Source organism: Rhodanobacter aciditrophus, from assembly GCF_050026795.1.
Classification (GTDB): domain Bacteria; phylum Pseudomonadota; class Gammaproteobacteria; order Xanthomonadales; family Rhodanobacteraceae; genus Rhodanobacter_A.
The window spans coordinates 1,011,351-1,066,599 of the sequence record NZ_JALBWP010000012.1; the positions used below are offsets into that span (position 1 = coordinate 1,011,351).

At 68.3% G+C, this 55,249-nt stretch carries 51 protein-coding genes and 3 tRNA genes (2 of these 54 only partly in view); 17 read left to right on the forward strand and 37 right to left on the reverse strand.

The features are described 5' to 3' along the window. Positions 1–751, reverse strand: partial view of a Fe-S cluster assembly protein SufB gene (gene sufB, locus ACQGNW_RS17745; protein ID WP_426664708.1) — the 5' portion only. The gene continues 722 nt to the left of window position 1, outside the view; 751 of the gene's 1,473 nt are visible here — the first part of the coding sequence; the start codon lies at positions 749–751; its stop codon lies off the left edge, out of view. Beyond that, the gene (locus tag ACQGNW_RS17750; protein WP_426664709.1) at positions 748–1,224 is read right to left on the reverse strand and encodes an SUF system Fe-S cluster assembly regulator; all 477 of its coding nucleotides are present in this window, start codon (positions 1,222–1,224) and stop codon (positions 748–750) included. Before ACQGNW_RS17750 ends, sufB begins: the two co-directional genes overlap by 4 nt. Before the next feature lie 232 nt (positions 1,225–1,456). On the opposite strand from ACQGNW_RS17750, the gene ACQGNW_RS17755 reads away from it, so the two are divergent. From ACQGNW_RS17755 to ACQGNW_RS17775, 5 genes are all read left to right on the forward strand, one after another. Continuing rightward, positions 1,457–1,795: a P-II family nitrogen regulator gene (locus ACQGNW_RS17755; RefSeq protein WP_426664710.1), complete on the forward strand. Its 339-nt coding sequence runs from the start codon at positions 1,457–1,459 to the stop codon at positions 1,793–1,795. Then, positions 1,785–3,134 (forward strand): ammonium transporter, encoded by a 1,350-nt coding sequence (locus tag ACQGNW_RS17760; protein ID WP_426664792.1) that lies wholly within the window; start codon positions 1,785–1,787, stop codon positions 3,132–3,134. The genes ACQGNW_RS17755 and ACQGNW_RS17760 overlap by 11 nt, the downstream gene beginning before the upstream one ends. A 78-nt stretch (positions 3,135–3,212) precedes the next feature. Beyond that, a complete protein-coding gene (locus ACQGNW_RS17765) occupies positions 3,213–4,019 on the forward strand; it encodes a TorF family putative porin (protein ID WP_426664711.1) in 807 nt (268 codons plus the stop codon). A gap of 136 nt (positions 4,020–4,155) precedes the next feature. Further along, positions 4,156–5,202: an aminoglycoside phosphotransferase family protein gene (locus ACQGNW_RS17770; protein WP_426664712.1), complete on the forward strand. Its 1,047-nt coding sequence runs from the start codon at positions 4,156–4,158 to the stop codon at positions 5,200–5,202. Next, positions 5,199–5,903 carry a nucleotidyltransferase family protein gene (locus ACQGNW_RS17775; RefSeq protein WP_426664713.1) on the forward strand — a complete coding sequence of 235 codons (705 nt, stop codon included), beginning with the start codon at positions 5,199–5,201 and terminating at the stop codon, positions 5,901–5,903. Before ACQGNW_RS17770 ends, ACQGNW_RS17775 begins: the two co-directional genes overlap by 4 nt. Before the next feature lie 71 nt (positions 5,904–5,974). Here ACQGNW_RS17775 and secF read toward each other — a convergent pair whose 3' ends face one another. The 5 genes from secF to queA form a co-directional block, all read right to left on the reverse strand. Beyond that, positions 5,975–6,931, reverse strand: coding sequence for a protein translocase subunit SecF (gene secF, locus ACQGNW_RS17780; RefSeq protein WP_426664714.1), 957 nt, complete (start codon positions 6,929–6,931; stop codon positions 5,975–5,977). A 77-nt stretch (positions 6,932–7,008) separates the two neighbouring features. Then, entirely contained in the window at positions 7,009–8,892 is a 1,884-nt protein-coding gene (gene secD / locus ACQGNW_RS17785; protein ID WP_426664715.1) for a protein translocase subunit SecD, read from the reverse strand. A gap of 157 nt (positions 8,893–9,049) precedes the next feature. Then, positions 9,050–9,376, reverse strand: coding sequence for a preprotein translocase subunit YajC (gene yajC, locus ACQGNW_RS17790; protein ID WP_426664716.1), 327 nt, complete (start codon positions 9,374–9,376; stop codon positions 9,050–9,052). 148 nt (positions 9,377–9,524) lie between these two features. Further along, on the reverse strand, positions 9,525–10,655 hold the full coding sequence (tgt, locus tag ACQGNW_RS17795) for a tRNA guanosine(34) transglycosylase Tgt (RefSeq protein WP_426664717.1): 1,131 nt from the start codon (positions 10,653–10,655) through the stop codon (positions 9,525–9,527). Positions 10,656–11,487: 832 nt separating this feature from the next. Then, positions 11,488–12,519 carry a tRNA preQ1(34) S-adenosylmethionine ribosyltransferase-isomerase QueA gene (gene queA, locus ACQGNW_RS17800; RefSeq protein ID WP_426664718.1) on the reverse strand — a complete coding sequence of 344 codons (1,032 nt, stop codon included), beginning with the start codon at positions 12,517–12,519 and terminating at the stop codon, positions 11,488–11,490. Between the two features lie 111 nt (positions 12,520–12,630). Here queA and ACQGNW_RS17805 point away from each other — a divergent pair, with 111 nt between their 5' ends. Further along, complete coding sequence (locus ACQGNW_RS17805; protein WP_426664719.1) at positions 12,631–13,179, forward strand: PH domain-containing protein; 549 nt, start codon at positions 12,631–12,633, stop codon at positions 13,177–13,179. A gap of 3 nt (positions 13,180–13,182) precedes the next feature. On the opposite strand, the gene ACQGNW_RS17810 is transcribed toward ACQGNW_RS17805, so the two are convergent. The 5 genes from ACQGNW_RS17810 to ACQGNW_RS17830 are packed head-to-tail and all read right to left on the reverse strand — an operon-like array spanning position 13,183 to position 17,930. Then, positions 13,183–13,785 (reverse strand): response regulator transcription factor, encoded by a 603-nt coding sequence (locus tag ACQGNW_RS17810; protein WP_426664720.1) that lies wholly within the window; start codon positions 13,783–13,785, stop codon positions 13,183–13,185. Further along, entirely contained in the window at positions 13,782–14,960 is a 1,179-nt protein-coding gene (locus tag ACQGNW_RS17815; RefSeq protein WP_426664721.1) for a sensor histidine kinase, read from the reverse strand. The genes ACQGNW_RS17810 and ACQGNW_RS17815 overlap by 4 nt, the downstream gene beginning before the upstream one ends. Next, entirely contained in the window at positions 14,957–16,189 is a 1,233-nt protein-coding gene (locus tag ACQGNW_RS17820; protein ID WP_426664722.1) for a sensor histidine kinase, read from the reverse strand. The genes ACQGNW_RS17815 and ACQGNW_RS17820 overlap by 4 nt, the downstream gene beginning before the upstream one ends. Before the next feature lie 44 nt (positions 16,190–16,233). Next, entirely contained in the window at positions 16,234–17,022 is a 789-nt protein-coding gene (locus tag ACQGNW_RS17825; RefSeq protein WP_426664723.1) for an ABC transporter permease, read from the reverse strand. Continuing rightward, positions 17,022–17,930 carry an ABC transporter ATP-binding protein gene (locus tag ACQGNW_RS17830; protein ID WP_426664724.1) on the reverse strand — a complete coding sequence of 303 codons (909 nt, stop codon included), beginning with the start codon at positions 17,928–17,930 and terminating at the stop codon, positions 17,022–17,024. The genes ACQGNW_RS17825 and ACQGNW_RS17830 overlap by 1 nt, the downstream gene beginning before the upstream one ends. 342 nt (positions 17,931–18,272) lie before the next feature. Here ACQGNW_RS17830 and ACQGNW_RS17835 point away from each other — a divergent pair, with 342 nt between their 5' ends. From ACQGNW_RS17835 to ACQGNW_RS17850, 4 genes are all read left to right on the forward strand, one after another. Further along, positions 18,273–19,769 (forward strand): aminotransferase class III-fold pyridoxal phosphate-dependent enzyme, encoded by a 1,497-nt coding sequence (locus tag ACQGNW_RS17835; RefSeq protein WP_426664725.1) that lies wholly within the window; start codon positions 18,273–18,275, stop codon positions 19,767–19,769. A 146-nt stretch (positions 19,770–19,915) separates the two neighbouring features. After that, positions 19,916–20,272 (forward strand): PsiF family protein, encoded by a 357-nt coding sequence (locus tag ACQGNW_RS17840; RefSeq protein WP_426664726.1) that lies wholly within the window; start codon positions 19,916–19,918, stop codon positions 20,270–20,272. A gap of 137 nt (positions 20,273–20,409) precedes the next feature. Beyond that, positions 20,410–21,036, forward strand: a complete 627-nt coding sequence (gene upp / locus ACQGNW_RS17845; protein ID WP_426664727.1) for a uracil phosphoribosyltransferase — start codon at positions 20,410–20,412, stop codon at positions 21,034–21,036. An 8-nt stretch (positions 21,037–21,044) separates the two neighbouring features. Continuing rightward, entirely contained in the window at positions 21,045–22,631 is a 1,587-nt protein-coding gene (locus ACQGNW_RS17850) for a GMC family oxidoreductase (protein ID WP_426664728.1), read from the forward strand. A 7-nt stretch (positions 22,632–22,638) separates the two neighbouring features. Here ACQGNW_RS17850 and pip read toward each other — a convergent pair whose 3' ends face one another. Next, positions 22,639–23,598, reverse strand: a complete 960-nt coding sequence (pip, locus tag ACQGNW_RS17855; protein ID WP_426664729.1) for a prolyl aminopeptidase — start codon at positions 23,596–23,598, stop codon at positions 22,639–22,641. A gap of 174 nt (positions 23,599–23,772) precedes the next feature. On the opposite strand from pip, the gene bla reads away from it, so the two are divergent. Next, positions 23,773–24,786: a class A beta-lactamase gene (gene bla / locus ACQGNW_RS17860; protein ID WP_426664730.1), complete on the forward strand. Its 1,014-nt coding sequence runs from the start codon at positions 23,773–23,775 to the stop codon at positions 24,784–24,786. Here the strand turns inward: bla and ACQGNW_RS17865 are convergent, their stop codons facing one another. After that, the gene (locus ACQGNW_RS17865; protein ID WP_426664731.1) at positions 24,787–26,175 is read right to left on the reverse strand and encodes an FAD-binding oxidoreductase; all 1,389 of its coding nucleotides are present in this window, start codon (positions 26,173–26,175) and stop codon (positions 24,787–24,789) included. 108 nt (positions 26,176–26,283) lie between these two features. Between ACQGNW_RS17865 and serA the strand changes: the two genes are divergently transcribed. Beyond that, entirely contained in the window at positions 26,284–27,516 is a 1,233-nt protein-coding gene (serA, locus tag ACQGNW_RS17870; protein WP_426664732.1) for a phosphoglycerate dehydrogenase, read from the forward strand. Between the two features lie 49 nt (positions 27,517–27,565). Here serA and ACQGNW_RS17875 read toward each other — a convergent pair whose 3' ends face one another. The 11 genes from ACQGNW_RS17875 to thrS form a co-directional block, all read right to left on the reverse strand. Continuing rightward, positions 27,566–28,264 carry a hypothetical protein gene (locus tag ACQGNW_RS17875; RefSeq protein ID WP_426664733.1) on the reverse strand — a complete coding sequence of 233 codons (699 nt, stop codon included), beginning with the start codon at positions 28,262–28,264 and terminating at the stop codon, positions 27,566–27,568. 117 nt (positions 28,265–28,381) lie between these two features. Then, positions 28,382–29,914, reverse strand: a complete 1,533-nt coding sequence (locus tag ACQGNW_RS17880; RefSeq protein ID WP_426664734.1) for a carbohydrate-binding protein — start codon at positions 29,912–29,914, stop codon at positions 28,382–28,384. A gap of 487 nt (positions 29,915–30,401) precedes the next feature. After that, positions 30,402–30,478: transfer RNA gene (locus ACQGNW_RS17885), tRNA-Pro, on the reverse strand. Between the two features lie 88 nt (positions 30,479–30,566). Then, the gene (locus ACQGNW_RS17890) at positions 30,567–30,923 is read right to left on the reverse strand and encodes a MerR family transcriptional regulator (RefSeq protein WP_181301494.1); all 357 of its coding nucleotides are present in this window, start codon (positions 30,921–30,923) and stop codon (positions 30,567–30,569) included. Next, entirely contained in the window at positions 30,904–31,203 is a 300-nt protein-coding gene (gene ihfA, locus ACQGNW_RS17895) for an integration host factor subunit alpha (protein WP_426664735.1), read from the reverse strand. Before ihfA ends, ACQGNW_RS17890 begins: the two co-directional genes overlap by 20 nt. 1 nt (position 31,204) lies before the next feature. After that, positions 31,205–33,583: a phenylalanine--tRNA ligase subunit beta gene (gene pheT / locus ACQGNW_RS17900; protein WP_426664736.1), complete on the reverse strand. Its 2,379-nt coding sequence runs from the start codon at positions 33,581–33,583 to the stop codon at positions 31,205–31,207. 19 nt (positions 33,584–33,602) lie between these two features. Beyond that, complete coding sequence (gene pheS, locus ACQGNW_RS17905; protein ID WP_426664737.1) at positions 33,603–34,598, reverse strand: phenylalanine--tRNA ligase subunit alpha; 996 nt, start codon at positions 34,596–34,598, stop codon at positions 33,603–33,605. A 145-nt stretch (positions 34,599–34,743) separates the two neighbouring features. Next, positions 34,744–35,103, reverse strand: coding sequence for a 50S ribosomal protein L20 (gene rplT, locus ACQGNW_RS17910; RefSeq protein WP_426664738.1), 360 nt, complete (start codon positions 35,101–35,103; stop codon positions 34,744–34,746). Positions 35,104–35,120: 17 nt separating this feature from the next. After that, a complete protein-coding gene (gene rpmI / locus ACQGNW_RS17915; RefSeq protein WP_019467379.1) occupies positions 35,121–35,318 on the reverse strand; it encodes a 50S ribosomal protein L35 in 198 nt (65 codons plus the stop codon). A gap of 208 nt (positions 35,319–35,526) precedes the next feature. Further along, complete coding sequence (gene infC / locus ACQGNW_RS17920) at positions 35,527–36,054, reverse strand: translation initiation factor IF-3 (protein ID WP_367855365.1); 528 nt, start codon at positions 36,052–36,054, stop codon at positions 35,527–35,529. A gap of 42 nt (positions 36,055–36,096) precedes the next feature. Then, positions 36,097–37,998: a threonine--tRNA ligase gene (thrS, locus tag ACQGNW_RS17925; RefSeq protein WP_426664739.1), complete on the reverse strand. Its 1,902-nt coding sequence runs from the start codon at positions 37,996–37,998 to the stop codon at positions 36,097–36,099. 318 nt (positions 37,999–38,316) lie between these two features. On the opposite strand from thrS, the gene ACQGNW_RS17930 reads away from it, so the two are divergent. After that, complete coding sequence (locus tag ACQGNW_RS17930; RefSeq protein ID WP_426664740.1) at positions 38,317–39,324, forward strand: NAD-dependent epimerase; 1,008 nt, start codon at positions 38,317–38,319, stop codon at positions 39,322–39,324. A 13-nt stretch (positions 39,325–39,337) separates the two neighbouring features. On the opposite strand, the gene ACQGNW_RS17935 is transcribed toward ACQGNW_RS17930, so the two are convergent. The 3 genes from ACQGNW_RS17935 to ACQGNW_RS17945 form a co-directional block, all read right to left on the reverse strand. Further along, complete coding sequence (locus tag ACQGNW_RS17935) at positions 39,338–39,787, reverse strand: CopD family protein (protein ID WP_426664741.1); 450 nt, start codon at positions 39,785–39,787, stop codon at positions 39,338–39,340. A gap of 149 nt (positions 39,788–39,936) precedes the next feature. After that, on the reverse strand, positions 39,937–40,245 hold the full coding sequence (locus tag ACQGNW_RS17940; RefSeq protein ID WP_426664742.1) for a carboxymuconolactone decarboxylase family protein: 309 nt from the start codon (positions 40,243–40,245) through the stop codon (positions 39,937–39,939). Between the two features lie 112 nt (positions 40,246–40,357). Further along, positions 40,358–41,359, reverse strand: coding sequence for a zinc-dependent alcohol dehydrogenase family protein (locus ACQGNW_RS17945; protein WP_426664743.1), 1,002 nt, complete (start codon positions 41,357–41,359; stop codon positions 40,358–40,360). Between the two features lie 144 nt (positions 41,360–41,503). On the opposite strand from ACQGNW_RS17945, the gene ACQGNW_RS17950 reads away from it, so the two are divergent. Further along, complete coding sequence (locus ACQGNW_RS17950; protein ID WP_426664744.1) at positions 41,504–42,355, forward strand: LysR family transcriptional regulator; 852 nt, start codon at positions 41,504–41,506, stop codon at positions 42,353–42,355. Between the two features lie 72 nt (positions 42,356–42,427). On the opposite strand, the gene ACQGNW_RS17955 is transcribed toward ACQGNW_RS17950, so the two are convergent. Continuing rightward, positions 42,428–42,502, reverse strand: a tRNA-Val gene (locus ACQGNW_RS17955). Between the two features lie 83 nt (positions 42,503–42,585). After that, complete coding sequence (uvrB, locus tag ACQGNW_RS17960) at positions 42,586–44,604, reverse strand: excinuclease ABC subunit UvrB (RefSeq protein WP_426664745.1); 2,019 nt, start codon at positions 44,602–44,604, stop codon at positions 42,586–42,588. Between the two features lie 151 nt (positions 44,605–44,755). On the opposite strand from uvrB, the gene ACQGNW_RS17965 reads away from it, so the two are divergent. Continuing rightward, positions 44,756–45,313: a GspH/FimT family pseudopilin gene (locus tag ACQGNW_RS17965; RefSeq protein ID WP_426664746.1), complete on the forward strand. Its 558-nt coding sequence runs from the start codon at positions 44,756–44,758 to the stop codon at positions 45,311–45,313. 61 nt (positions 45,314–45,374) lie between these two features. On the opposite strand, the gene ACQGNW_RS17970 is transcribed toward ACQGNW_RS17965, so the two are convergent. From ACQGNW_RS17970 to grxD, 7 genes are all read right to left on the reverse strand, one after another. Continuing rightward, positions 45,375–45,451, reverse strand: a tRNA-Asn gene (locus ACQGNW_RS17970). A 67-nt stretch (positions 45,452–45,518) separates the two neighbouring features. Further along, complete coding sequence (gene ppnN, locus ACQGNW_RS17975; protein WP_426664747.1) at positions 45,519–46,919, reverse strand: nucleotide 5'-monophosphate nucleosidase PpnN; 1,401 nt, start codon at positions 46,917–46,919, stop codon at positions 45,519–45,521. Between the two features lie 188 nt (positions 46,920–47,107). Then, positions 47,108–50,365 (reverse strand): TonB-dependent receptor, encoded by a 3,258-nt coding sequence (locus tag ACQGNW_RS17980; RefSeq protein ID WP_426664748.1) that lies wholly within the window; start codon positions 50,363–50,365, stop codon positions 47,108–47,110. Positions 50,366–50,561: 196 nt separating this feature from the next. Beyond that, entirely contained in the window at positions 50,562–52,280 is a 1,719-nt protein-coding gene (gene olsF, locus ACQGNW_RS17985) for a bifunctional ornithine lipid synthase OlsF (RefSeq protein WP_426664749.1), read from the reverse strand. 71 nt (positions 52,281–52,351) lie between these two features. After that, positions 52,352–52,951: a YhgN family NAAT transporter gene (locus ACQGNW_RS17990; protein WP_426664793.1), complete on the reverse strand. Its 600-nt coding sequence runs from the start codon at positions 52,949–52,951 to the stop codon at positions 52,352–52,354. Positions 52,952–52,994: 43 nt separating this feature from the next. Continuing rightward, on the reverse strand, positions 52,995–53,765 hold the full coding sequence (locus ACQGNW_RS17995; RefSeq protein ID WP_426664750.1) for an SDR family NAD(P)-dependent oxidoreductase: 771 nt from the start codon (positions 53,763–53,765) through the stop codon (positions 52,995–52,997). Then, a complete protein-coding gene (gene grxD, locus ACQGNW_RS18000) occupies positions 53,762–54,088 on the reverse strand; it encodes a Grx4 family monothiol glutaredoxin (RefSeq protein ID WP_426664794.1) in 327 nt (108 codons plus the stop codon). The genes ACQGNW_RS17995 and grxD overlap by 4 nt, the downstream gene beginning before the upstream one ends. Positions 54,089–54,198: 110 nt before the next feature. On the opposite strand from grxD, the gene sodB reads away from it, so the two are divergent. Next, positions 54,199–54,777 carry a superoxide dismutase [Fe] gene (sodB, locus tag ACQGNW_RS18005; RefSeq protein ID WP_426664751.1) on the forward strand — a complete coding sequence of 193 codons (579 nt, stop codon included), beginning with the start codon at positions 54,199–54,201 and terminating at the stop codon, positions 54,775–54,777. Positions 54,778–54,914: 137 nt separating this feature from the next. Next, positions 54,915–55,249 carry the beginning of a UMP kinase gene (gene pyrH, locus ACQGNW_RS18010; protein WP_426664752.1) on the forward strand. Its footprint extends 385 nt past the window's final position, so the window shows 335 of its 720 coding nt (coding positions 1–335); it begins with the start codon at positions 54,915–54,917; its stop codon lies off the right edge, out of view.

The window sequence follows — 55,249 nt, forward strand, 5'->3', positions numbered from 1 at the left end:
GGGCCGTGCAGCCTTCGAGGTAGGACACGTGGGCGCCTTCCTCGGCCACGATGAGCGTGCGCTCGAACTGGCCGGTGTTCTGCGCGTTGATGCGGAAGTAGGTGCTGAGCTCCATCGGGCAGCGCACGCCCCTGGGGATGAACACGAAGCTGCCGTCGGAGAACACCGCGGAGTTCAGCGCGGCGAAGAAGTTGTCGCCCGGCGGCACCACGCTGCCCAGGTATTCCTGCACCAGCTCGGGGTACTCGCGGATCGCCTCGCTCATCGAGCAGAACAGCACGCCCGCGTCGGCCAGCTGCTTGCGGAAGGTGGTGCCCACCGAGACCGAGTCGAACACCGCATCGACCGCCACGCCGGCCAGCGCGGCACGCTCGTGCAGCGGCACGCCGAGTTTCTCGTAGGTTTCCAGCAGCGCCGGATCGACTTCGTCCAGCGACTTCGGCTTGGCCTTGGGAGCGGCGTAATAGCTGATCGCCTGGTAGTCGATCGCGTCCATCTTCAGCTTGGCCCAGTCCGGCTGCGGCATGGTCAGCCAGTGGCGGAACGCCTTGAGCCGCCACTCGGTCATCCACTCCGGTTCGCGCTTGATCGCGGAGAGCTGGCGGATCGTTTCCTCGTCCAGGCCCGGCGGCAGGCCGGTCATCTCGATCTCGGTGACGAAGCCGGCGCTGTAGCGCCGGCCCAGCGCCTCGGCGACTTCGGCGTTGTCGCGCAGCGCGGTGGCGGTGGTCTCGATGGATTCGCTGCTCATGCCGTGGTTCTGCCTTTCAGGGTGCCGGCTTTCAGGGTGCTGATGTCGATCGCCACGTCGGTACGGCGCGGCGGTGGCCGCAGCATGTCGGCCAGGCTCACCGCGCGCAGCGCACGGTCGAGCACGCTGTTGATGCGCTGCCAGCTGCCGCGCACGCCGCATTGCGCCTCGCGCTCGCACTGGCCCTCGGAGACGCCGCATTCGGTCATGCCGATCGGCCCCTCCATCGCCTCGACGATCTCGGCCAGCGTGATCGCCTGCGCAGGACGCGCCAGCCGGTAGCCGCCGTTGACGCCGCGGAAGGATTCCACCAGCCCGGCATGGCCCAGCGACTTCAGCAGCTTGCTGACCGTGGGCAACTCCAGACGGGTCTCGTCGGCGATCTGCGCCGTGCTCAGCACGTCGTCCGGATGGGCAGCGATGCAGGTCATCACCACCGTGGCGTAATCCGTGAGTCGACTGACGCGGAGCATGAGGGAGGGCGCGAGGGAGAGCGGTCTTAATCCAGACCAAAATGGTACTGATTAGATGGAGCGCGGTCAAATCGCCGTCTTGCACCATTACCGGGCAAAGCTTGCACCATAACCGTTGCAGACGACATCGCCGGCGCGGCATTTGGCCATCCAAACGGCCACACGGCGCGCTTTCCCCGGCTGGCACGCATTCTGCTGTGCTGCAACACGGACCATCCGTGGGGGAAGACGAATGCAGTGGATCACCGCCATCATCAAGCCGTTCAAGCTGGACGAGGTGCGCGAGGCGCTGGCCGAGGCCGGCGTGCAGGGCATGACGGTCACCGAGGTCAAGGGCTTCGGCCGCCAGCACGGCCACACCGAGCTGTACCGGGGCGCCGAGTACGTGGTCGATTTCCTGCCCAAGCTCAAGATCGAGATCGCGGTGAGCGACGAGCAGCTGGAACGCGCGATCGAGGCGATCGCCGGCACCGCGCGCACCGGCAAGGTGGGTGACGGCAAGATCTTCGTCAGCCCGCTGGAACAGGTGATCCGCATCCGCACGCAGGAGGTCGATGCCGATGCGCTGTGAGAGCACGCGATCCGGAAAGAGGCTTCTTCGCCGGTGCGCGGCGCTGCTCGCCGCGGCCCTGTTCGCCGTGCCGGCGTTCGCGCAGGGCGCCACGCGCATCGACAGCGGCGACACCGCCTGGATGCTCACCGCCTCCATGCTGGTGCTGATGATGACGATACCCGGCGCCGCGCTGTTCTACGGCGGCATGGTGCGCGCGAAGAATCTGCTCTCGGTGATGATGCAGTGCTTCGCGATCGCCGCACTGGTGACGGTGCTGTGGATCGTCTACGGCTACTCGCTGGCTTTCAGCACCGAAGGCATGCACGCCGGCATCGCCAACTGGCACTCCTTCATCGGGGGGCTGGACCGCGCGATGCTGGCCGGGCTCACGCCCGATACGCGCTACCAGACCGTGCCGGAAAGCGTGTACGTGATGTTCCAGCTGACCTTCGCCATCATCACGCCGGTGCTGATCGTGGGCGCCTACGCCGAGCGCATGCGCTTCGCGGCCATGCTGTGGTTCAGCGCCCTGTGGTTCACGCTCGTCTACCTGCCGGTCGCGCACATGGTGTGGAGCGGTCCGGGCTCGTTGCTCGGCGACCTGGGCGTGCTCGACTTCGCCGGCGGCACGGTGGTGCACATCAACGCCGGCATCGCGGGCCTGGTCGCCTGCCTGGCGGTCGGCAAGCGCCGCGGCTGGCCGCACACCCACATGCCGCCGCACAACCTCGGCTACACGGTGATCGGCGCCAGCCTGTTGTGGCTGGGCTGGTTCGGCTTCAATGCCGGTTCGGCGGTGGCCGCCAACGGCAGCGCGGGCATGGCCATGCTGGTGACCCAGATCGCCGCCGCAGCCGCCGCGATCGGCTGGACCGCGGTGGAATGGGCGGTGCACAAGCGCGCCAGCGTGCTCGGCATCGCCTCCGGCGCGGTGGCCGGGCTGGTCGCGGTGACGCCGGCGGCAGGCACCTGCGGCCCCGGCGGCGCACTGCTGCTCGGCATCGTCACCGGCGTGGTGTGCTTCTTCACCGCCACCCGGCTCAAGTTCCGGCTGGGCTACGACGACACGCTGGATGTGTTCGGCGTGCACGCGGTCGCCGGCATCGTGGGAGCCCTGCTCACCGGCCCGCTGGCCGCCGCCGTCTTCGGCGGCTACGGCCATGTCGCCTCCGCGTGGGGCCAGCTGTGGATCCAGGCGAAAGGCGTGGCCTTCACCATCGTCTGGAGCGCGCTGCTGAGCGCGGCGATCCTGAAGCTGCTCGACCGCACGCTGGGACTGCGCGTGGACGCGGAGCAGGAGCAGATGGGCCTGGACCTCGCCGAACACGAGGAACGCGCCTACGACCTGCAACGGTGATTCCGATCACCCGCATGCGCACGACGAATCGCGGCGGGTTCGCCGCCACCGGCCAGACACGACTCGGGAAAACGCACGATGCCACGACTTGCCGTCCTCCCCATTGCCGTCGCCCTGTTCGCCGCGGCGACAGCCCATGCCGATGACGCGCCGGCCGTCACCGGCAACGCGGCCATCGCATCGGACTACGTGTTCCGCGGCCTGAGCCAGACCTGGGGCAAGCCGGCGATCCAGGGTGGCGGCGATTACGCCGCCGCCAACGGCTTCGCCGCCGGGTCCTGGGCGTCCCGCATCAGCCGGCGCAGCTTTCCCGGCGCCGCAATGGAACTGGATCTTTACGCGAGCTACGGCCGCTCTTTCGGCCGGGACTGGACGTGGCGCGCCGGCCTGTACGGCTACCTCTACCCCGGCGGCAACCTCGATCGCGCCAGCCCGCGGCTGCCGGCGCGGTCGTTCGACACGCTCGAAGCCAACTTCGCGCTGGGCTGGAAGTGGCTTACGCTCAAGTACAACGACGCGCTGACCGACTATTTCGGCGCGGACACCGAGGAAGGCTATCGCGGCAGCACGCGCGGCACCCGTTACCTGCAACTCGACGCCGTGCTGCCCCTGCCCGGTGCGTGGAGCCTCGCCCTGCACGCCGGCCGGACCCACTACGCCAGCGTCCTGCGCACGCCGCTGCCGGACGGTGCGCGCAACCCGGACTACAGCGACTTCGGCGTCACGCTGAAATACCAGCTCACGGCGCACTGGGCATTGAGCGGCAGCATGACCCGCGCCAGCAACGCCGCCTTCTACCGCCACGCCGTCAGCCTGCTGAACCCGGACGACACCGGCGACATCGGCGGCACGCGCGGTTTCGTGATGCTGCAAGGCACGTTCTGAGCGAGGCTGCCGGCGGTTCGCCCTGCGCGCTGTCTTGCCGGCTTCGATGAAGGGCCCGCCATCGGTCCGGGGCCGGGCCGGGCAATTCGGTCGCGGGCCATTTAAGCTGTCCGTGCCCCGCCTTGCCGATCGCCCCATGGACAACCGCAACGACCGCACCGCTGCCCGCCTCGCCTGGGCGCGCGCCGCCCTCGGCGACAGCCATCTGACCCTGGCTCCCGCCTCCGCCGATGCCAGCTTCCGCAGCTACTGGCGCACCACGCATGCGGGGCAAGGCTGGATCGTGATGGACTCGCCGCCGGAGCGCGAAGACCCGCGGCCCTGGCTGGCGATCGGCAAGCGGCTCGCCCAGGCCGGCCTGCACGTGCCGAAGGTGGCGGCGCAGGATCTGCAACAGGGTTTCCTGCTGATCGAGGACCTGGGTTCGCGGCTGTACCTGGCCGAATTGAACGACGCGAACGCCGATCGGCTATACGGCGACGCGATGGATGCGCTGCTGGCGATGCAGACGAAGGTGGCCGCCGACGACCTGCCGCCGTTCGACCACCAGGTGCTGGTGAACGGGTTGGAGGTGATGCCCAGGTGGTTCCTCGAACGCCATCTCGGCCACACGCCGGGCTGCGCGGAATGGGACGTGCTGGAGGCGGCGTTCGACGTCATCATCCGCAATGCGCTGGTACAGCCGCGCTGCTTCGTGCATCGCGACTACCACAGCCGCAACCTGCTGGTGGTCGATGAAAACAACCCCGGCATCGTTGATTTCCAGGGCGCGCTGCACGGCCCGCTCACCTACGACCTTGCCTCGCTGCTGCGCGACGCCTATGTCGCGTGGCCGCGCGAACGCGTGGAAGCGTGGGTGGAATCCTACCGGCGGCGCCTGCGCCAGGCCCGCGCGATCGGCAACGACGTCGACGCGGCGCGTTTCCTGCGCTGGTTCGACCTCACCGGCCTGCATCGCCATGTGCGCGTGCTGGGGCAGTTCTACCGGTTGTGGTACCGCGACGGCAAACCAGGCTATCTCGCCGATGTGCCGCAGGTGTACCGCTACGTGATCGAGGTGGCGCGCAGCTACCCCGAACTGGCCGGCTTCGCGGCGCTGCTGGAGCGCCATGCGCAAGGGCGCGACCTCACCCGGCCCAACCCCGATCCTCCCCTGCAGACCGCAGAGGGGACCAGGCCATGAGGCACGCGCTGATCTTCGCCGCGGGTCTGGGCGAGCGCATGCGCCCGTTGACCGAACGCACTCCGAAGCCGCTGCTCGAAGCGGGTGGCAAGCCGCTGATCGTGTGGCATCTGGAGAAGCTCGCCGCGATCGGCGTGAACTACGTGGCGATCAACACCTCGCACCTCGCCGGACAGTTTCCCGAAGCCCTCGGCGACGGCTCGCGCTGGGGGCTGCGCATCCGCTACCTGTACGAAGGCGCCGTTCCGCTGGAGACCGGCGGCGGCCTGCTCAACGCGCTGCCGCTGCTGGGGCCGGAACCGGTGCTGGCGATCAGCGGCGACGTGTGGTGCGACGCCGATTTCGCCGCCCTGCCCGCCGAGCCGCGGGGCCTCGGGCACCTGCTGATGGTGGCCAATCCAGCGCACCACCCCGGCGGCGATTTCCGGCTGGATGCGCAGGGCTGGCTGCACGCCGACGGCGCGCCGCGACTCACCTACAGCGGCATCGGCGTGTTCCGCCGCGAACTGCTGGATGGTTGGCGTGCCGCGGTAGGCGACGCGCCGGGCGCGGCGGAGCAGCCGCCACGCTTCAAGCTGCGGCCCCTGCTGGAAACCGCGATGGCACGCAACGCACTGACCGGCTCGCTGCATCGCGGCCGCTGGACCGACGTGGGCACGCCGGGGCGTCTGGCCGAACTGGACGCCACGCACGCGGACTGAAGCGTGGAAACGCAAACGGCCCGGAAAACCCGGGCCGTTTGCGTTGGCAGCGGAACACACCCTCGCCAGCCTCACGGCCGGCGGGCGAGCTCCGGGTTCTCGCGGGTCACCGGCATCAGGTCCTTCTTCGACACGCCCAGCCACAGCAGGATCGGGCTGGCCACGAAGATCGACGACAGCGTGCCCACCACGATGCCGATCAGCATGGTGATCGCGAAGTTGTGCACCGCCGGGCCGCCGTAGAAGAACAGCGCGGCCATGGTGATGCCGGTGAACAGCGAGGTGATGATGGTTCGCGACAGCGTGCTGTTGATCGAGCGGTTGAGGATCTCCTCGGGCTCCGCCTTGCGCGCGAGGCGGAACAGCTCGCGGATGCGGTCGAACACCACCACCTTGTCGTTGATCGAGTAGCCGATCACCGCCAGCACCGAGGCCAGCACGGTCATGTCGAACTCGCGCTGCACCAGCGCCAGCACGCCGAGCGTCACCAGGGTGTCGTGGATCTCGGTGAGTACCGCCGCGATCGCGAAGCGGCGCTCGAAGCGGATCCACAGGTAGGCCATGATGCCGAGGATCACGAACACCGCGGCCACCATGCCGTCGCTCTTCAGCTCGGCGCCCACCTCGGCGCTGACCGAGGAGCGGCTCTTCAGCGACGCATCGGAACGCGCGGCCTTCAGCGCCTGCATCACCGTGCCGGCCACCTTGTCCAGGTTCACCTGGCCCTTTGCGTCCAGCATGTCCTTGGTGGGCTGCAGGCGAATCGACACCTCGCGGGAGCCGCCCACGCTCTGCACCACGGTGTTCTCGAGGCCGCCCTTTTCCAGCGCGGCGCGCACGTCGCCGGTCTGCACCGGCTGGGTGTAATCCACCACCAGCGAGACGCCGCCGGTGAAATCCAGGCCGTAGTTCAGCCCCTTGGTGGCGAGCAGCGCCACCGAGGCGATCACCAGCATGATCGCCACCGCGATGCTGAAGACGCGGATGCGCAGGAAGTGGACGTTGCTGTTGTGGTTGAAGATTTCCATGTTTTGGCTTCTCTATGCGGAAGTCCGTTTCCGGGGTAGATGCAGCCATCCATGGCCGCGCTTCTCGATAAAGCCTCTTACACCGACAAGGTCTTGAGCTTGCGGCGGCCGTGGATCAGCGCGGTGAACGCGTGCGTCATCACCACCGAGGTGAACATCGAGGTCAGGATGCCGATGCCGAGCGTGACGCCGAAGCCGCGGATCGCGCCGGTGCCCATCGTCATCAGCGCCAGCGCCGCGATCAGGTGGGTGACGTTGGCGTCAAGGATCGTGGCCCAGGCCTTGTCGTAGCCGGCGTGGATCGCCGCATGCGGCGTCGAGCCGTTGCGCAGTTCCTCGCGCACGCGCTCGCAGATCAGCACGTTTGCGTCGATCGCCATGCCCAGCGTCAGCACGATGCCCGCGATGCCCGGCATGGTGAGCGTGACGTGGATCATCGACATCACCGCCACCAGGATCAGCAGGTTGAAGAACAGCGCGATGTCGGCCACCAGGCCGAACAGCTTGTAGTAGACCGCCGCGCATGCCAGCACCAGCAGCAGGCCGAGCATCACCGCGTCGAAGCCCTTCTTGATGTTCTCCTGGCCGAGGCTGGGGCCGATCACGTTTTCCTCGACGATGTCCATCGGCGCGGCCAGCGAGCCGCTCTTCAGCAGCAGCGCGAGGTCAGAGGCCTCCTTCGGGCTGCCGAGGCCGTTGGTGGAGAATTCCTTGCCGAACGGGCTCTGGATGGTGGCGTCGTTGATGACCGCATACGTGGTCTTGGGCGTGCGCACTTCCTTGCCGTTGACCGTCGAGGTCTCGTACACGGTGTTGATCAGCACCACTGCCATCGGCTTGCCGACGTTGGCGTTGGTGAACTCCTGCATCTTCTTCGCGCCGGAGGCGTTCAGCGTCACATTCACCGAAGGCGTGCCGTTGTTCGGGTCGATGCCCGAGCTGGCGTTGATCAGCTCGTCGCCGGTGACGATCGGGCGCTTGCCGACCAGCACGGGAACGTGGCCGTTGCTGGTGTAGTAGAGGTTGGCCTCCGGCGGAATGCTGCCGGTGCGCGCCGCTTCCTGGGCGCGCGGGTCGCCGGGGTAGCCGATGCCTGGGCGGTATTCCAGCGTGGCGGTGGCGCCGATCAGCTTCTTCGCCTCGGTGGGATCCTGCACGCCGGCCAGCTCGACCACGATGTGCTCCTCGCCCTGCTGCTGGATCAGCGGTTCGGACACGCCGAGGTTGTTGATGCGGTTGCGCAGCGTGCCGAGGTTCTGCCTGATCGTGCCCAGCGAGAGGTCACGCAGCTTGGCCGGCTTGATCGCCGCGTACAGCACGTAGCGGTCGCCGGTGCTGGGGCCGTCGGTCACCACCAGGTCGGGCGAGTTGCCGGCGATCAGGTCGGCAGCCTTGCTGCGGTCGTCCGCCGAACGCAGCACCACCACGATGCCCTGCCCGGCCACCGTGCTGCGCGTCACCGACTCGTAGCGGATGTCCTTCTGGCGCAGCTGGCCGCGGATGTCGTCGGCGTAGCTGTTCTCCAGCTTGTCGACCACGCCGCTCTGGTCCACCTGCATCAGGAAGTGCACGCCGCCCTGCAGGTCCAGGCCCAGCGGCATGGAGTTCGCGCCGATCATGGTGAGCCAGTGCGGCACGGTGGACTGCAGCTTGAAGGCCACGGTGTAGCCGTCGCCGAGCAGGCCCTTGATCGTGTCCGCCCCGTTCTTCTGCACGTCGGCGTTGGCGAACGTGGCGAGCAGGTGGTCGCCCTGCACTTCCACGTCCTTCGTCGCCACGTGGGCCTTGGACAGCGCATCGGCCACCTTCTGGCGCAGCGCGTCGTCGATCGGCGCGGAGCCCTTGTTCGCGGTGACCTGCACCGCGGGCAGCGGCACGAACGCGTTCGGCAGCGCGTAGAGGATGCCGAACAGCATCGCCAGCGCGACCAGCGCGTACTTCCAGCGTGGGAAATCGCTCATCTGTGATCCTTTGCGACCGTCCGTGATCGCCAACGTCGGCCAGCCGCCATCCGTGGCCGTAGTTTGTTTTTGCGATCATCCGTGATCGCGAACGTCAAGAGGCGGCCATCCGTGGCCGCACTTCCAAATTGGGAATGCCTCGTCGCGACCGTCGCGCTCAGGAGGATTTCAGCGAGCCCTTGGGCAGCACCTGCGACACCGCGCCCTTCTGCAGCTTCACCTTCACGTTCGGCGCGATCTCGATCGTGATGAAGGTCTCGCCCACCTCCTCCACGCGACCGGCAAGACCGCCGTTGCTCACCACCTCGTCGCCCTTGGCAAGGGCGGAGACCATCGCGCGATGTTCCTTCTGCCGCTTCATCTGCGGACGGATCATCATGAAGTACATCAGGCCGAACAGCACCACCATCATGATGATCAGGGAAAGGCCGCCACCCTGCGGCGCAGCGGCCTGGGCCAGCGTGATAGACATCGGAAGGCTCATCGGTTCGTCTCGCAAGTTGTGGCGCCGGCAGGGATTTCCGCCGAACGCCCGATAAAAGACCATGGATTATGCCATGCGTTCCCGGTCGCCGCACGGCGCCAGCCGGCCGCCGGACGCGGCCGCGACGGTCGTCACGCTCCGCGGGGCCTCAGGCCGCGGCGCCCGCGCCCTGCCGACGCGCGTGGAACTCCGCCGCGAAATCCTCAAGGCGGCCCGCGGCGATCGCCTCGCGCAGGCCCTCCATCAGGCGCTGGTAATGCCGCAGGTTGTGCATGGTGGCCAGCTGGCTGCCGAGGATCTCGTTGCAGCGGTCGAGGTGGCGCAGGTAGGCGCGGCTGAAGCCGTTGGCGCAGGCATGGCAGTCGCAGCCCTCCTCGATCACCCGGGTGTCGTCGGCGAACTTCGCGTTACGAATGCGCAGCGTACCTTCGGCGGTGAACAGGAAGCCGTTGCGCGCGTTGCGGGTGGGCATCACGCAGTCGAACATGTCGATGCCGCGGCACACCGCCGCCACGATGTCCTCGGGCCGGCCCACGCCCATCAGGTAGCGCGGCTTGTCCTGCGGCAGCAGCGACACGGTGAAATCCAGCGTGTGGTTGCGCGCCTCCTCCGGCTCGCCCACGGCCAGGCCGCCCACCGCGTAGCCGTCGAAGCCGATGTCCACCAGCCGTTCGGCCGAGCGCCGGCGCAGCGGCTCGTACACGCTGCCCTGCACGATGCCGAACAGGCTGTTGGGGTTCTTCAGGTCGTCGAATGCCTGGCGCGAACGCTCGGCCCAGCGCAGGCTGAGCTCCATCGAATCGGCGGCGACCTTCTCGGTGGCCGGGTACGGCGTGCACTCGTCGAAGATCATCGCGATGTCCGAATCCAGCGCACGCTGGATCTGCATCGACACCTCCGGCGACAGGAACACCCTGGAGCCGTCCACCGGCGAGGCGAAAGTCACGCCCTCCTCGGTGAGCTTGCGCCGGTGCGCCAGCGAGAACACCTGGAAGCCACCCGAGTCGGTGAGGATGGGCTTGTCCCAGCCGATGAAGCGGTGCAGGCCGCCGAACTTCTCCACGACCTCCAGGCCGGGCCGCAGGTAGAGATGGAAGGTGTTGCCCAGGATGATCTCGGCACCGGTCTCGCGCACGTCGCGCGGCGTCATCGCCTTCACCGAACCATAGGTGCCCACGGGCATGAAGGCCGGCGTTTCCACCGTGCCACGGGGAAAGGCGAGGCGGCCGCGGCGGGCGGCGCCGTCGGTGGCCGATACGTTGAATTGGAGGGAGGTCATCTTGGGATTATCGCAGACGGCCTGCGTTGTCTCGCTTTTCCGCTGGGGGCTTGTGCTGGCGCTACCGCGAGAGACGAGGCGGTTTCGGGCGCCTGGCGTTGGGGATGGGGCTGGCCCGGGCGCCCGGCGCGGGGGACAGGGCGGTTTCGGGCGCCTGACGCAAGCGACAAAGCGGTTTCGGACGCCTGCCGGCGCCCGAGTCCCTTCTCTTTGCTGGCCCACGCCGCTGCAGGAGCGGCGGTGAACGGCGAAGCCAGCCCAAAGGGCGGAGGGCAGGATGCCCGGAGTCAAGAGAAGGAACCAAGAGAAATGGCCTGGTTCAATCCGCCGGAACTACACGCCCGGCGTGTCGAGGGCTTTGGAGCCACTCCCGCCTATGCGATAGACGGAGCGGCCACACCGCGACGTATCTGGGAACTGAGGGGAGCAAAGCCTTGCTGTCGCTTCGCTCCGGCTGTTGCTGTTGCTGTTGCTTCTGCTTCTGCGCGCTGGGAGCGCGCTGCTTCTCCGGGGCACCTGGGCGGCGGTGAGGCGGGGACGAGCAGGCCGCGCAGCGGGCGAGCCCACGGATGGGCTCCCCTTTTCGCGCGGGCAGGAGCCCGCTCGAAAAGCCCGGCACCGCCTCACGCACTCGCAGGGCAGGAGGCCCGGAGAGCGCCAATCGGGGTGCCCTTTCTCTTTGGTTCCTTTCTCTTTGGGCAAGCAAAGAGAAAGGAACTCGACCACCGGCAGGTGGACGAAACCGCTCTGTCCCCTGCGGCAGCCGCACGAAACCGCCTTGTCGCTCGCGCGAGGGCAACAACCCGCTCCCACCAACAGGAGGAAGCAAAACTCAGACCCCGCCCGGCAGGATCAACATCGCATCCCCATACGAGAAGAAGCGGTAACGCTGCTCCACCGCATGCCGATAGGCATCCAGCATGAACTCGCGTCCGGCCAGCGCCGACACCAGCATCAGCAGGGTCGATTGCGGCAGGTGGAAATTGGTGATCAGGCCGTCGATGCTGGTGATCCTGTAGCCCGGGAAGATGAAGATCTGCGTCTCGCCCGCGAACGGATGCAACTCGCCGTCCACGGTGGCGCTCTCCAGCGCCCGCACCACGGTGGTGCCCACCGCGATCACGCGGCCGCCGGCGGCGCGCGTGCGACGGATCTGCTCGACCAGGCCCGCGCCCACGTTGAGCCACTCGCGGTGCATGTGGTGTTCGCTGATGTCCTCCACCCGCACCGGCTGGAAGGTGCCGGCCCCCACGTGCAGGGTGACGTAGCCGAAGTCCACGCCCCGCCCACGCAGTTCGGCCAGCAGCGCCTCGTCGAAGTGCAGGCCGGCGGTGGGCGCGGCCACCGCGCCGGGCGCGCGCGCGTAGACGGTCTGGTAGCGCTCCAGGTCGGAGGCATCGGCATGGCGCTCGATGTACGGCGGCAGCGGCATCTCGCCCAGCCTGAGCAGCAACTTCTCCAGCGGCTCGGGCGCCTCGAAGCGCAGGCGGAAAAAACTCTCGTCGCGCCCCAGCACCACCGCGCGGCTGCCGTCGGCCAGCTCGATCCACGTACCCTCCTTCGGCTTCTTGCTCACGCCGAGCTGCACGGTGGCCTCGTGTGCACCGGTGACGCGCTCGATCAGGATCTCCACCGCGCCGCCGCTCTCCTTGCGCCCGTACAGGCGCGCCGGCAGCACGCGGGTGTCGTTGAACACCAGCAGGTCGCCGGGGCGCAGGAACCCCGGCAGTTCGCGGAACATCCGGTCCTCGCGGCTGCCGGCGGCCACATCCAGCAGCAGCAGGCGGCTGGCCGAACGCTCGGGCAGCGGCGTCTGGGCGATCAGTTCATGCGGCAGGTCGAAATGGAAATCGGACTTTTTCAAGGACAGGCTCGGTGGCGGGACGAAGGCGAAGGCAGCGGCGCATTATCGCGCAAGCCCGGACCCGCCAACGCCCGCCTTGTCGACACCGCGGACAGCGGACAGAATCCCGGCATGAACTCGCACCACCCCGCCGCGCCCTGGAGCGGCTTTCTCAAGGGCATCTCGATCGTCGTCACGCTGCTCCTGCCGGGCATCGGTTGGCTGCTCGCATCCAGCGCGCCGTTGCACCCGGCGCCACTGCTGCGTGCGGCGCTGATCGCCCTGCCGCTGCTGATCCTGCTGTCCGCCGCGCCGTTCGTGGTGCGCGGCTACGAGCTGCGCGGCGGCACACTTCAGGTGCGCCGACTGCTCTGGACGACCCGGGTGGTGCTGGGCGAGCTGCGCGAGGCCACGGTCGACCCGCAGGCCGTCACCGGCTCGATCCGCCTGTTCGGCAACGGCGGCCTGTTCTCCTTCAGCGGCTGGTTCCGCAACGCGAAGCTGGGACGCTACCGTGCCTTCGTCACCGACTGGCAGCGCAGCGTGGTGTTGCGCGGGAGCGCGTGCACCGTGGTGCTGTCGCCGGCCGACCCGGCGGCCTTCGTGCGCAGCCTGCAAGCCGTTGCCGCACCGGCTCCCCGCACCCGGCCCCCGCTGCCGCGCTGGCGGCGGAGTCGCTGACGTTCAGAGCCAACCCTTCTGTCGCGCCAGGCGATAGGCCTCGATGCGGTTCGCCACGCCGAGCTTGCCGATCGCCTCGGACAGATAGTTGCGTACGGTGCCGTGCGAGAGGCTGAGCTGGATGGCGATGTCGCCGGCGGAATGCCCCTCGCCGGCCAGGCGCAGCACCTGGCGCTCGCGGTCGTTCAACGGATCCGCCTCCGACCACGCTTCCAGCGCCAGCTGCGGATCGATCGCGCGCCCGCCGCGATGCACCGTGCGCAGCGCTTCGGCGAGATTCTCGGCGGGCGCATCCTTGAGCAGGTAGCCGGATACCGCCGCGTCCAGCGCGCGGCGCAGGAAGCCCGGCCGCGCGAAGGTGGTGACGATGATCACCTTGATCGGCAGCTCGTGCCGCTGGATGCGCTGCGCCAGCTCCAGCCCGGTGAGGCCGGGCATCTCGATGTCGGTCACCAGCACGTCGGGTTTGAGCCGCTGCACCTCGCGCCACGCCGCCTCGCCGTCGCAGGCCGAACCCAGCACCTCGATGTCCGGTTCGAGGTTCAGCAGCGCGGACAGCGCGCCACGCACCATCGCCTGGTCTTCGGCCAGCAGCACACGGATCATGCGGCACCCCGCGCGCGGTCCAGCGCTGCGGCAACCGGCGCCGGCGCGGTCGCCGTGCGCGCTGCGGCGGCCAGCGGCACCTTCACCTCCACGCAGGTACCGCGTCCCGCCGGCGAATCTATCGCCAGCGTGCCGCCCAATCCGCGCACGCGCTCGCGCATCCCGCTAACGCCGTTGCCATGCGCGGCAAGACCGCCGCGGCCGTTGTCGCTGATCCTCATCTCGAACCCTTCTGCGGTGACGGCGAGCCGCACGCTAGCCGCCGTGGCGCGCGCATGGCGGTGGATGTTGGTGACTGCCTCGCGCAAGACCAGGGCCAGCGGCGCCTCGATCTCCGGCGGCAGCGCCGGCGCCTCCGGCGACTCGGCCACGAACACGATGCCGGACGCTTCCAGCATCAGCCGCGCGGAAACCAGCTCCGCACCGAGGTCGCTGCGGCGCATGCCGCTCACCGCGGCGCGCACCTCGGCCAGCGCGTGGCGCGAGACGCGTTCCACTTCCTCCATTTCGCGCTGCGCGCGCGGCGGATCGGCGAGCGCCAGCCTGCGCGCGAGTTCGGACTTCAGCGTCACCAGCGACAGCGTGTGGCCGAGCAGGTCGTGCAGGTCACGGCCGATGCGTTCGCGTTCGGCGAGGGCGGCGAGCCTCCGCACTTCCTCCTGCGACAGCCGCAACACGACATCCTTGCGCAGGCTGGCCATGCGCAGGTGCTGGCCGAATCCCGACAGCAGCGTGATCGCCAGCAGCAGCAACGTCAGCCACCCCGACACGTCCAGCCACAGCGCCACCATCACGGCCGGAGCGGCCGCCAGCGCCACGAAGGCGAGCCAGCGCCGCCACGACGGCTGGTAGGCAAAGCATACGCAGCCGGAGATCGCGTAGCCCAGCGCCACACCGTTGTACGGGCACACGGCGAACCCGAGTGCGACCATGCCGGCGCAATACCACGGCAGGCGCCGCATCGCGTCGGCATGCACCTGCCAGTGCAGGTACAGGTATACCGGAAGCGACAGCAGGGTCGGCCACAGCCAGCGCCATTCGAAGCCACGCGCCGACAAGGGAATCGCGAACAGACCGAGCATCCACAACCGGCTTGCGGTGAGCTGCCAGCGCAGATGACGCGAACCCAGCTGGCCGAGCAGCGAATCGGCACGAGGGGCGAGGCGATGGATCATGTCGCATGCCTTTCGGCCGGCCGCCAGCCGTCATCCCGCCCGCGCTCCACATCGTTGGCCGACACCGTGGCAGGCTCCTCCAGGGTGGACGGCGCCGGCAGGGGGGCCTCGATGCGCAGCTGCGTACCCTGCCCTTGCGGCGATTCGATGGCCAGCGTGCCGCCCAGCGCACGCACCCGTTCGCGCATGCCGTTCAGGCCGTTGCCGTGCTCGGCGATGCCGCCGCGGCCGTCGTCCTCGATGCGCAGGTGTGCGACCCCGCCAACCACTTCGAGCGCCACGCGCGCGTGCGTGGCGCGGGCATGCCGGGCGATGTTGGTGGCCGCCTCGCGCAACACCAGCGCCAGACCGCGCTCGACCTCCACCGGCAGCGCCCCGGGCAACCGGCCGTAGTCCAGATGCACCATCGAGGATTCCAGCAGCAGCCGCGCGGAAGCCAGCTCCGCGGCGAGATCGGTGGCGCGGATGCCGGTCACCGCGCTGCGCACCTCGGCCAGCGCATGTCGCGCCACCCGCTCGGCCTCCTCCAGTTCGCGGCGTGCCGCATCGTGGTCGCGGTCGAACAGCTTGCGCGACAGCTCCAGCTTCAGCGTGATCAGCGACAGGGTGTGGCCGAGCAGGTCGTGCAGGTCGCGGCCGATGCGCTCGCGTTCCGCGGTGGCCGCCAGCCGCCGCACCTCGTCCTGCGAAAGCTTGAGCGCGGCATCCTTCTCCTGTCCCAGGTGCTCGACGTAGGTGATCATGCCGATGATCAACGTCATGAACGGCACCGACACCAGCATCTGCCAGGGGTAGCCGGCGTTCCAGCCCACCAGTGCGAATACGCCATTGGCCGCCAGCAACCGCAGCAGGAACAGCACGAAACGGCGATGGCTGGAGAAGCTGACGCTCACGCACCCGTAGATGAAATAGCTGACCCCGCTCGGGTACCACGGCAGCAGCGCGATACCCAGGGTGGTCAGAGCCAGCGCGTAGCGGAAGGCGTGGCGCCGCGAGGCCAGGAACATCTTGGCGAACAGCAGCACGAACAACGGGTAGCTCAGCAGCGTGAGCAACCACCAGCGCAGGTCGTAGCTGCCGCCGAACAGCGGGGTGGCGAACACCCACACCGACCACAGCAGGTGCACCGCCTCGGCCCACGGCGACTTGCCGCGCCGGATCAGGGCGGCAACGCTGGAATCCGGCGCCGGCTGCAGCCAGGCCGGCCATCGCAAGCGCCGGGAACTCATGGGCTGAGGGCTCATCGCGTTCATGCCCGGCATGCTACCGCGAGTCAACCGACCCGACGCAGCCGCCGCACCGCCAGCGCGAAGCACACCGCGGCGAAGCCCGCCAGCACCAGCACGTGGGGCAGCATCGCGTCGTGCGCGAGGCCGACCGCTCCCAGCGCGACGCGGTCGAGGTGGTAGCTCGGCCACGCCGGCGCGACCCGCTGCAGGAACGTCGGCATCATCGGCAGCGGAAACCACAGTCCGGACAGGAAGGACATCGGCAGGTAGACCAGCTGCAGCATGCCCGGCGCGCCCTGCCCCTTGATCAGCGTGCCCACCAGCATGCCCAGCGCGCAGAACGGCAGCACGCCCAGCACGCCGCTGCCGAGCAGCGCGACGACCTGCCTTGGCGCCAGCGCCACATGCGCCAGCCCCGTCGCCATCGCCAGCAGCATCAGCACCACCACCGCGGCGGCAACCATCGCCATCAGCATCTTGCCGAGCAGGTAGGCGCCCGGCGGCATAGGCAGCGCGCGCTTCCAGGTCAGCAGGCCGCCGTCGCGCTCCAGCGCCAGCGACACGCCGAAGCCGAACAGGCCCGGACTCATCACCCCGAAAATGCTGTAGCTGGCCAGCAGGTAGCGCGCCGCATCGGCGCCCTCGGACCTGCCCATCAGCACGCCAAACACCAGGTAGAACAGGCCGGGAAACAGCAGGATCGGCAGCAGGAAGCCCGGCGCACGCAAGTAGCGCAGGCATTCGCTGCGCGCCTCGGCGAGATAGGCGCCGAATACCCGGCGCAGCGGCATGGCGGGGGCCGGCGATGCGGCGACAACGGCGACGGCGTTCATCAGGCGGCCTCCTGCTCGGCAGCGGTTTCGCGGGTGAGTTCGGTGAACGCCTCGGCGAGGCCGGCGCGCTGCACTTCCAGTTCGCACAGGGCGGGATCGGCGTCGAGCAGCCGACGCACCACCGCCTCGGCCTGTGTCGTTGCAATGCGCAGCCGGCCATCCTCGCGCGCTGCGGAAGCCACGTCCGGCCAGCCGGCAACCGCGCCGGCATCGAGATCGCTCGCGCAGCGGATGCGGGTGAGCGCCACGCGCCTGCGCAGGTCGTCCACGCTGCCCTCGCTGAGCACGCGGCCCTGGCCGAGCACCACCACGCGGCGCGCCAGCGCCTCGGCCTCCTCCAGGTAGTGCGTGGTGAGCACCACGGCGCAGCCCTCGGCGACCAGCGCGCGCATCGACGCCCACAGCTTCTGCCGGGCGTCGATGTCCATGCCCACGGTGGGTTCGTCGAGGAACAGCAGCTCGGGCCGCCCGCACAGCGCCAGCGCGAACTGCACGCGCCGCTGCTGGCCGCCGGAAAGCTTGCCGTAGGGCCGCAGCAGCAGGTCGGCGATGCCCGCCAGCGCGGCGGTCTCGTCGAAAGCGCGCGGGTTCGGGTAGTAGCTCATGGTCAGGCGCAGCAGCTCGCCCACGCGCAGCGTGGGCGGCAGGTTGGCCGACTGCAGCATCACGCCGATGCGCCGGCGCGCCTCGATGCGTTGCGGGTCCAGCCCGAACAGCTCGGCGCGGCCCGCATCGGGACGGATCAGGCCCAGCAGCAGGCTGATGCTGGTGCTCTTGCCGGCGCCGTTGGGGCCGAGCAGCGCCAGCAGTTCGCCGCGCCGCACGGCGAGGTCCACGCCGTCCAGCGCGGTGAGCGGGCCGTAGCGCTTCGCGGCGGCGACGAGCCGGGCAACGGTGACGTCGGTCATGGCGTGATTCTCCTTGCGCTTTCTCCCTCCTGCGCGCAGGAGAGGGCGGAGGCCCGCGGCTTGCCGGGCGTGCTGCACAGGCTAGGCGGCGCGCGCCGGCGGCCCCAGTCGCCGCCGTCAGCCATCGCGCGTGACAGGCGTCATCCGCGCGCAAGTTGCTGCAGTGCAAGGCGTTTCGATGCCGCCAGGGGGTACCGGGCACCCTGCCCCGCAGGTTATCCTTGTCGTTCGTGGATGCGCGCCGCCCGCGAAGCCGGATGACTTGCCGCGCACGCCACTGCCCCATACGTCGGCCTGCTTCGCGCTGGGTGCGAGGCGCCGGCGGATTTCGAGGAGAACACCATGGGTTTGATCGATCAGCTGCGCGAACTGCGCGAATTCGGCGGCAAGCCGCGCACCACCGGCCTGGACGATGCCAGCATCGAGCGCATGGCCGCCGCCGACGCCATGCTGGGCGAGGCCGTGGCCGCCGCGGTGGCGCGCCACCGCGAACTGCGCAACGAGCTGGGCGAGTTCCTGAAGCTGGACGAGGCGGAGCAGCTGGCGCAGGCGCAGGCCGGCTTCGTCAACTTCTACCCCGACGACGCGATCAACCCCTACCTGCCGGCCGCCGCGCGCGGTCCGTGGATCGTCACGCTGAAGGGCGCCGTGCTGCACGACAACGGCGGCTACGGCATGCTCGGCTTCGGCCACAACCACCCGACCATCGACGCCGCGCTGGCGCGCGAGCAGGTGATGGCGAACGTGATGACGCCCAGTGTGTCGCAGCTGCGCTTCACCCAGGCGCTGAACCGCGAGCTGGGCCGCAACCGCGGCAGCAACCCGTATGCGCGCTACCTGTGCCTGAACTCCGGCTCCGAAGCGGTGGGCCTTGCCTGCCGCATCGCCGACGTCAACGCCAAGCTGATGACCGACGCCGGCGGCCGCTACGCCGGGCGCACGATCAAGCGCCTGGTGGTGAAGGGCGCCTTCCACGGCCGCACCGACAAGCCGGCGCTGTATTCCGACTCCTCGCGCAAGACCTACCAGCAGTACCTCGCCAGCTACCGCCACGAGGACAGCGTGCTGGTGGTCGAGCCCTACAACGTGGCCCAGCTGGAGGCCGCGTTCGCCGACGCCGACAGGCACGGCTGGTTCATCGAGGCGATGTTCCTGGAGCCGGTGATGGGCGAAGGCGATCCCGGCCGCGCGGTGACGCCGGAGTTCTACGCTGCCGCGCGCCGGCTCACCGAATCACACGGCAGCCTGCTGCTGGTCGACTCGATCCAGGCCGGCCTGCGCGCGCACGGCGTGCTCTCGCTCACCGACTACCCCGGCTTCGAGAAGCTGCCCGCGCCGGACATGGAGACGTTCTCCAAGGCACTCAACGCCGGCCAGTATCCGCTGTCGGTGCTGGCGGTCAGCGAGCGCACCGCCGGCCTGTACCGCAAGGGCGTCTACGGCAACACGATGACCGCGAACCCGCGTGCGCTGGACGTGGCGCTGGCCACGCTGGGCGAACTCACCGGCGCCGTGCGCGCCAACATCCGCGAGCGCGGCAAGGAGTTCGTGGACAAGCTCAACGCGCTGAAGGACGAGCTGGGCGGCCTGATCACCAAGGTGCAGGGCACCGGCCTGCTGTTCTCCTGCGAGCTGGCGCCGCAGTTCAAGTGCTATGGCGCCGGTTCCATCGAGGAATACCTGCGCGAGCGCGGCATCGGCGTGATCCACGGCGGCGTCAACTCGCTGCGCTTCACCCCGCACTTCAACGTCACCAGCGCGGAAGTGGACCTGGTGGTCTCGCACGTGCGCCACGCCCTGCTGGAAGGCCCGCGCAAGAGCGAAAGCAAGGCGGCCTGACCGGCGTCGGCAACGCCAGCGCCCGCCGCCGACCTCACGGCGGGCGCCCGGCCTACATCACCCTCCTCCCGTTCAGCCTCGATGCGTCCCTGGCGGGGATAGACTGCTCGCGCCGGCAGCCGCCGGTCACCTCGGGAGGAACCACCATGACTCTGCGTTTCAGCCAGCTCGTCGCCTGCGCCGTTCTCGCCTGCGCCACCACCGCCGCGTTCGCCGCCACGCCGCAGGCTGCCGCCAAGAAGGCGCTCACGCCGCAGCAGCAGCGCATGGCCGATTGCAGCCACCAGGCCACCGGCAAGAAGGGCGACGAACGCAAGGCCTTCATGAGCTCCTGCCTCAAGGGGCATGGCGCCGCCGCACCCGCCACCGCCAAGGCCACGCAGCAGGAAAAGATGAAGGCCTGCAGCGCCGAGGCCAAGAGCAAGTCGCTCAAGGGCGCCGATCGCAAGGCCTTCATGAGCACCTGCCTCAAGGGCAGCGCCGCGGCTGCCGCCGGGCACTGAGCAATCCGGCACCCGTGCACCAAGGCGCCGCCACGAGGCGGCGCCTTTTTTTCGTGGCTCCCCACGCCGCGGCAGACGCGATGCCGAAAACCGCTCCCGGCGGTTTCCCGCGCCAGGTGTGGGGCTATGCTTGGCCGATGAAAACCGTCGAAGTCCGCCACCCGCTGATCCAGCACAAGCTCGGCCTGATGCGCCGCGCCGGGATCAGCACCAAGGAATTCCGCGAGCTGGCCGGCGAAGTGGCCGCGCTGCTCACTTACGAGGCCACCAAGGACCTGGAGACCGTCGAGGAACACATCGACGGCTGGGCCGGCCCGCTCACCGTGCAGCGGATCAAGGGCGCCAAGATCACCATCGTGCCGATCCTGCGCGCCGGCCTCGGCATGCTGCCCGGCGTGCTCGACCTGATCCCCGCGGCGAAGGTCAGCGTGGTGGGCCTGCAGCGCGACGAGCAGACGCTGCAGCCCATCGCCTACTACGAGAAGCTCACCGGTCGCATGGACGAGCGCATCGCGCTGATCGTCGACCCGATGCTGGCCACCGCCGGCACCCTGGTCGCCACCGTGGACATGCTCAAGGCCGCCGGCTGCACGCGCATCAAGGGGCTGTTCCTGGTCGCCGCGCCGGAAGGCCTGCGGCGCATCGAGGCCGCCCACCCCGACATCGAGATCTACACCGCGGCCATCGACCAGCGGCTCAACGAGCACGGCTACATCCTGCCGGGCCTCGGCGACGCCGGCGACAAGATCTTCGGCACCAAGTAGACGACGCCATGCGGCCCAGGGGAGAGTTCGACTTCATCGTGGTGGGCGCCGGCCCGGCCGGTTGCGCCTGCGCCACGCGGCTGGCGCAGGCGCGACCGGAGGCCTCCGTGCTGCTGCTGGAGACCGGCCCCGCGAAAAGCGGCATCCGCTCCGACGTGCCGCTGGGCATCGCCACCCTGGTGCCGTTCCGCAACGCGCGCAACTACGGCTATCGCACCGTGCCGCAGGCGGGCCTGGGCGGGCGCCGCGGCGTGCAGCCGCGCGGGCGCGGGCTGGGCGGCTCCAGCCTGATCAACGCGATGATCTACATCCGCGGCCAGCGCGAGGACTACGACGACTGGGCTCGTCTCGGCGCCGCCGGCTGGGCGTGGCGCGACGTGCTGCCGTACTTCCTGCGCGGCGAGGACAACGCGCGCGGCGCGGACGCCTGGCACGCCACCGGTGGCCCGCTGGCGGTGAGCGACCTGGCCAGCCCCAGCGACTGCGCGCGCGCGTTCGTGGACGCCGCCGTGCAGTGCGGCCATCCGCTCAACACCGACTTCAACGGCGCCAGCCAGGAGGGCGTGGGCCTGTACCAGGTGTTCCAACGCCGCGGCCGGCGCTGGAACGCTGCACGCGCCTACCTCGCCACGCTGGCACCGAAGAACCTGACCGTGCTGGCCGACGCGCCGGTGGCGCGCGTGCTGCTCGAAGACGGCCGCGCGCGCGGCATCGCCTGCGTCGATGGCAGCACGTACGCGGCGCGCGCCGAGGTGGTGCTGTCGGCCGGCGCCTTCGGCACGCCGCAACTGCTGATGCTCTCGGGCATCGGCCCCGCCGGCCACCTGCGCGAACTGGGCATCCCCGTGCTGCGCGACAGTCCGGAACTGGGCGCGAACCTGCAGGACCACGTGGATTTCGTCATCAGCCGCAGGGTGAACGACCGCGGCCTGTTCGGCACGGTACCGTCCATCGTGCCGCAGGTGCTGCGCGCGATCGCCCCGTTCCGCCGCGGCACGGGCCTGCTCACCAGCAACGTCGCCGAGGCCGGCGGCTTCCTGCGCACACGGCCCGGGCTGGACCGACCCGACGTCCAGATGCACCTGTGCATCGGCATCGTGGACAACCACAGCCGCCGCCTGCATGCCACCCGCGGCATGTCGCTGCATACCTGCGTGCTGCGTCCGCACAGCCGCGGCAGCGTGCGGCTGGCCGGCACCGACGCCGGCCGCGCACCGCAGATTGATCCCGCCTTCCTCACCGACGAGCGCGACATGGAGACGCTGCTTGCCGGCACCGCGTTGGCGCGCCGCATCCTCGCCGCGCCCGCCTTCGCGCGCTACGCGGGGCCCGCGCTGTACGACGCCGAGACGGACGACGAAGCCCGCCTGCGCGAGATCGTCCGCGCGCACGCCGACACCATCTACCACCCGGTGGGCACTTGCCGCATGGGCAGCGATGCCGCGGCCGTGGTCGATCCCGAACTGCGGGTGCGCGGCGTGGCTGGCCTGCGCGTGGCCGATGCCTCGGTCATGCCCACGCTGGTCTCCGGCAACACCCAGGCCGCCTGCGCGATGATCGGCGAACGGGCGGCGGAGTTCATCGCGCGCGGCTGACGTTGCTTCAGCCGCGGCCGAAGCGATCGGTGGCCTCGATCAGTTCATGGGTGTTGCCCGGCTCGAACGCCGAATGGCCGGCGTCCTGCACGATGCGCAGCTCCGCCTCCGGCCAGGCGCGATGCAGGTCCCAGGCGCTGCGGATCGGACAGACCACGTCGTAGCGGCCCTGCACGATCACAGCGGGGATCCTGCGGACGCGCTCCACGTTGCGCAGCAGCTGGTCGTCATGCGCGAAGAAGCCGCCGTGCACGAAGTAGTGGCATTCGATGCGCGCGAAGGCCAGCGCAAAGGCGTCCTCGTCGTGCGAGCCGATGCTCGCCGGGTCCTGGTACAGGTAGCTGGTGGCGCCCTCCCACACCGACCAGGCGCGCGCCGCGGCGAGCCGGGTGGCGGGGTCGTCGCTGGTGAGGCGTCGGTGGTAGGCGCTCATCAGGTCGCCGCGCTCCGTCTCGGGGATGGCGGCGAGGTAGGTTTCCCAGGCATCCGGATACAGCGCGTCGCAGCCCTTCTGGTAGAACCACTCCAGCTCCCAGCGGCGCAGCATGAAGATGCCGCGCAGCACCAGCTCGGTGACCTTGTCCGGGTGCTTCTGCGCGTAGGCCAGCGCCAGGGTGGAACCCCACGAGCCGCCGAACACCTGCCAGCGGTCGATGCCGAGGTGTTCGCGCACGCGCTCGATGTCGGCCACCAGGTCCCAGGTGGTGTTCTCGCGCAATTCCGCGTGTGGAGCGGACTGGCCGCAACCACGCTGGTCGAACAGCACGATGCGGTACACCGCCGGATCGAAGAAGCGCCGGCACTTCGGATTGGTGCCGCCGCCCGGGCCGCCATGCAGGAATACCACCGGCTTGCCGTGCGGGTTGCCGCATTGCTCGTAGTACAGCGTGTGGAGCTCCGAGACCTTGAGCATGCCGCGGTCGTAGGGTTCGATTTCGGGATACAGCGTGCGACGTTCCTGCGCCATGGGTGTGTCCAGTCTGGAGATGATCGATTCGCGCGCTCGCGATGGATCGCAAGGAGCCCGAAAAGGCTAGCACGACCGTTCACGGGACGACCCCGCCGAGCCGTCCGCGCGCCATCGTTCTGCCCGTTTTGCGTGGAAGACTGGGCGTTCGTCATTCTCCAGCCATCGGCCTGCATGCACCTCATCCGCCCCCACCTCGCCAGCCTGTTCGCCCTGGCCCTTGCCTTCACCATGCCCGCGGCTCTGCTGGCGGCCCCTGTCCCGGTTACCCATGCGATCCACGTGGCGCTGCAAGGCAAGCTCGAAGCCCTGGCCAGACGCGCCCAACCCGGCGTGCTCGGCGTTACCGTGCTCGACCCGCAGAGCGGTGAGCGCTGGCAGGTCAACGCCGAGCACGCCTACCCGATGATGAGCGTGTTCAAGGCGCCGGTGGCCGCCGCAATATTCGCGCGCATCGACAGCGGCGCGCTGTCGATGGAACAAACGGTGACGCTGACGCGAGCGGACGTGGTCGGCGGTTCCGCCGTGCCGTCCATCGGCGCGCGCTTCCACGGCGAACGCATGGACTTCACCGTGCGCCAACTGCTCAAGGCAGCCGTCAGCGACAGCGACAACACCGCCGTCGATGCGCTGCTGAAACTCGTTCCGCCGCAGGAGGTCACCGCCTTCCTGCGCGCGCACGGCATCGCCGGCATGCGCGTGGACATGGGCGAGGCCGGCGTCGACGGCGTGTTCGAACAACTGGCGCCCGGCCAGCAACCGCCGGCCAGCGAGACGGCACAGGCACAGGAGCTGCGCCTGCAACGCGGTTACCACGCCTATCTCGCCGATCCGCGCAACCGCAGCACGCCGGATGCCGCCGCGGACTTCCTGAGCCGATTGCAGCGCGGCACCCTGCTCTCGCCCTCGTCCACCCACGCCCTGCTTGCGCTGCTGCAGGCGCAGACGCGGCCGAGCCGGATGCGGCAAGGCCTGCCACGCGGGGTCCAGCTCGCGGACAAATGCGGCACGTCCTACACGCTGGATGGGCTTACCGCCGCCTACAACGACATCGGCATCCTGACCTGGCCCGACGGTCACCGCGTGATCGTGGCGGCCTTCCTCACGGCGTCAACCGCCTCGAAAGCCGCCCGCGACGCCTTGTTCGGCGACCTGGCGCGCACCGTGGCTACGACCCTGCACCCCTGATCACTCCGCCTCGAACAGCTTGCCCGGGTTGAGGATGCCGTTCGGGTCGAACACCCGGCGCACGCCGCGCATCAGCGCGATCTCCGCCGCACTGCGCGTGCTGTCGAGATAGGGCCGCTTGACCAGGCCGATGCCGTGCTCGGCCGAGATGCTCCCGCCATGCTCCTTCAGCGTGGCGGCCAGCAGCCTGGTGACGTGCTCGCATTGCGCGATGAACTCCGCATCCATCATGCCGGCGGGCTTCAGCACGTTGATGTGCAGGTTGCCGTCGCCGATGTGGCCGAACCACACCACTTCGACGTGCGGGTATTCGCGCGCCAGCAGCGCCTGCATCGCATGCAGGAAGGCCGGCACCGCGCCGATGCGCACCGACACGTCGTTCTTGTACGGCTTGTGCGGCGCCAGGCTTTCGGTGATGCCTTCGCGCAGCCGCCACAGCGCGGCCGCCTGCGCCTCGCTCTGCGCGATCGTGCCGTCGACGATCCACCCCTGCTCCATGCCCTCGCCGAGCACCGCCAACGCGGCATCCCGCGCGGCTTCGTCCGGCGCATCGAACTCGGTGACCACGTAGTACGGATGCTCGCCGTCCAGCGCGCGTTGCGCGCCGTGCGCCAGCACGTGCTTCAGCGCCACGTCGGTGAAGAACTCGAAGGCCTGCAGCGACAGCTTCGTGCGGAACAGGCCGAACACCGCCAGCACCGCGTCCATGTCCGGCAGCGCCAGCAGCATGGTCTGCGCGGGCGGCGGCGGCTCGGCGAGCCGGAGCGTGGCTTCCACCACGATGCCAAGGGTGCCTTCCGAGCCGATCATCAGCTGGCGGAAGTCGTAGCCGCTGGAGTTCTTCACCAGTGCGCGGTTGAGGTCGAGCAGCTCACCGTTGCCGGCCACCACCTTGAGCCCGGCGATCCACTCGCGGGTATTGCCGTAGCGGATCACCCGGATGCCGCCGGCGTTGGTGGCGACGTTGCCGCCAATGGAACAGGAGCCGCGCGAGGCGAAATCCACCGGATAGATCAGCCCGTGCTCGCGTGCCGCCGCGTGCACCGCTTCCAGCGGGATGCCCGCCTGCACGGCGAGCGTGCGGTCGGCGGCGTCGAAGCCAAGCACGCGGTTCATCCGCTCCAGGCTCAGCACCAGTTCGCCGTGCGCCGCCACCGCGCCGCCGGAAAGCCCGGTGCGCCCGCCCGAGGGCACGATCGCCACGCGGTGCCCGTTGGCCCAGCGCACGATGCCCTGCACCTCCTCCACCGTGGCCGGCAGCGCAATCGCCAGCGGCGCCGGCGTCCAGCGGCGGGTCCAGTCGCGGCCGTAGTGCTCCAGGTCACCGGGTTCGGTGAGCAGGCGCAGCCCGGGCAGGCGGCGGGCGAGATCGTCCAGGGCGGCGCTCATGTGGTCTCCGGTGGGTTATGCCTGATGCGGCGTTCGGACGTCCAAACATTCTGTGCTGCGTTGCCGCAATTCTGTCATAGTATCAGCTCCATCCGCACCGGAGCCGCCATGAAGACCTCGTTTCCCCGGCAAGACATCAAGGTACTGCTGCTGGAGGGCGTGAGTCGCACCGCGGTGGAAACCTTCGAGCGCGCCGGTTACAGCAACATCGAGTACCACGAGAAGTCGCTGCCCGAGGCGACGCTGATCGAGCGCATCGCCGACGCCCACATCGTGGGCCTGCGCTCGCGTACCCAGCTCACCGCACCGGTGCTGCGTCATGCCAAGCGACTCATCGCGGCAGGCTGCTTCTGCATCGGCACCAACCAGGTCGACCTGCCCGAGGCCGAGCGGCTGGGCATCCCGGTGTTCAACGCCCCCTACTCCAACACCCGCAGCGTGGCCGAACTGGTGGTTGCCGAAGCCATCATGCTGCTGCGCGGCATCCCGCAGCGGAACGCACTCTGCCACCGCGGCGGCTGGAGCAAATCCGCCACGGGCAGCTACGAGGCGCGCGGCAAGGTGCTGGGCGTGATCGGCTACGGCCACATCGGCACCCAGGTGGGCGTGCTGGCGGAAGGCCTGGGCATGCGGGTGATCTTCCACGACGTGGAGACCAAGCTGGCGCTGGGCAACGCACACGCCGCCGCCAGCCTCCACGACCTGCTGCAGCACGCCGACGTGGTGACCCTGCACGTGCCCGAGACGCCGGCCACGAAGATGATGTTCGGCGCGCAGGAGATCGCCGCGATGCGCCATGGCGCGGTGCTGATCAACGCCTCGCGCGGCAGCGTGGTCGACATCGATGCGCTGGCGGCGGCGCTGCGCGAAGGCCGTCTTGCAGGCGCCGCGGTGGACGTGTTCCCGGTCGAACCCAAGGGCAACGACGACCCGTTCGTGTCGCCACTGGTGGGCCTCGACAACGTGATCCTGACCCCGCACATCGGCGGCAGCACGCTGGAGGCGCAGGACAACATCGGCATCGAGGTGGCCAGCAAGCTGGTGCGCTACAGCGACAACGGCTCCACCCTGTCGGCGGTGAACTTCCCCGAGGTATCGCTGCCCGAGCATCCGAGGAGCCGCCGCCTGCTGCACATCCACAGGAACGTGCCCGGCGTGCTGTCGCGCATCAACGAACTGTTCTCCGCGGGCAACATCAACATCGACGCGCAGTTCCTGCAGACCGATGCGGAAGTGGGCTACGTCGTGATCGACGTGGCCGCTGACGAGGCGCAGTCGAACGAGCTCAAGGACAAGCTGGCCGCGATCCCCGGCACGCTGCGCAGCCGCGTGCTGTACTGAGGCACTCCCGCAACGAAACGCTTCCGGCGCGCCGCCGTACGATGGCTGCTCAACGGCTCGTGCGCCGCCGGGCCTGCGCGGGCGCTGCCCGCGCGGCGTTTTTCGCCGCCGGCTCTGGCGGGGGCGCCGTGCGTCTGCGCCCGGCACGCCGATGCTCCACCTCATGCTGCTCGCGGAACGCGGCCGCGTAGGACTTCAGCTCGGCCTTGAGCTTTGCGCCGAGTCCGGGCGTGCGCTCGACGCTCTGTTCCATGCGCCGCATCAGGTCGTAATCGTGGTAGTCGCGGTAGGGCTTCAGGTCGAGGTCGGCCGGCACCTTCCGCAGGCGCTCGTCGCCGATGGACTTCACGTACTTCTGCATGAAGCGGTCGTAGGCCTTCCAGGTGACGCGCTGCGCGTTCACCGCGGCCTCTTCGGCGCGGGTCGCGATCTGGTGAGCATGCAGGTAGTGCAGACCCAGCTGGTCGATCAGGGTCTTCTCCACTTCCTCGTGCAGGATCAGGAAGCGGTCCACCTCGATCGTGCGGCCGCGGAACGTGAAGCTCCTGGGCAGGTGGCGGTCGATGTAGATTGTCTTGCCGTCCCGGCTGTAGCCGGCGAGGTAGGGAATGTCGTGCGCGCGATCGAGCTTCTTCACGCGGCGCAGGATCGCGTCCAGCGCGCGATCCAGCATCAGCGCCGAGACGTACCAGTCGGGTGCCTTGAGCTTCTCGTGCGGCGCGTTCGGATGGCAGCTGTTCGACGGCATGCGGCACTTCCTGTGTGGACAATCGCGGCTCAGCCTAGCGCGGGCGCTCATGTGCCGCACCTGCCGCCCTTCCCCGGGTGGACGACGGGCCGTGGCGCGGCCCGTCGTCCGGCACGGCTACCGCCCCAGATCCTGCAGGAAGCGGTTGGTGTACTCCAGCGGCGTGGTGCCCCCCAGCGAGTTGCAGGTCGGCGAGGCCGAACCGCTGGCACCGCCCGGGCACGGCGTGTCGCGATCCAGCGACCAGAAGTGCAGGCCCGCCAGACCCTGGCTCACCGCATAGCTGGTCACCGTATCGACATCGGCCGTGGTGAACACCTCGGTGGCCGCGTCGTTCTGCGCGATCATCGGCGTGAGTTCGATCCGGCTGGCAGGAATGCCATAGGTGTGCTCAAGATTGGCGGCTGCCTGGATCGCGGACTGCCCCATCTCGCACTGCCCGTTCGACACCACGCAGACCGAGGAACTGGCCGCACCGTAATCCATCACCATCAGGTCGATGGTGTAGTTCTTCAGCCCGGCCCCCAGGATCGCCTTGACCACCATGTCGCCCAGGCTGTTCAGGCCGCCATAGCTGCCGTCCGAGGCCGCCAGCGTGGCCAGCGTGAAGGAGAAGCGCAGGTTCGGGTACATGCTCTCCGCGTAGGCGACGGCGGAGACAAGGTTGTTGATGTCCGCCTGTGACTGCCCGCCCTCGATGTCGAAGTCCACGCCCACCATCTGTGGCGACAGGTAGCGCGACAGGAACTGCGCCATGCCCGCGCTACTCCCGCAAGTGAAGGTACCGGCCGCGCCGCCGGTGGAGACCACGTAATCCAGCCCCGCGCCGGACAGCGTCGGGACGTTCGCACTGGCGAAACTCGCCCCGGGCACGCCACCCCAGTTCTCGCTGCCGCACTCGCCGGTAGCGAAGGCCAGCGTGATCGCCCCCAGTTTCGGCTCCGCCGTAGCGACCAGACTGCCGCTGCCCACCACCTGGATCGTGCTGCCGGTGACCGCGGTCTGCATCACGTTGGTGTTCCAGTTGAGATTGACCGTCACGTCCTTGTAGGGACTGAACAGCAAACCGCTCGGTGCAGGTGCAGGTGCAGGCGCGGGGGCTGGCGCGGGCGCGGGAGCTGGTGCGGGCGCTGGCGCCGCGCCGCATGAACCCAGCGCAGTCCAGGGCTGGCCGCTGCCGGCGGGGCCGCTGCTGGTCGCCGGATCGTTGCCCTGGGTCCACCAGTTCGCCTCGTAGTTCTCTCCGTTTTCGCTCACCACGGCACCGCCGCTGTATGCCGTCGCGGCGTCCCAGGCGGGGTCGCAGTCGCCGGACGGCGGGGGCGGGGGCGGCGGCGTTGACGCAGTGCCACAACTGCCTTGCGCAGTCCATGGCTCGCCGCTGCCGGTGGCGCCGTTGTGGGTCGCGGGGTCGTCGCCCTGCGTCCACCAGTTCGCCAGGTAGTTGACACCATTTTCGCTTGCGGCCTGCCCGCCGGAATATGCCGTCGCCGCACTCCATGCCGCGGCGCAGCTGGGCGGGCTCGTCTGTGCATGCGCGGTCTGCACGGGCAGCAGCGTCAGGAACGACAGCGACAGGCCTGTCGCTATGGCGCCGCCTAAGGTGTTCAAGGCTGGCCGGGGCCAGTGGATCGATGGCTTGACTCGCATGGGACTGTCTCCAGGTGGTTGCATCGTCGTTGATGAACTGCCGAGACGGATTCGTGGCCGCATTCCGGGCAGCCGCGTGGGGACAGTCGTCTCATGCATCCCTGCCGGGTACCGCGTGTCGTAAGCGAATTTGGCCCAGTTTGGCCCCGAAATGACATCGTTGTCTATCGAGCTGGCGCGGCCTGTCGACGATTGCGCGACAGCGGTCACACACGCCTGCAATACAGCGCTCGACATAACCCGCGAAGTCGACGCCCGGAGGATCCATCCGGCGGCTCGCGCCAAGCCCGGCCGAAGGCTCAACCGGGCATGCGTGACTTCTCGCAGACAACGTTGTCAGCGAGAAAGCGGGCGTGCCGGCCGCCGGGGCCGAATGGAGGGGAGACGGGCAAGCGTACCCGCGACGGCAGCTGTCGCCACGCCGATGCCGCTGCTGCACGAAAAATGCGCAGCCCGCCGAGCGGACTGCGCATGATCCTGTACCGATTGGTCGGGGCGGCCGGATTCGAACCGACGACCCTTTGCCCCCCAGGCAAATGCGCTACCAGGCTGCGCTACGCCCCGACTTGGACTTGAAAGGCGGCAACGTGGCCGCCTTCTGCACTTCGCGATCGTGCGATCGGAAAGCGCGAACTATAGCAGAGGAATGCGCTCAGCGGCGCAGCAGTGCGAGTACTTCTTCCAGCTCCAGCCGCACCTGGTGCACGATCTGGTGCGACATGCTCGCCTCCACCCGTGCCTGCGGCCCTTCCAGCCGCGCACGCGCGCCGGTGATGGTGAAACCCTCGTCGTACAGCAGCGCGCGAATCTGGCGGATCATCAGCACATCGTGGCGCTGGTAGTAGCGCCGGTTGCCGCGGCGCTTTACCGGGTTGAGCGCGGGAAACTCCTGTTCCCAGTAGCGCAGCACGTGCGGCTTCACGCCACACAGCTCGCCCACCTCACCGATGGTGAAGTAGCGCTTGGCCGGGATGGGCGGCAGTTCGGTGTTATTCCCTTGATCCAGCATAGCCCTCGACTCGCACCTTGAGTTTCTGACCCGGCCGGAATGTGACCACCCGGCGCGCCGAGATCGGAATCTCCTCGCCGGTCTTGGGATTGCGCCCTGGCCGCTGGTTCTTCTCGCGCAGGTCAAAGTTGCCGAAGCCCGACAGCTTCACCTGCTCTCCCCTTTCCAGGGCCTCGCGGACGACCTCGAAACAGGCGTCCACGAATTCCTTGGCTTCACGCTTGTTGAGGCCCACGTCAAGGAAAAGCCGCTCGGCCATATCCGCCTTGGTCAGCGCCATCTCATCCTCGCAACTTAGCCTTGCATGCCTGTTCCAGTGCGGCGATGGCCCGCCGCACGCAACCGTCTGCGTCGTCGTCGGTAAGGGTGCGGGAAGCATCCTGCAAAATCAAGCCCATAGCGAGACTTTTTCGGCCCGCTTCGACACCCTTGCCGCTGTAGCGGTCGAACAGGCGCAACTCCTTCAGCACCTCGCCGAGGCTGCCGCGGACCACCTCGCCGATTCGCGACCAGGCCACGTTCTCCGGCACCTCGACGGCGATGTCGCGGCGCACCGAGGGGAAGCGTGCCACCGGCTGCGCCCTGGGCAGGCGGCGCGCCAGCAGTGGCCCCAGCGCCAGCTCCAGCACGTGCACGTCCGGGCCCAGATCCAGCGCCCTGGCCAGTTGGGGATGCAGCGCACCCAGCCAGCCCACAGTCTCGCCGTCCCGCGAGAGACGGGCGCCCCGCCCCGGATGCAGCCAGGCAGGCAGGCCGTCGGCATGCACCGCCCAGCGCTGCGGCTCGCCGCCCCAAGCCAGCAACGCGTCCAGGTCACCCTTGAGATCGAAGAAATCCAGCGCACGGGACGGCTCGCCCCATTGCTCGGCGCGGGCAGCGCCGCAGGCAGCGATGGCCAGGCTGGGGGTCTCGACCGGCGGGTCGCCCGCCCCGAATACCCGCGCCACTTCGAACAGGCGCACGCGTTCCTGCTGGCGCGCGCGGTTATGCCGCAGCGCCTCGACCAGGCCAGGCAGCAGCGAGGGGCGCATCACCGCAAGATCGGCCGACAACGGGTTCGCCAGCGGCACGCCCTGGCCGGCGAGGCCCCAGCGCGCCAGCAGTTCGGCGGAGACGAAGGACAGGTTCACCGCCTCGTGATAGCCGCGTGCGGCGAGCTGCTCGCGCAGCGCCAGCTCGCCGATGCGCGCCTCCGGTTCGGCCGCCAGCGCCAGCGCGCCGGCCGGCGTGGCCGTGGGGATGTTGTCGTAGCCGAAGATGCGCGCGACTTCCTCGATCAGGTCTTCCTCGCGCTCGATGTCGAAGCGGCTGCTCGGCGCCGTGATCCGCCAGCCTTCGGCCAGGGTTTCCACCCGCATGCCCAGCGCGATGAAGATGCGCGCCACCTCGGCATCGGCCACGTCCACGCCCAGCACACGCCGGAGGCGCGCACGACGCAGTGTCACCGCCGCCGGCCGCAGCAGGTCGGCCGGATTTTCCGCCACCAGCACCGGCCCGGCCTTGCCGCCGGCGATCGCCAGCAGCAGTTCGGTGGCGCGCTCCAGTGCACGGCGCGGCAGCTCGGGATCGACGCCGCGCTCGAAGCGGTGCGAGGCATCGGTGTGCAGGCCGAGCTTGCGCGCCCGTCCCATGATCGCGGCCGGCGCGAAATGCGCCGACTCCAGGAAGATGTTGCGCGTGGCGTCGGTGACGCGCGAATCGAAACCACCCATCACGCCGGCCACTGCCAGCGCCTTGCGCTCGTCGGCGATCAGCACGAAGCCCTCGTCCAGCGTCGCCTCGCTGCCGTCGAGCAGCCTGAGCTGCTCGCCCGCACGCGCGTGGCGCACCACGACGTCGCCTTCGAGCCGGTCGTTGTCGAACGCATGCATGGGCTGGCCCAGCTCAAGCATCACGTAGTTGGTGACGTCTACCACGGCGCTGATCGGACGCAGGCCCGCGCGGCGCAGGCGTTCGGCCAGCCACAGCGGCGTGCGCGCGGCGGGGTCGATGCCCTCGACGATGCGGCCGAGGTAGCGCGGCGCGTCCCTGCCGGCCTCCAGGCGGATGCCGCGGCGGGCGGCGCCGGTCACCGCCGCGGGCGCCTGCTCGCCGACCTTCACGCGGCTGCCGAACAGCGCGGCCACGTCGTGCGCGAGGCCGTAGAGACCCAGGCAATCGGGACGGTTCGGGGTGAGCTTCAGCTCGATGCTGGCGTCGGGCAGACCGAGGCAGGCGGCCAGCGGCTGACCCACCGGCGCATCGGCCGGCAACTCCAGCAGGCCGGAGGCGTCTGCGTCGACGCCCAGCTCCTTCGCAGAGCACAGCATGCCGAATGATTCCACGCCGCGCAGTTTCGCCGCCTTGATCGTGATGCCGCCGGGCAGCGTGGCGCCCACGGTCGCCAGCGGCACCTTGATGCCGGCGCGCGCATTCGGCGCGCCGCAGACGATCTGCAGCGGTGCGCCCTGCCCTGCATCGACCATGCATACCTGCAGGCGGTCGGCTTCGGGGTGCTTTTCGGCGGCGACGATCTCGGCCACCACCACCCCGTCCAGGCCCTCGCCCAGCGGCGTGACTTCTTCCACTTCCAGCCCGGCCATGGTCAGCGCGTGGGCCAGCCGGGTGCGGTCGGCCTGCACATCAACCAGCTCGCGCAGCCAGTTCTCGGAGAATTTCATCGTGTGTTCCCTGCCCGGTTTACGCGAACTGCTTGAGGAAGCGCAGGTCGTTCTCGAAGAACGCGCGCAGATCGGTCACGCCATAGCGCAGCATCGCAAAGCGCTCCACGCCGAGGCCGAAGGCGAAACCGCTGTAGCGCTCCGGGTCGATGCCGCAGTTCGCCAGCACGTTCGGGTGCACCATGCCGCAGCCCAGCACCTCCAGCCAGCGCGACTGGCCATCGGCGGTCTCCCAGCGGATGTCCACCTCGGCCGAGGGCTCGGTGAACGGGAAGTAGCTGGGGCGGAAGCGCATCTCGAAATCGCGCTCGAAGAACGCGCGGATGAATTCGGCCAGCGTGCCCTTGAGGTCGGCGAAGCTGGAGGTCTCGTCGACCAGCAAGCCCTCGATCTGGTGGAACATCGGCGAGTGGGTCTGGTCCGAGTCGCTGCGGTAGACCTTGCCCGGCGCGATGATGCGGATCGGCGGCTGGCGGCCCTTCATCGAGCGGATCTGCACCGGCGAGGTGTGCGTGCGCAGCAGGCGCCCGTCGGCGAAGTAGAACGTGTCGTGCATGGCGCGCGCCGGGTGGTGCGGCGGGAAGTTCAACGCCTCGAAGTTGTGCCAGTCGTCCTCGATCTCCGGGCCGTCGGCGCGCTGGTAGCCCAACCGCGCGAAGATCGCCGCGATGCGCTCCAGTGCGCGGGTGATCGGGTGGATGCCGCCGCGCGCGCCGTCGCGGCCGGGCAGCGAGATGTCGATGGTCTCGGAGGACAGGCGACGATCCAGCTCGGCCTGTTCCAGCGTTGCCTTGCGCGCAGCCAGCGCGTCGGCGAGGCGTTCCTTGACGCGGTTCACCTCGGCGCCGCGCGCCTTGCGCTCCTCCGGCGCCAGCGTGCCCAGCGACTTCAGCGCGGCGGTAACGATGCCGCTCTTGCCGAGCAGGCCGACGCGCAGGGTCTCGAGCGCCTCCAGTGTATCGGCCTTGTCGATGTCGGCCTGCGCCTGCGCGGCGCGGCTTTCCAAGTCGTCCATCAATGCGATCCCGATCCGGAAGTCCACAAATAAAACGGGGAGGAGGCTTTAGGCCTCCTCCCCGCAGATGTCACGCGCATCCTTTTGAAAGTGCGGCCGTGGATGGCCGCCTCTTGATCTCAACGATCAAGGATGAGCGCACAGGTCATGCAGCCAGTGCGGCCTTCGCCTTTTCAGCAATGGCACCAAACGCCTTGATGTCGTGCACGGCGATGTCGGCCAGCACCTTGCGGTCGACCGTGACGCCGGCCTTCAGCAGGCCGTTGATCAGGCGGCTGTAGGACAGGCCGAACTGACGGGCCGCGGCGTTGATACGCACGATCCACAAGGCGCGGAACTGGCGCTTCTTCTGCTTGCGGCCGATGTAGGCGTACTGGCCGGCCTTGATGACGGCCTGGTTCGCTACGCGGAAAACCTTGCGGCGGGCGTTGTAGTAACCCTTCGCGCGGCCGATGATCTTCTTGTGACGACGACGGGCGGTGACGCCACGCTTGACACGAGCCATGGTCTAGTCCTCCCGTCTCAGAGATACGGCAACATGCGCGCCACACCCTTGGTGTCGCACGCCTTGACGTGGTTGGTGGCGCGCAGGTTGCGCTTACGCTTGGTCGACTTCTTGGTCAGGATGTGCGACTTGAAGGCGTGACCGGCCTTGAACTTGCCGGAAGCGGTCTTGCGAAAACGCTTCGCCGCCGCCCGGTTGGTCTTGATCTTGGGCATGGGAATGCTCCTTGAAGGGGTCGGGAACCCCGGTTTCTGACTGATTCGGCGGCGACCGTGAGGCCGCACTTTCCATCCTGCCGACATCGGTGCACGACCCTTCCAGGCGGGTCGAACGGGCGATTATACGGGGGAGGCGGGGCGGATGCCAGCCCGGCGGGTCCGGTCCTGCGCCCAGCAAAACGGCGGCCGGGGGCCGCCGTTTGCATCACTGCTTCTTCTTGGGGCCGATCATCATGACCATCTGGCGCCCTTCCAGGCGCGGGAAGGACTCCACCTGGCCGTTCTCGCCCACGTCCTCCTGGATGCGCTTGGCTAGGCTCTGGCCGAGGTCCTGGTGCGACATCTCGCGGCCGCGGAAGCGGATGGTGACCTTGACCTTGTCGCCCTCCTCCAGGAAACGAAGCATGTTGCGCAGCTTGATCTGGTAGTCGCCCACGTCCGTGACCGGACGGAACTTCACTTCCTTGATCTCGACCTGCTTCTGCTTCTTCTTGGCCGCCTGGGCCTTCTTCTGGGCTTCGAACTTGAACTTGCCGTAGTCCATGATGCGGCAGACCGGCGGGTCACCGTTCGGCTGGATCTCGACCAGATCCATCCCCGCTTCCTGCGCCAGTGCGAGCGCCTCGTCGCGCGTGAGGATGCCCAGCTGCTCGGCATCTGCGCCGATCACGCGCACGCGCGGAACGCGGATTTCCAGGTTACGGCGATTACCCTTGTTGTCGGTGGTAGCGATACCACTATCCTCCAGAAGATGTCATCGAATGGCCACGCGGCATCAGCGCCGCGTCTCGGCCTCCAACCGTTCGACGAGGGCGGCCAAGGGCAGGCTGCCCAGGTCCTCGCCCGAACGGGTACGCACGGAAACCGCCCCGGACTCCTTCTCGCGATCGCCAACGACAAGCAGGTAGGGCACTTTCTGCAACGTATGTTCGCGGATTTTATAGCCGACCTTCTCGTTGCGCAAATCGGCTTCCACCCGGAAGCCTTTGTCGACAAGGGTTTGCGTCACCTCGCGGACGTAATCGGCCTGGGCGTCGGTAATCGAGAACACCACCGCCTGCACCGGCGCCAGCCAGGTGGGCAGCAGGCCGGCATGGTGCTCGATCAGGATGCCGATGAAGCGCTCCATCGAGCCCACGATGGCCCGGTGCAGCATCACCGGGTGCTGGCGCTGGGAGTTTTCGTCCACATATTCGGCGCCCAGGCGCTCGGGCATCATGAAATCCACCTGCATGGTGCCCACCTGCCAGTCGCGGCCGATGGAGTCGTGCATGTGGTATTCGATCTTGGGGCCGTAGAACGCGCCCTCGCCCGGCAGCTCCGTCCACTTCACCCCGGCAGCGGAAAGTGCGCCGCGCAGGGCGGCCTCGGCCTTGTCCCATACCTCGTCCGAGCCGATGCGCTTGTCCGGGCGCAGGGCGAGCGCCACGTCGATGTGCTCGAATCCGAAGTCGGCGTAGACCCGCATGGCCTGTGCATGGAACGCCGTCACCTCGGATTCGATCTGCGACGGCGTGCAGAAGATGTGGCCGTCGTCCTGGGTGAACGCGCGCACGCGCATGATGCCGTGCAGCGCGCCGGACGGCTCGTTGCGGTGGCAGCCGCCGAACTCGCCGTAGCGGATCGGCAGCTCGCGGTAGCTGTGCAGGCCGGTGTTGAACACCTGCACGTGGCCCGGGCAGTTCATCGGCTTCAGCGCGAAGGTGTGCTTCTCCGACTCGGTGAAGAACATGTTCTCCTGGTAGTTGTCCCAGTGGCCGGACTTCTTCCACAGCGACACGTCCAGCACCTGCGGGCAGCGCACTTCCTGGTAGCCACTCTTTCTGTATACGCCGCGCATGTACTGCTCCACCTGCTGCCAGATCGCCCAGCCGCGCGGGTGCCAGAACACCATGCCGGGGCTTTCCTCCTGCTGGTGGAACAGGTCCAGTGCCTTGCCGATCTTGCGGTGGTCGCGCTTCTCGGCCTCCTCCAGCTGGGTGAGGTAGGCCTTGAGATCCTTGTCGGACAACCAGGCGGTGCCGTAGATGCGCGAGAGCATCGCCTTGCTGGAATCGCCGCGCCAGTAGGCGCCGGCCACCTTCATCAGCTTGAACGAGTGCAGCTTGCCGGTATTGGGTACGTGCGGGCCGCGGCACAGGTCGGTGAACTCGCCCTGCGAGTAGAGCGAGAGCGCCTCATTGGACGGAATGCCCTCGATGATCTCGGCCTTGTAGTGCTCGCCCAGCCCCTTGAAGAAGGCCACCGCATCGTCGCGCGACTTCACGCTGCGCGTCACCGGCAACTGCTCGGCGACGATCCTGCGCATCTCGTCCTCGATCCTAGGCAGGTCCTCGGGCGTGAACGGGCGCTCATAGGCAAAGTCGTAGTAGAAGCCGTTGTCGATCACCGGGCCGATGGTGACCTGCGCACCGGGGAACAGTCGCTGCACCGCCTGCCCCATCAGGTGCGCGGTGGAATGGCGCAGGATCTCCAGCGCCTCCGGACTCTTCTCGGTGACGATCTGCAGGCTGGCGTCGCGGTCGATGACATGGCTGGCGTCCACCAGCTTGCCGTCCACCTTGCCGGCGAGCGTGGCCTTGGCGAGACCGGCGCCGATGGCGGCGGCCACGTCCTGCACGGTCACGGGGTGGTCGAACGGGCGCTTGCTGCCGTCGGGTAGCGTGATCTCGATCATGTTTATTCCTGCTGCTGCACCGCCCCGGGGCGGTGTCGCTTCGATCTGGAAGATCCGGCCACAAAGGCCGGTTCTGTCGTTGTCCGCCGGGACGGAAAAAACAAAGGGCGCCGCAGCGCCCTTTCGACAACGCAAGGCTCGGCGGAAATTCAGCGTGGGCGGTTGCTAGTGGACATGTCGCACACTCGGCCGGCACTTGCGCGCGGGCCACCTTGTCTCCGGAAACCGGTCGGAACCGTAGTCTAGCGCCGCCCGCGCCGTCAATCGAGCCATGGTCGCAGCGGCTACAATGGCGCTCTCCCCGCGAAGGAAGAAGCCATGCGCATCCTCGTCACCGGCACCGCCGGCTTCATCGGCGCCGCCCTGGCCGAGCGTCTGCTGGCGCGCGGCGACGAAGTGCTGGGCATCGACAACCACAACGACTACTACGACCCGGCGCTGAAGGAAGCGCGCCTCGCCCGCTTCGCCAACCATGCCGGCTACATTCACGTGCGCGCCGACCTGGCCGACGCCGCCGCGGTGAACGACGCGTTCGCCAGCTTCAAGCCGCAGCGCGTGGCGAACCTGGCCGCGCAGGCGGGCGTGCGCTATTCGCTGAAGAACCCGCAGGCCTACGTGCAGAGCAACCTGGTCGGCTTCGGCAACATCCTCGAAGCCTGCCGCCACGGCGGCGTGGAGCACCTGGTTTACGCGTCCTCCAGCTCGGTCTATGGCGCCAACCGCAAGCTGCCGTTCGCGGTGGAGGACGCGGTGGACCACCCGGTGAGCCTGTACGCGGCCACCAAGAAAGCCAACGAGCTGATGGCGCACAGCTACAGCCACCTCTACGGCCTGCCCACCACCGGCCTGCGCTTCTTCACCGTGTACGGGCCGTGGGGCCGGCCGGACATGTCGCCGATGCTGTTCGCCGACCGCATCAGCCGCGGCGAGCCGATCGACGTGTTCAACTTCGGCAACCACAGCCGCGATTTCACCTACGTCGACGACATCGTGGAAGGCGTGATCCGCACGCTCGACCACACGGCCACGCCCGACCCGGCCTACGACGCGAAGTCGCCCAACCCGGGCACGTCGAACGCACCCTATCGCGTCTACAACATCGGCAACGACCAGCCGGTGCAGCTGCTGCGTTTCATCGAGCTGCTGGAACAGCACCTGGGCCGCACGGTCGAGAAGAACCTGCTGCCGATGCAGCCCGGCGACGTGCCCGACACCTGGGCCGACGTCTCGGCGCTGCGCCGGGACGTCGGCTACGCGCCGGACACTTCCATCGAAGAGGGTGTGGCGCGCTTCGTGGCGTGGTACCGCGACTATTTCCGGCGATGACGGGCCGACGCGCTCAGAACGGCTTGGCCAGCACCAGGAAGATCACGCCCAGCAGCAGCAGCACCGGCAGCTCGTTGAGCCAGCGCAGCGCCTTCGTGGACGGCAATGCCCCGCCCCTCTCGCAACGCCTGATCATCCGCCCCGCCCACACGAAATAGGCCAGCAGCACGGCCACCAGGGTCAGCTTGGCGTCGATCCAGTGCGTACCGGCGGTCACGTCCGGCAGCGTCGACGGGAACAGGCGCCAGCCCTGCCACAGGGTCAGGCCGAACAGGAAGGCGATGCCGAACATGTTGTGGCCGAACTTGTACAGCCGCCGCCCCATCAGCAGCAGCCGCGCCTTCACCGCCGGCTCGTCGCCGGCCTCGGCAAGGTTCACCAGGATGCGCGGCAGATAGAACACCGTGGCCATCCAGGCGATCACGAACAGCACGTGGAAGGACTTGATCCAGAGATAGGTCATCGCGGAGCCTCTGCTGACGGAAGCATGCATTGTGGCGTAGTTGCCCCAGCCACCTCCAACGGCCCCGCCAGCGTCATGCATGGCCGGACCCTTCCGTACGATGAAACGGATTCTGTCCATGACACCGAAGAACCCGCCGATGACCGGGCCTACGCCGCCCGGCTGTGCTCGTCGCCCGCATCCATGACGCGGGCGGAATAGACCATGGCCGATCCGGCGCTGGGCGCCACGGCCACAGCCACGCCCAGCGCCTCGGCGATTTCGTCGCACGTCGCGCCAGCCTGCAACGCGTCGCCGGCATGCACGGTGATGCAACCATCGCGACGCGTCGTCACGGCCATTGCGAGCGCGATCATTTCGCGGGGCCTGGCGTCCAGGCGCTCCCGCTTTCCGGCCTGCGCGGAACAAGGTCTGGCTGCCTGCCAGCGTGCCGGGACTCGGTTTCCGGGCTCGCCCATGCGGCCGGGCAGTTCATTGCGGTATTCCGGCCATTTCCTCGCCAGGATGCCCCCGGAGTCGAGGCGAGGGCGGCCCGCCTGACGAGTGCACGGGCCACCAAGGTGGCGCACCTCAGCCGTCGATGTCGACCACGAGCTTGCCCTGCGCCTGCCGTTGCTCGATCAGCGCGTAGGCATCGCCGACGGTCTCCAGGTTGAACGTGCGCGCATCGAGCAGCGGCTTGATCATTCCCGCTTCGGCGAGCCGGGTGGCTTCGCGCAGGATCTCGCCGTGATGCGCCCGGCCCTCGCCGGTAAGCAGGGGCAAGAGTGTGAATACGCCGGAATAGGTCGCCGCACGGAAGGAGAGCGGCGCCAGCGCATGCGTCCCCCAGCCCAGCGAGCTGACCACGTGCCCGAAGCGCGCCACCGCCTTGAACGAGGCGTCCAGGCTTGCACCGCCGGCCGTGTCGAAGACCACGTCGAAACCACGGCCCTTGGTATGGTGGGCGACGTAGTCCTCCGCCTGCGTCCGTGTGTAATCGATCGGTGTCGCCCCGAGCTGCTGGACGATGCCGGCGCGTGCCGGAGCATCGGTGGCGTAGACCCGCGCATTGAAGGCACGTGCGATCTGGATGGCCATGCTGCCGACGCCGCCGGCGCCGCCCTGCACCAACACGGTGTGGCTCGCGCAGATGTGGGCACGGTCGACCAGGCCCTCCCACGCGGTGATGAAGACCAGCGGCAACGAAGCCGCTTCGCGCATGCTGAAATGCGCGGGCTTGAGCGCCAGCAAGTCCGCGTCCACGGCGGCGTATTCGGCCAGCGAGCCTTGCACGCCGCCCACGCCGCCGGTCATGCCATAGACCTCGTCGCCGACCCGGAATTTGCCGACACCGTCACCCACTGCCGCGACCACGCCGGCCAGGTCGATGCCCAGGATGGCCGGCAGCGGGTGCTGCGCATGTTCCGCAGCGCCGGCCCGGATCTTCAGATCCAACGGATTGATGCCGCTCGCGCGGATTCGCACCAACACCTGTCCGGCCCGTGGCACCGGCCGAGCAATGGAGGCCAGGCGGAACGGGGCTTCGTGGTTTTCCAACACGGCGGCCTGCATGGAGCGCGAAAGGGTCATGGCGGACTCGACTCTGCTGAGGAAGTGGCGCCAAGTTACGGCCATCAATTCCGTTTGGAAATCCAAATAATCGCATTTTGTTCATGCATAATTGCATGGAAGGTGGCATGTCTTTGCCAACCGGCCTGGCGAGAGCATCCCGTGATGGAATGGAGCGACCTGCGTGTATTTCTGGCCATCGCGCGCGAAGGCACGCTCGGCGCCGCCGCGCGCAAGCTCGGGCAGACCCAGCCGACGATGGGGCGGCGACTGCAAGCGTTGGAACAAGCGGTAGGACATACCCTGTTTCAGCGGACGAAAGCAGGCTTCGTGCTGACCGACGAAGGCACCGCCGTGCTCGGCCACGCCGAACACATGGAGGAAGAGGCGCTCGCCTTCCAGCGGCAACTCGCCGGGCAGGAAAAGCACCTCGACGGCATGCTGCGCATCACGTCGTCGGACTGGTTCGCCGAATACCTGCTGACGCCGGTTCTTGCCGATTTCTCGAAGCAGTATCCGCGTGTAGTGGTCGAGCTGCTGACCGATTCGCGCTTCCTCAGCCTCTCGCGTCGCGAGGCCGACCTGGCGTTCCGGATCAGGCCTTTCGACGAACCGGACGTCGTCTCGCGCAAGCTGCTGCACATGCCCTATGGCGTCTATGCGGCGGCGGATCATGCCGTGCCGCGTGCCGGCGACGGCACGGGCACGGGACTGGTCATGATGGACACAGCCTTCGGTGGCATGCCCGATGTCGCATGGCTGCAGCGAATGCTGCCGAATGCGCAGGTGGTATTCCGCAGCAACGCCCGCGCCGTCCAGGCGCAGATGTGCGCCCGCGGCGCCGGCATCGCGGTGCTGCCAAGACCTCTTGGGGACGCCATCGACGGGTTGCGGCGCCTCGACCTGGGCGAGACTCCGCCGACACGGGAAACCTGGATCGGTTACCACCGCGACATGCGGCGACTGGCCCGCCTGCGGGCGCTGCTGGACCTGGTCGTCGCACGCCTGGCGGATTGAGCCCGCCAGCAGCACGCCGATGGTTCACAAACGAAAAGGCCGGCGAGAACGCCGGCCTTTTCACTTCAATCTTGGTGGGCGGTACAAGGATCGAACTTGTGACCCCTACCATGTCAAGGTAGTGCTCTACCGCTGAGCTAACCGCCCGATTCGCACGGCAGCAGGCCGCGCGAGCCGCGCAGTATAGGCGACTGGCTGCCCCTCCACAAGCCGGGCTGGCCGGGGCGCGATCAGCGCAGCGCCTGCTCGCGCAATTGGTGGATCTGGTCGCGCAACCGGGCCGCGTCCTCGAACTCCAGGTTCTGGGCGTGCTTGTACATCTGCGCTTCCAGCTTCTTGATCGTGGCGGCGGCCTTGGCCGGGTCCATCGACTCGTAGCTGGCGACGGTTTCGGCCACGGCGCGCTGGCGGCCCTTGCCGCCACGACCGCGTGCCGGTGCCTCGCTGCGCGCCCCTTCCATGATGTCGGCGATGCGCCGCTGCACCGTCTTCGGGGTGATGCCGTGCGCGGCGTTGTAGGCGAGCTGCTTCTCGCGGCGACGGCCGGTCTCGTCCATCGCCGCCTGCATCGAGCGGGTCACCTCGTCGGCATAGAGGATCGCCTTGCCACGCACGTTGCGGGCGGCGCGGCCGATGGTCTGGATCAGCGAGCCGGTGGAACGCAGGAAGCCCTCCTTGTCGGCATCGAGCACGGCCACCAGCGACACCTCCGGCATGTCCAGACCCTCGCGCAGCAGGTTGATGCCCACCAGCACGTCGAACTCGCCCAGGCGCAGGTCGCGGATGATCTCGCTGCGCTCCACCGTCTCGATGTCCGAATGCAGGTAGCGCACCTTCACGCCGTGCTCGGAGAGGTATTCGGTCAGGTTTTCGGCCATGCGTTTGGTCAGCGTGGTGACCAGCACGCGGTCGCCCATGGCGATGCGCTTGTTCGCCTCGCCCAGCAGGTCGTCCACCTGGGTGCGCACCGGGCGCACCTCCACCTCGGGGTCGACCAGGCCGGTGGGGCGCACCACCAGCTCGACGATGGCGTCGCCGGACTTCTGCAGCTCGTAGTCGCGCGGCGTGGCGGAGACGTAGATCGCGCGCGGCACGCGCGCCTCCCACTCCTCGAAGCGCAGCGGACGATTGTCCAGTGCGGATGGCAGGCGGAAGCCGAACTCCACCAGGGTTTCCTTGCGCGAACGGTCGCCCTTGTACATCGCGCCCAGCTGCGGCACGGTAACGTGGGACTCGTCCACCACCAGCAGGCCGTCGGCCGGCAGGTAATCGAAGAGCGTGGGCGGCGGCTCGCCGGGCGCGCGCCGGGTGAGATGGCGCGAGTAGTTCTCGATGCCCTGGCAGTAACCCACTTCGGCCATCATCTCCACGTCGTAACGGGTGCGCTGGTCGAGCCGCTGTGCCTCGACCAGCTTGTTGTCGCGGTACAGCACCTCCAGCCGCTCCTTCAGTTCGTCCTTGATGGTGTCGATCGCGTTCAGCACGCTCTCGCGCGTCGAGGCGTAGTGCGTGCGCGGGTAGACCGTGTAGCGCGGCAGCTTGCGGATGGTCTCGCCGGTGAGCGGATCGAACAGCGAGAGGCCTTCCACCTCGCCGTCGAACAGCTCGATGCGCAGCGCCTCGGTTTCCGACTCGGCAGGAAACACGTCGATGATCTCGCCGCGCACGCGGTAGGTGCCGCGGCGCAGCTCGGTCTCGTTGCGGGTGTACTGCAGCTCGGTGAGCTGTCGGATCAGCTGGCGCTGCTCGATGCGCTCGCCCTTGGCCAGGATCAGGCGCAACGACAGGTAGTCCTCGGGGTTGCCGAGGCCGTAGATCGCCGACACCGTGGCCACGATGATCGCGTCGCGCCGCGACAGCAGCGCCTTGGTCGCCGCCAGCCGCATCTGCTCGATGTGCTCGTTGATCGAGGCGTCCTTCTCGATGTAGGTGTCGGACGCCGCCACATAGGCTTCGGGCTGGTAGTAGTCGTAGTAGCTGACGAAGTACTCCACCGCGTTGTGCGGGAAGAACTCGCGGAACTCGCCGTACAGCTGCGCCGCCAGCGTCTTGTTCGGCGCCATCACGATGGTGGGGCGCTGCACCTGCTGGATCACGTTGGCGATGGTGTAGGTCTTGCCGGAGCCGGTGACGCCGAGCAGGGTCTGCGCGGCCAGGCCCGCCTCGAAGCCCTCGCTGAGCCGGCGGATTGCCTCGGGCTGGTCGCCCGCGGGCTGGTAGGGTGCGACGAGTTCGAATCGATCGGACATGGCTGACGATATGCGGGCGGATGCCCGCATATTAAATCGTCGCTGCTGACAGGCCGTGTCAGCAGCCGACGACACCGCGCCCATCCGCCGGACGGCTGGTTGCGCCAGCGCGCCTTCCTAGCATGGCCCTTCCGCCCATGGGGAGCGCGTCATGGCGAAACGACAACCGCACGGCCGGCACGACAGACAGCTCGGCGTCACCCTGATCGAGCAGATCATGGTGGTGGCGATCCTCGGCGTGCTGGCGGCAATCGCGATGCCATCGCTGGCATCGCTGCTTGCGCGCAACCAGGTGCAGGTTGCGCAGGTGGAGTTCATCGCCGCCCTGCAGCATGCCCGCAGTACCGCGGTGTTCAGCGGCAGATCTACGCTGTTCTGCCCCAGCCGCGATGGCGCGCGGTGCAGCGGCGAGACGCGCTGGGAATCCGGCTGGCTGATCGGCCACGACACCACCCGCCAGGGCCAACCCGACGCGGCGCCACTGCGCGTCCGGGCCGGCTATGCCGGCATCGTCGTCCTCGGCGACAGCGGCCGCCGGCTGATCCGCTTCCGGAGCGACGGCAGCGCCATCGGCATGACCAATACCTGGCGCATCTGCCATCGCGGCCAGCCCGACCAGGCCCTGGTGGTGGTGGTCGCCAACTCCGGCCGTGTCCGTGGCGCGAAGGCCAGCCCGGAACAGGCTGCCAGTTGCGCCGCAGCGCAGTGAGCGCGACTGGTGCGGCACGAATGCGAAAAGGCCGGCATCGCTGCCGGCCTTTTCGTGTGTCTGGCGCCCGAAGTTGGACTCGAACCAACGACCCCCTGATTAACAGTCAAGTGCTCTAACCAGCTGAGCTATTCGGGCGGGAGCTGCGTAGTTTGTAGATCGGGCGGCGGCCTGTCAAGCCGCCAACCCCATCCCGCGCCCGCCGTCAGCCGGTGATCACGCGGTAGCACGGCACGTAGGCCGCGCCGCCTGGCAGCTTCATGCGGTGCTGCTCGACGAAGGCCTGCAGCAGCTTGTCCAGCGCCTGCATGATGTCGCGATCACCGTCGATATCGAACGGGCCGTTCTGCTCGATCGCCAGCACGCCCTCCTCCTTCACGTTGCCGGCCACGATGCCGGAGAAAGCGCGGCGCAGATCCGCCGCCAGCTCGTGCAGCGGGCGGCCATGGCGCAGCTGCAGGGCACGCATCGCCTCGTGCGTCGGACGAAACGGATTCTGGAACTCCAGCGGGATGCGCAGCGCCCAGTTGAAGAAGAACGCGTCCTTGGTGTCCAGCCGGTTGTTGCGCACCTTGTCGATGCCCCTGGCCATTGCCCTGGCCACTGCGGCCGGGTCTTCCACGACGATCTGGTAGTGCTGCGCCACCGCGTCGCCCAGGGCCAGCCGCAGGAAGCGGTCAATCTGCTCGAAATACGCCGCCGATTCACTGGGTCCGGTGAGAATGAGCGGGAACGGGATGCCCGCGTTCTCCGGGTGCAGCAGGATGCCGAGCAGGTAGAGGATTTCCTCTGCCGTACCCACGCCGCCGGGAAACACGATGATGCCGTGGCCCATGCGCACGAAGGCTTCGAGGCGCTTCTCGATGTCCGGCATGATGACCAGCTGGTTGACGATGGGGTTGGGCGATTCGGCCGCGATGATGCCAGGCTCGGTGACGCCGATGTAGCGGTTGCCGCGCCGTCGCTGCTTGGCATGGGCGATGGTGGCGCCCTTCATCGGCCCCTTCATCGCGCCCGGGCCGCAGCCGGTGCAGATGTCCATGCCGCGCAGGCCGAGCTGGTACCCCACCGCCTTGGTGTAGTCGTATTCCTCGCGCGAGATCGAATGCCCGCCCCAGCACACCACCAGGTTGGGGTCGATGTGCGGCCTGAGGATGCGCGCGTTGCGCAGGATCTCGAACACCGCCTGGGTCAGCGCGTCGGAAGGTTCGAGATCGCGGCAAACCAGTTCCAGCTGGGTGGACACGTAGACGATGTCGCGCACCACCGCCACCAGCAGCTCGTTGATGCCGCGGATGATCTGGCCGTCCACGAACGCCTGCGCGGGTGCCTTGCTCAGCTCGATCTTGATGCCGCGGTCCTGCTGCAGCACCTGGATGTCGAAATCCGGAAACTGTTCGAGGATCGCCCGCGGATCATCGCTGACCGTGCCCGAGGTCAGCACCGCCAGCGCGCAGCGGCGCAGCAGGCCGTGCAGGCCCGAATCGCTGGCGCCGCGCAGGCGCGCCACCTCATGGCGGGAAAGGATGTCCAGGCCGCCGGCGGGCGAGATGCGCGCGCTCACGGTGGCGTTGCGACCGGCAACGCCGGCACCAGCATCATTCATCAGTATCTCCATGCCACTGTCCCGCGGACACACGTCCGCGCGGATGCAGCAGCCCCGAAGCTTCCCGCCTCGGACGAAGCCGCGTCAAGACAAAGCGGCCGCGACGCCACCGCTTTGCAAGGGTCTGCGCCATAAAAAAACCGGCGTCCGAAAGGGCGCCGGTTCGTCAGGTCGAATGGCCTGCGCAATCAGAACGTGTACTTCAGTGTCAGCATGGCGGACCAGCGCGAGACGGTGCGGGTCTGGTTGCTGCCCGCGTCGTAGGTGGTCAGTGCCTGCGCCTGGTAGTTGCCGCTCTTGTCGGTGGGCAGGTAGTACACGTACTGGCCCTGGGCATTGACTCCGTCGTAGCCGGCGAGCGTGCGCGTACCGTAGACGGCGTAGCGCGTATCGCCCCACTTCTTGTCCAGCAGGTTCAGGAAGTTGTAGATGTCCAGGCGGACGATGCCCTTGTTGCCCTTGAACAGGCCGGGCACCTCCTGCTGGAAGGCCATGTCCAGTTCGTTCACCCACGGCGAACGGGCGCCGTTGCGCGAGGCGATCTGGCCGCGGTGCGCACTCAGGTACGAATCGCTGTTGATGAAATCCTGGAACTGCTGGATCACCTTCTGGCTCGCGCTGCCGTAGCTCACCTTCGGGTCGTTGACGGTCGGAATGTAGACCGGATCCTCGTAGGTGATGCCGTCGCCGTTGACGTCGCCGGAGAAGATCCAGCTGTACGGCAGGCCGGTATGGCCGGTGTAGAACGCCGAGACCGACGTCTTGTAGTCGCCGAAGAATGCATGCTGCCAGGTCAGCGACGCCTTCAGCACCTTGGCGATGTTGCGGTCGGCGGTGCCGGCCACTTCCTCGTTGGCGTTGGTGCGCACCACGTACTTGTAGCCCGAGGAAGCCTGCGAGCTGTTGCCCGGGTTCACCTCGGTGGTGTGGTTGAAGGTGAGGCTGACGTTGCCGAACCAGTCATTGGAGAACGGCTTCGACAACGCCAGGGTCAGGCTGTCGGCCTTGCCCTTGTGGGTGTTGGTCAGCAGGGTCGAGTACTTGTCGAACGCGTAGTTGCGGTAGTAGTTCGCGTCCTTGCTGGCCGTCTCGCCCGGGGTCTTCCAGTACTGCAGGCGGCCGTCCGGCAGCAGGATCGGATCGCCGTTGGCGTCGTGCGTCGGCGCGCCGATGTTGATCGCCTGGTAGTAGATGCCGTCACGCGTCTTGATGTGCTGCAGTTCGACCGAGCCGATCAGGCCCCACCACGGCAGCTCGCTGTCCAGCGCGAGGCTGGTCTTCCACACGGTGGGCAACCTGAAGTTCGGGTCGATGGTGTCGACCACGCCGCTGACGCTGCCGTTGCCGGACGGCCGGTTCTGGCCGTGCGGGTCGGGGCTGAACGGGGTCGTGGCCGGATCGAACGAAGAGTAACTCGCCACCGTCAGACCGTTGTTCTGGTACGGATTGGTCATCCACACCGTCGGCGGGAAGGTCTGGAACAGACCGAAGCCGCCGCGCAGCTGCATCATGCGCGTGGTGTTGAAGTTGTAGTTGAACGACAGACGCGGCTCCACCACGCGATTCCTGGAACCCAGCGTGCTGTTGTTCGGGAAGCCGAAGGCATCCTGGAAGGCGGCGTTGTACAGCGGCTTGTGGTCGGAATGCGGGATGTCCACGCGCACGCCGTAGGTAACCGACAGGTTGTTGTCGACCTGCCAGGTATCCTGCAGGAACGGGCTGTACTGGCTGTACACCCACTTCGCGGCCACGTCGTTGAGCGTGTAACCGTTGGCCGGCTGGTACAGGAAGTACGAGTTGTAGTCGCCGTTGGCGAAGTTGTTCAGGCCGTAGAAGGTGTAGGAACCGAACTCGGTGCGCCCGAACAGGTTGTAGATGTCGTCGCGCTGGTAGTCGATGCCGCCCTTGAGGGTGTGGTCGCCCAGGTAATAGGTACCCGCCAGGAACAGCGACCACTTCTTGGTCTGGATCGCGTTGTAGTGGCTGTACTGGTCCTCGCCCAGGTACACGGACGGGGCCTTGTTGGAGTTGCCCAGGTAGACCTGCACCTGCGGCTGGTCGGCGAAGCCCGCACGGTTCTGGGTGAATTTCTGGTAGCCGATCTTCGCCTCGGTGGAGAAGCTGTCGGACCAGTCGTCGAAGAACTGCAGGGCGGTGTTCTCGGTCAGGCTGTTCTTGGTGTACCAGTAGCTGCTCAGGCCGACCGTGTTGGAGCCGTTGCCCTGGATGATCGGCTGGCTTTCCTTGGTGCGCTGGTAGGTCAGGCTGGCGCGATGGTTGTCGGTGATGTTCCAGTCCAGCTTGGCCAGGTAGCGCTTGTCGTTCAGCGACACGCCGTTGCTGGTGAAGCTGCCCGGCTTCAGGCCCAGCCGGTTGGCGGTGTCGATCACCTTCTGCAGATCCCCGGGGGAGATGTTGTTGGAGGTCGAGGCGCCCGAGCCCAGGGAGGGGTCGAGGCCGTTGGCCGAATCAGCACCGATGCCGCTGGTCTGCTCCTTCTCCGCGGAGACGAAGAAGAACAGCTTGTCCTTGACGATGGGGCCACCCAGCGTGAAGCCGCCGGTCCAGTCCTTCTTGTACCCGGTGTACGAGTAGCCAGGATTGCTGCGGTCGAGCCAGCCCGCGTCGCCCACCATGCTGCTGGCGTTGCGGAACGCGTAGTAGGCCGAACCGTGGAACTGGTTGGTGCCCGACTTGGTGACCGCGTTGATGGCGGCGCCGACGGTGTCGGAGGACACGTCGTAATTGGCGGTCGAGATGTTGTACTCGGCGATGGTGTCCACCGAGATCGGCGAACCCTGGTAGGGCAGGCCGTTGGCGTTCAGGCCGAAGGGGTCGCCCTGGGTGATGCCGTCCACGCTGATGTCGTTGAAGCGGTTCGGCAGGCCGGCCATCGAGATCGAGCCGTCGCCCTGGTCGGAAACGTTGATGCGCGGGTCGAGGCGCGCGATGTCGTCGATCGAGCGGTTGCCTTGCGGGGTGGTCTCGAGCTGGCGGCCGGAGACGTTGGTCGACATGCCCTTGTTGTCCGGCGTGAACACCTGTGACAGCGCAGACGCCGACACCGTCACGGCGCTCAGGTTCTTGGCCTGGATGCCGGCGTTCATGGTCAGATTGATCGACGAGGCCTGACCGAGCTGCAGGTAGACGTTCTTCTGTTCGGCCTGCGCCATGCCGGCCTTGGACACGGTGACGTCGAACGGGCCGCCCACACGCAGGCCCTGCGCCGCATAGCGGCCGTCCGCGCCGGTGGTGGTGACCTTGGTGGTGCCCGACGGCTCGTGCACGATCTGCACGGTGGCGCCGGCAACCGGCTGGCCGCTGGCGTCGAGCACCCGGCCGCTGATCGAGGACGAAGTGTCCTGGGCAAGCACCGGCATGGCGGATGTGGCAAGCAGCGAGGCGATCGCCAGCGGCAGGACGCTGGCGCGGATTCGGCTGTTCATGGAGTTTCCCTCAAGTTCGCAACGAAATTTCTTGCGGACGAAACCGAACAGCGCGCTCCCCGGGCAGCCCGGGCGGACGAGCTCATGGTTTCCCCAGTGTTTTGGTCCGGCGATACGACGGTGGCGGGGCCATCCCGCCTGCCAATCAGTTGTTAAACGGACTTTAACGGCATTGTATGACAGTTTGGCAAATGCTTCACGCCTGCCGGACGGCCTCACCGAGATAACGGACGCGCTTGGCCGGCTTCAGACGGGCCAGCTCCAGCATCACCAGCCCGTCCACGCAACCCGAGAAGCCCGGATCCTCGCCGAAGTCCAGGAACTGCGCGCCGTCCGGCTCGACCAGCCCCACGTACTGGCGGTACAGCACCGGCAAGCTCACGCCCAGCGCGCCGAGACGGCGGTCCAGTCGATCGAGCCCCGCGTCGGCCGCCAACCCCTGCAGCTCCGCCTGTACACCGGCATCGACATCGGCCGATACCCGGAACGGCTGCTTCGCGGTGGCCAGCCCCGGCGCCCCGAAGTAGTGCCGGTGCGCGGCCACGATCCACTCGCGTGCCTCGTGCGGCAACTGCGCGGACAGGCTCACCGGACCGAACAGATAGCGCAGTTCGCCATGTCGCTGCAGGTACAGGCCGATCCCGCGCCACAGCTGGTCCAGCGCACGCGAACGCCAGTACGCCGGCGCGATGAAGCTGCGCCCCAGCTCCAGCCCCTGCGCCAGCCGCGATTCCAGCGCCGGCGAGTAGTGGAACAGGCTGGCACTGTAGAGGCCGGACAGGCCTTGCGCGGCAAGCACGCGCCCGCCGTGACCCAGCCGGTAGCCGCCCACGAGGCGCCAGGCCTGCGGGTCCCACAGCAGCAGGTGCTGGTAGTGCGCGTCGAAAGCGTCGAGGTCGCGTCGGTGGCCGGTACCCTCGCCCACCTTGCGGAAAGCCAGCTCGCGCAAGCGCCCCAGCTCGCGCTGCAGCGGCCCGTCGGCCAGCCCGTCGAGCAGCCACACCTGCTTGCCGTCGGGAAAGTCGCACAGTTTCTCGCCCTGCCGCAGTCCGGCCGCCACCAGCTCGGCCGGTTCGGGGAGCGCCAGCGGTGCCTGGCCGCCGAACACCAGGCCGCGGCGATGCGCCACACGATAGACGTGCCGGCGCATCAGGCGCGCGATCTGCTGCGGCGAACCGCCGCCGCGCCGTGCCAGCTCCTCGCAGTCGACCAGCGCGCCGATGCTCAGGCCCAGGCGCCGGCCCGAGACCAGCGCCTCGCGCGGCAGCATCGCGGTGCCCAGCGGCCGCGCCAGCATCGACATACCATAGAACGCCGCCGAATTGCGCGCGGCGATGTGCACCGGCAGCACCGGCGCGCGGTGGCGCAGCGCAAGGCGCGCGAAACCGTCCGACCAGCGCCCGTCGCGCACGCCTGCCGGCCCCAGCCGCGACACCTCGCCGGCGGGAAACAGGATCAACGCCTCACCGCGGTCCAGCGCGCGACACACCTCGCGCAGGCGCGAGCGCGCACCGCCGCCGAACACGTCCACCGGCAGCAGCAGGCCGCGCAGCTGCGGCATCGCCGCCAGCCAGTCGTTGCCCAGCACGCGCACGTCGCGGCGTACCGAGCCGACCACGTGCAGCAGCGCCAGCGCATCGGCCATCCCCAGCGGGTGGTTCGCCACCACCAGCAGCGGGCCGTCGAGCGGGACGTGCTCGCGCTCGCGCGGGTCGAGCCGGCAGCGCAGGCCCAGCATGTCGAGCGCGCGCTCGACGAAATCCAGCCCCTCGGCCGCGCCGAGGCGCCGCAGGGCGGCGTTGAAATCGTGCTCTCCGGCCAGCCCCGCCAGTGCTTCCGTCAGCGGGCGCCGCAAGGCGGGGCGCCCGGCCAGCCACGGCAAGCGTTCGACAAGCGTCCGTTCGATGCTGAGCATGATCGCCTCCACGCCGGGTTTGCCCCATCGTGGCCGGCGATCATGACAAGGCGGTTATGCGGCGCGGCGAATCAGATGTGCAGGTGCAGGTACGCGGCCACGCCGCCCAGGAACATCTGCACCGACAGCGCGATCAGCAGCATGCCCATCACGCGTTCCAGCGCGGTCAGCACGCTCTCGCCCAGCCAGCGGAACAGGTAGGTGGAGCACAGCAGGATCAGCGCCGTGGCCAGCCAGGCGCCGACCAGCGCGATCGCCCAGTCGGCGGTGCGGCCCGGCTGGGTGTTGGTGAGCAGCAGCAGCGCCGCCATCGCCGAGGGCCCGGCCACGCCGGGAATCGCCATCGGCACGATGAAGGGCTCGCCGCCGCCGGACTTGCCGAAGATGCCGCCGCCATCCGCCGGCGGAAACACCATGCGGATGCCGATCAGGAACAGCACGATGCCGCCGGCGATGCTGATCGAGTCGGGCTTCAGCTGCAGCAGGTTGAGCAATACCTGCCCGCCCACCAGGAAACCGAGCAGCACGCCCAGCGCGATCAGCAGCTCGCGCACCATCACGCGGCGGCGGCGCTTGGGCGGCACGTCCTTGAGCAGGCTGAGGAAGATCGGGATGTTGCCCAGCGGGTCCATGATCAGGAACAGCATGATCCCCGCCGCCAGGGTGGTCATCTGCGTTTCCATCAGCGCACCCCTGATTGACGATGGATGTCGGTCATGCCGTTTCCCGCAGGTCGAGCACGCGGCCGCGGGCGGGCAGGCCCTGCGCGCCGAGCAGCCAGACCATGGCGTCGGCGGTCGCGTCCGGCGGCGGGTGCTGCATCGTGTCCTCGCCGAAGTACGCCTGCCGGCGCAGCCGGGTGCGCATCGGCGCGGGCAGCAGCGCGTGCACGCGCAGCGGGCTCTCGTCGGTCTCCTCGTGCAGGATCGCGGCGAAGCGCTCCAGCGCCGCCTTCGAGGCGCCGTAGGCACCCCAGTGCGCGCGCGCCAGCCGCACCGGATCGTCCAGCACGAACACCACCGCGCTGTCCGGCGCCTCCTGCAGCAGCGGCAGGCAGGCCTGGGTGAGCGCGAATGGCGCGTTGACGTTGACGTGCATCGCGCGCAGCCAGTCGTCGGGCTTGTGCATGCCGATCGGGGTGAGTCCGGCGAAGCTGGCGGCGCAGTGCGCGATGCCGTCCAGCCGGCCGAAGTCGTGGCGCAGGCCGTCGGCCAGCGCGGCGTACTCGCGCGGCGTGGCGGTCTCCATGTCCAGCGGATGGATCACCGGCTCGGCCAGGCCTTCGGCCAGCATCGCGTCATATAACTGCTCCAGCTGACGCTTGCGCTTGCCGCTGATCACCACGGTGGCGCCGACGCGCGTCGCCGCGCGCGCCACCGCGCCGCCCAGGCCGCCGTAGGCGCCGGTGACCAGCACCACGCGGCCGGCCAGCGCGTCGCCGGCCGGCGTCCAGCCAGCGGGAAGTCGCACCGTCGGCAGCGTCATTCCTGCGCTGCCCCGGTCACGTCGCCGGCCATGCGCGCCAGCTCGCCGGAGGCCTGCAGGTCCACGATGATGTCGCAGCCGCCGATCAGCTCGCCCTCGATGAAGAGCTGCGGGAAGGTCGGCCAGTTCGCATAGTGCGGCAGTGCGGCGCGGATCTCCGGATCGGCCAGCACGTTCACCGCGTGGAACGGCGCGCCGGCCTGCTGCAGCGCCTGGGCGGCACGACTGGAAAAACCACACATCGGGAATTCCGGCGTGCCCTTCATGAAGAGCACGATCGGGTGCGCGGCGAGCAGCGATTTGATTCGCTCGTTTACGTCCATGGCTGGATGCTTCATCTTTACAATGCAGGCGGACCGGTATTGTATCAGTCGGCCATCGGCGGCCGTCGGCCGCCGCGATCCCTCTCCCAGCCAACCTCAAGGAGCCACTCATGGCGATCGAACTCCCCCCGTTGCCCTACGAAAAGAACGCGCTCGAACCGCACATCTCCGCCGAGACGCTGGAGTACCACTACGGCAAGCATCACCAGGCCTACGTCACCAACCTCAACAAGCTGATCGAGGGCACCGAGTTCGCGGACGCGGCACTGGAGGACATCGTCAGGAAGTCCTCCGGCGGCGTGTTCAACAATGCCGCGCAGATCTGGAACCACACCTTCTACTGGAACTCGCTGAGCCCGAAGGGCGGCAAGGAACCCGGCGGCAAGCTGGCCGACGCGATCAGCAAGGCGTTCGGCTCGTTCGAGAAGTTCAAGGAGGAATTCACCAAGTCCGCCGCCGGCAACTTCGGCTCGGGCTGGACCTGGCTGGTGCAGCGCCCGGACGGCGCGCTGGGCATCGTCAACACCTCCAACGCGGCCACCCCGATCACCGGCAGCGACAAGCCGCTGCTCACCGTGGACGTGTGGGAGCACGCCTACTACATCGACTACCGCAACGCCCGCCCGAAGTACCTGGAGGCGTTCTGGAACCTGGCGAACTGGGACTTCGCGGCGAAGAACCTCGCCTGAGTTTTCCCGGCACTGTAGCGAAGGGCGGGGCCGTCGCGGCCCCGCCTTTTTTGCACCCGGTAGCCGCGCCGCGCTCGCCGCACCTGGTCACAATCGCTACAATGCGCCGGTTTGCGCCAGCACAATCCGGAGACCCCATGAGCGACCAGCCCCAGTACCGCCGCATCCTGCTCAAGCTCTCCGGCGAAGCGCTGATGGGCGAGGCCGACTACGGCATCGATCCGAAGGTGATCGGACGACTGGCCGACGAGATCATCGAGGTACGCAGGGCCGGCGTGGAAGTGGGCGTGGTGATCGGCGGCGGCAACATCTTCCGCGGCGAGGGCCTGGCCGCGGCCGGCATGGACCGCGTCACCGGCGACCACATGGGCATGCTGGCCACCGTGATGAACGCGCTGGCGATGGCCGACGCGATCGAGAAGCGTGGCGGCTATGCCCGCGTGATGAGCGCGATCCAGATCCACGACGTGGC

What these genes read in the sequence shown, in the direction of transcription:
- olsF (WP_426664749.1), bottom strand. Translation starts at nt 52,280, where the DNA reads ATGCTCAGCATCGAACGGACGCTTGTCGAACGCTTGCCGTGGCTGGCC.
- pip (WP_426664729.1), bottom strand. Translation starts at nt 23,598, where the DNA reads ATGGCGCAGGAACGTCGCACGCTGTATCCCGAAATCGAACCCTACGAC.
- ACQGNW_RS17750 (WP_426664709.1), bottom strand. Translation starts at nt 1,224, where the DNA reads ATGCTCCGCGTCAGTCGACTCACGGATTACGCCACGGTGGTGATGACC.
- upp (WP_426664727.1), top strand. Translation starts at nt 20,410, where the DNA reads ATGAAAACCGTCGAAGTCCGCCACCCGCTGATCCAGCACAAGCTCGGC.
- pheS (WP_426664737.1), bottom strand. Translation starts at nt 34,598, where the DNA reads ATGGACGACTTGGAAAGCCGCGCCGCGCAGGCGCAGGCCGACATCGAC.
- bla (WP_426664730.1), top strand. Translation starts at nt 23,773, where the DNA reads ATGCACCTCATCCGCCCCCACCTCGCCAGCCTGTTCGCCCTGGCCCTT.
- tgt (WP_426664717.1), bottom strand. Translation starts at nt 10,655, where the DNA reads ATGACCTCCCTCCAATTCAACGTATCGGCCACCGACGGCGCCGCCCGC.
- ACQGNW_RS17940 (WP_426664742.1), bottom strand. Translation starts at nt 40,245, where the DNA reads ATGGGCGAGCCCGGAAACCGAGTCCCGGCACGCTGGCAGGCAGCCAGA.
- grxD (WP_426664794.1), bottom strand. Translation starts at nt 54,088, where the DNA reads ATGGACGTAAACGAGCGAATCAAATCGCTGCTCGCCGCGCACCCGATC.
- ACQGNW_RS17840 (WP_426664726.1), top strand. Translation starts at nt 19,916, where the DNA reads ATGACTCTGCGTTTCAGCCAGCTCGTCGCCTGCGCCGTTCTCGCCTGC.
- ACQGNW_RS17760 (WP_426664792.1), top strand. Translation starts at nt 1,785, where the DNA reads ATGCGCTGTGAGAGCACGCGATCCGGAAAGAGGCTTCTTCGCCGGTGC.
- ACQGNW_RS17805 (WP_426664719.1), top strand. Translation starts at nt 12,631, where the DNA reads ATGAACTCGCACCACCCCGCCGCGCCCTGGAGCGGCTTTCTCAAGGGC.
- pheT (WP_426664736.1), bottom strand. Translation starts at nt 33,583, where the DNA reads ATGAAATTCTCCGAGAACTGGCTGCGCGAGCTGGTTGATGTGCAGGCC.
- thrS (WP_426664739.1), bottom strand. Translation starts at nt 37,998, where the DNA reads ATGATCGAGATCACGCTACCCGACGGCAGCAAGCGCCCGTTCGACCAC.
- ACQGNW_RS17965 (WP_426664746.1), top strand. Translation starts at nt 44,756, where the DNA reads ATGGCGAAACGACAACCGCACGGCCGGCACGACAGACAGCTCGGCGTC.
- yajC (WP_426664716.1), bottom strand. Translation starts at nt 9,376, where the DNA reads ATGAGCCTTCCGATGTCTATCACGCTGGCCCAGGCCGCTGCGCCGCAG.
- sodB (WP_426664751.1), top strand. Translation starts at nt 54,199, where the DNA reads ATGGCGATCGAACTCCCCCCGTTGCCCTACGAAAAGAACGCGCTCGAA.
- ACQGNW_RS17945 (WP_426664743.1), bottom strand. Translation starts at nt 41,359, where the DNA reads ATGACCCTTTCGCGCTCCATGCAGGCCGCCGTGTTGGAAAACCACGAA.
- ACQGNW_RS17820 (WP_426664722.1), bottom strand. Translation starts at nt 16,189, where the DNA reads ATGAGTTCCCGGCGCTTGCGATGGCCGGCCTGGCTGCAGCCGGCGCCG.
- ACQGNW_RS17995 (WP_426664750.1), bottom strand. Translation starts at nt 53,765, where the DNA reads ATGACGCTGCCGACGGTGCGACTTCCCGCTGGCTGGACGCCGGCCGGC.
- rpmI (WP_019467379.1), bottom strand. Translation starts at nt 35,318, where the DNA reads ATGCCCAAGATCAAGACCAACCGGGCGGCGGCGAAGCGTTTTCGCAAG.
- ACQGNW_RS17880 (WP_426664734.1), bottom strand. Translation starts at nt 29,914, where the DNA reads ATGCGAGTCAAGCCATCGATCCACTGGCCCCGGCCAGCCTTGAACACC.
- ACQGNW_RS17875 (WP_426664733.1), bottom strand. Translation starts at nt 28,264, where the DNA reads ATGCCGTCGAACAGCTGCCATCCGAACGCGCCGCACGAGAAGCTCAAG.
- ACQGNW_RS17850 (WP_426664728.1), top strand. Translation starts at nt 21,045, where the DNA reads ATGCGGCCCAGGGGAGAGTTCGACTTCATCGTGGTGGGCGCCGGCCCG.
- ACQGNW_RS17990 (WP_426664793.1), bottom strand. Translation starts at nt 52,951, where the DNA reads ATGACCACCCTGGCGGCGGGGATCATGCTGTTCCTGATCATGGACCCG.
- ACQGNW_RS17765 (WP_426664711.1), top strand. Translation starts at nt 3,213, where the DNA reads ATGCCACGACTTGCCGTCCTCCCCATTGCCGTCGCCCTGTTCGCCGCG.
- ACQGNW_RS17830 (WP_426664724.1), bottom strand. Translation starts at nt 17,930, where the DNA reads ATGACCGACGTCACCGTTGCCCGGCTCGTCGCCGCCGCGAAGCGCTAC.
- ppnN (WP_426664747.1), bottom strand. Translation starts at nt 46,919, where the DNA reads ATGAATGATGCTGGTGCCGGCGTTGCCGGTCGCAACGCCACCGTGAGC.
- ACQGNW_RS17890 (WP_181301494.1), bottom strand. Translation starts at nt 30,923, where the DNA reads ATGCTGGATCAAGGGAATAACACCGAACTGCCGCCCATCCCGGCCAAG.
- ACQGNW_RS17950 (WP_426664744.1), top strand. Translation starts at nt 41,504, where the DNA reads ATGGAATGGAGCGACCTGCGTGTATTTCTGGCCATCGCGCGCGAAGGC.
- ACQGNW_RS17815 (WP_426664721.1), bottom strand. Translation starts at nt 14,960, where the DNA reads ATGATCCATCGCCTCGCCCCTCGTGCCGATTCGCTGCTCGGCCAGCTG.
- serA (WP_426664732.1), top strand. Translation starts at nt 26,284, where the DNA reads ATGAAGACCTCGTTTCCCCGGCAAGACATCAAGGTACTGCTGCTGGAG.
- ACQGNW_RS17770 (WP_426664712.1), top strand. Translation starts at nt 4,156, where the DNA reads ATGGACAACCGCAACGACCGCACCGCTGCCCGCCTCGCCTGGGCGCGC.
- ACQGNW_RS17775 (WP_426664713.1), top strand. Translation starts at nt 5,199, where the DNA reads ATGAGGCACGCGCTGATCTTCGCCGCGGGTCTGGGCGAGCGCATGCGC.
- secD (WP_426664715.1), bottom strand. Translation starts at nt 8,892, where the DNA reads ATGAGCGATTTCCCACGCTGGAAGTACGCGCTGGTCGCGCTGGCGATG.
- rplT (WP_426664738.1), bottom strand. Translation starts at nt 35,103, where the DNA reads ATGGCTCGTGTCAAGCGTGGCGTCACCGCCCGTCGTCGTCACAAGAAG.
- secF (WP_426664714.1), bottom strand. Translation starts at nt 6,931, where the DNA reads ATGGAAATCTTCAACCACAACAGCAACGTCCACTTCCTGCGCATCCGC.
- ACQGNW_RS17930 (WP_426664740.1), top strand. Translation starts at nt 38,317, where the DNA reads ATGCGCATCCTCGTCACCGGCACCGCCGGCTTCATCGGCGCCGCCCTG.
- ACQGNW_RS17935 (WP_426664741.1), bottom strand. Translation starts at nt 39,787, where the DNA reads ATGACCTATCTCTGGATCAAGTCCTTCCACGTGCTGTTCGTGATCGCC.
- ACQGNW_RS17835 (WP_426664725.1), top strand. Translation starts at nt 18,273, where the DNA reads ATGGGTTTGATCGATCAGCTGCGCGAACTGCGCGAATTCGGCGGCAAG.
- uvrB (WP_426664745.1), bottom strand. Translation starts at nt 44,604, where the DNA reads ATGTCCGATCGATTCGAACTCGTCGCACCCTACCAGCCCGCGGGCGAC.
- ihfA (WP_426664735.1), bottom strand. Translation starts at nt 31,203, where the DNA reads ATGGCGCTGACCAAGGCGGATATGGCCGAGCGGCTTTTCCTTGACGTG.
- ACQGNW_RS17865 (WP_426664731.1), bottom strand. Translation starts at nt 26,175, where the DNA reads ATGAGCGCCGCCCTGGACGATCTCGCCCGCCGCCTGCCCGGGCTGCGC.
- ACQGNW_RS17755 (WP_426664710.1), top strand. Translation starts at nt 1,457, where the DNA reads ATGCAGTGGATCACCGCCATCATCAAGCCGTTCAAGCTGGACGAGGTG.
- ACQGNW_RS17825 (WP_426664723.1), bottom strand. Translation starts at nt 17,022, where the DNA reads ATGAACGCCGTCGCCGTTGTCGCCGCATCGCCGGCCCCCGCCATGCCG.
- ACQGNW_RS17810 (WP_426664720.1), bottom strand. Translation starts at nt 13,785, where the DNA reads ATGATCCGTGTGCTGCTGGCCGAAGACCAGGCGATGGTGCGTGGCGCG.
- ACQGNW_RS17980 (WP_426664748.1), bottom strand. Translation starts at nt 50,365, where the DNA reads ATGAACAGCCGAATCCGCGCCAGCGTCCTGCCGCTGGCGATCGCCTCG.